This window comes from Acetobacter sp. DsW_54, from assembly GCF_002153575.1.
In the GTDB taxonomy this organism is placed as follows: domain Bacteria; phylum Pseudomonadota; class Alphaproteobacteria; order Acetobacterales; family Acetobacteraceae; genus Acetobacter; species Acetobacter fabarum.
In genome coordinates, this window is record NZ_JOPD01000017.1 from 55,409 (window position 1) to 112,474 (window position 57,066).

Annotated in this window: 51 protein-coding genes (2 of these 51 only partly in view); 22 read left to right on the plus strand and 29 right to left on the minus strand. The window is 60.5% G+C overall.

Annotation, left to right across the window (positions count from 1 at the left end; translation table 11 throughout):
* Window positions 1-536, minus strand: partial view of a class I adenylate-forming enzyme family protein gene (locus HK20_RS08280; RefSeq protein WP_086646596.1) — the 5' portion only. Its footprint begins 961 nt before the window's first position; only the first 536 of its 1,497 coding nucleotides appear in the window; it begins with the start codon at window positions 534-536; its stop codon lies off the left edge, out of view.
* A 4-nt stretch (window positions 537-540) separates the two neighbouring features.
* Complete coding sequence (locus HK20_RS08285) at window positions 541-1,566, minus strand: alcohol dehydrogenase catalytic domain-containing protein (protein ID WP_086646597.1); 1,026 nt, start codon at window positions 1,564-1,566, stop codon at window positions 541-543.
* A gap of 132 nt (window positions 1,567-1,698) precedes the next feature.
* Here HK20_RS08285 and HK20_RS08290 point away from each other — a divergent pair, with 132 nt between their 5' ends.
* From HK20_RS08290 to HK20_RS08305, 4 genes are all read left to right on the plus strand, one after another.
* A complete protein-coding gene (locus tag HK20_RS08290) occupies window positions 1,699-2,397 on the plus strand; it encodes an enoyl-CoA hydratase/isomerase family protein (protein ID WP_086646598.1) in 699 nt (232 codons plus the stop codon).
* On the plus strand, window positions 2,387-3,733 hold the full coding sequence (locus HK20_RS08295) for an MFS transporter (RefSeq protein ID WP_086646599.1): 1,347 nt from the start codon (window positions 2,387-2,389) through the stop codon (window positions 3,731-3,733). Before HK20_RS08290 ends, HK20_RS08295 begins: the two co-directional genes overlap by 11 nt.
* Window positions 3,730-4,926 (plus strand): acyl-CoA dehydrogenase family protein, encoded by a 1,197-nt coding sequence (locus HK20_RS08300; protein WP_086646600.1) that lies wholly within the window; start codon window positions 3,730-3,732, stop codon window positions 4,924-4,926. Before HK20_RS08295 ends, HK20_RS08300 begins: the two co-directional genes overlap by 4 nt.
* 123 nt (window positions 4,927-5,049) lie before the next feature.
* Entirely contained in the window at window positions 5,050-7,560 is a 2,511-nt protein-coding gene (locus tag HK20_RS08305; protein WP_086646678.1) for a TonB-dependent siderophore receptor, read from the plus strand.
* Between the two features lie 158 nt (window positions 7,561-7,718).
* On the opposite strand, the gene HK20_RS08310 is transcribed toward HK20_RS08305, so the two are convergent.
* Genes HK20_RS08310 through HK20_RS08330 form a run of 5 tightly spaced genes read right to left on the minus strand, consistent with a single transcriptional unit; the run spans window position 7,719 to window position 12,237 of the window.
* Window positions 7,719-9,068 carry an AtzE family amidohydrolase gene (locus HK20_RS08310; RefSeq protein ID WP_086646601.1) on the minus strand — a complete coding sequence of 450 codons (1,350 nt, stop codon included), beginning with the start codon at window positions 9,066-9,068 and terminating at the stop codon, window positions 7,719-7,721.
* A complete protein-coding gene (locus HK20_RS08315) occupies window positions 9,065-9,253 on the minus strand; it encodes a DUF4089 domain-containing protein (RefSeq protein WP_086646602.1) in 189 nt (62 codons plus the stop codon). Before HK20_RS08315 ends, HK20_RS08310 begins: the two co-directional genes overlap by 4 nt.
* Window positions 9,254-9,268: 15 nt before the next feature.
* Entirely contained in the window at window positions 9,269-9,673 is a 405-nt protein-coding gene (hpxZ, locus tag HK20_RS08320) for an oxalurate catabolism protein HpxZ (RefSeq protein ID WP_086646603.1), read from the minus strand.
* A gap of 33 nt (window positions 9,674-9,706) precedes the next feature.
* Window positions 9,707-10,933: an alanine--glyoxylate aminotransferase family protein gene (locus HK20_RS08325; RefSeq protein WP_086646604.1), complete on the minus strand. Its 1,227-nt coding sequence runs from the start codon at window positions 10,931-10,933 to the stop codon at window positions 9,707-9,709.
* Window positions 10,930-12,237, minus strand: coding sequence for an allantoate amidohydrolase (locus HK20_RS08330; protein ID WP_086646679.1), 1,308 nt, complete (start codon window positions 12,235-12,237; stop codon window positions 10,930-10,932). The genes HK20_RS08325 and HK20_RS08330 overlap by 4 nt, the downstream gene beginning before the upstream one ends.
* Window positions 12,238-12,580: 343 nt before the next feature.
* On the opposite strand from HK20_RS08330, the gene HK20_RS08335 reads away from it, so the two are divergent.
* Complete coding sequence (locus tag HK20_RS08335; protein WP_086646605.1) at window positions 12,581-15,025, plus strand: TonB-dependent receptor; 2,445 nt, start codon at window positions 12,581-12,583, stop codon at window positions 15,023-15,025.
* A 47-nt stretch (window positions 15,026-15,072) separates the two neighbouring features.
* Window positions 15,073-16,446, plus strand: a complete 1,374-nt coding sequence (locus tag HK20_RS08340) for an 8-oxoguanine deaminase (protein WP_086646606.1) — start codon at window positions 15,073-15,075, stop codon at window positions 16,444-16,446.
* A gap of 162 nt (window positions 16,447-16,608) precedes the next feature.
* Here HK20_RS08340 and HK20_RS08345 read toward each other — a convergent pair whose 3' ends face one another.
* Window positions 16,609-17,904 carry a dicarboxylate/amino acid:cation symporter gene (locus HK20_RS08345; protein WP_086646607.1) on the minus strand — a complete coding sequence of 432 codons (1,296 nt, stop codon included), beginning with the start codon at window positions 17,902-17,904 and terminating at the stop codon, window positions 16,609-16,611.
* Window positions 17,905-18,160: 256 nt separating this feature from the next.
* Here HK20_RS08345 and HK20_RS08350 point away from each other — a divergent pair, with 256 nt between their 5' ends.
* The 3 genes from HK20_RS08350 (at window position 18,161) to ppk2 (ending at window position 21,488) form a co-directional block, all read left to right on the plus strand.
* On the plus strand, window positions 18,161-18,742 hold the full coding sequence (locus HK20_RS08350; RefSeq protein WP_086646608.1) for a TIGR00730 family Rossman fold protein: 582 nt from the start codon (window positions 18,161-18,163) through the stop codon (window positions 18,740-18,742).
* 144 nt (window positions 18,743-18,886) lie between these two features.
* Window positions 18,887-20,500, plus strand: coding sequence for an inorganic phosphate transporter (locus tag HK20_RS08355; protein WP_086646609.1), 1,614 nt, complete (start codon window positions 18,887-18,889; stop codon window positions 20,498-20,500).
* Window positions 20,501-20,570: 70 nt separating this feature from the next.
* Window positions 20,571-21,488 carry a polyphosphate kinase 2 gene (ppk2, locus tag HK20_RS08360; RefSeq protein WP_086646680.1) on the plus strand — a complete coding sequence of 306 codons (918 nt, stop codon included), beginning with the start codon at window positions 20,571-20,573 and terminating at the stop codon, window positions 21,486-21,488.
* Window positions 21,489-21,494: 6 nt separating this feature from the next.
* Here the strand turns inward: ppk2 and HK20_RS08365 are convergent, their stop codons facing one another.
* From HK20_RS08365 to HK20_RS08380, 4 genes are all read right to left on the minus strand, one after another.
* Complete coding sequence (locus HK20_RS08365; protein WP_086646610.1) at window positions 21,495-22,259, minus strand: 1-acyl-sn-glycerol-3-phosphate acyltransferase; 765 nt, start codon at window positions 22,257-22,259, stop codon at window positions 21,495-21,497.
* 58 nt (window positions 22,260-22,317) lie between these two features.
* Window positions 22,318-22,941 carry an SCO family protein gene (locus HK20_RS08370; protein WP_086646611.1) on the minus strand — a complete coding sequence of 208 codons (624 nt, stop codon included), beginning with the start codon at window positions 22,939-22,941 and terminating at the stop codon, window positions 22,318-22,320.
* 3 nt (window positions 22,942-22,944) lie between these two features.
* Entirely contained in the window at window positions 22,945-25,761 is a 2,817-nt protein-coding gene (polA, locus tag HK20_RS08375) for a DNA polymerase I (RefSeq protein WP_086646612.1), read from the minus strand.
* Between the two features lie 158 nt (window positions 25,762-25,919).
* A complete protein-coding gene (locus HK20_RS08380; RefSeq protein WP_086646613.1) occupies window positions 25,920-27,023 on the minus strand; it encodes a branched-chain amino acid aminotransferase in 1,104 nt (367 codons plus the stop codon).
* Between the two features lie 264 nt (window positions 27,024-27,287).
* Here HK20_RS08380 and HK20_RS08385 point away from each other — a divergent pair, with 264 nt between their 5' ends.
* Entirely contained in the window at window positions 27,288-28,754 is a 1,467-nt protein-coding gene (locus HK20_RS08385; protein WP_086646681.1) for a YdiU family protein, read from the plus strand.
* A gap of 6 nt (window positions 28,755-28,760) precedes the next feature.
* Here the strand turns inward: HK20_RS08385 and HK20_RS08390 are convergent, their stop codons facing one another.
* A complete protein-coding gene (locus HK20_RS08390) occupies window positions 28,761-29,555 on the minus strand; it encodes an ABC transporter ATP-binding protein (protein ID WP_086646614.1) in 795 nt (264 codons plus the stop codon).
* Window positions 29,552-30,601, minus strand: coding sequence for an iron ABC transporter permease (locus HK20_RS08395; protein ID WP_086646615.1), 1,050 nt, complete (start codon window positions 30,599-30,601; stop codon window positions 29,552-29,554). Before HK20_RS08395 ends, HK20_RS08390 begins: the two co-directional genes overlap by 4 nt.
* Window positions 30,602-30,852: 251 nt before the next feature.
* Here HK20_RS08395 and HK20_RS08400 point away from each other — a divergent pair, with 251 nt between their 5' ends.
* Together HK20_RS08400 and rpoH are read left to right on the plus strand one after the other, a co-directional pair.
* Window positions 30,853-31,806 (plus strand): RluA family pseudouridine synthase, encoded by a 954-nt coding sequence (locus HK20_RS08400; protein WP_233129144.1) that lies wholly within the window; start codon window positions 30,853-30,855, stop codon window positions 31,804-31,806.
* Window positions 31,807-32,125: 319 nt separating this feature from the next.
* Window positions 32,126-33,010 (plus strand): RNA polymerase sigma factor RpoH, encoded by an 885-nt coding sequence (rpoH, locus tag HK20_RS08405; RefSeq protein WP_086646617.1) that lies wholly within the window; start codon window positions 32,126-32,128, stop codon window positions 33,008-33,010.
* A 30-nt stretch (window positions 33,011-33,040) separates the two neighbouring features.
* On the opposite strand, the gene recJ is transcribed toward rpoH, so the two are convergent.
* The 5 genes from recJ to HK20_RS08430 all read right to left on the minus strand — a co-directional run bounded on the left by recJ (window position 33,041) and on the right by HK20_RS08430 (window position 39,685).
* Complete coding sequence (gene recJ / locus HK20_RS08410; protein WP_086646618.1) at window positions 33,041-34,876, minus strand: single-stranded-DNA-specific exonuclease RecJ; 1,836 nt, start codon at window positions 34,874-34,876, stop codon at window positions 33,041-33,043.
* Window positions 34,877-34,894: 18 nt separating this feature from the next.
* Window positions 34,895-35,893: a class II fructose-bisphosphatase gene (glpX, locus tag HK20_RS08415; RefSeq protein ID WP_086646619.1), complete on the minus strand. Its 999-nt coding sequence runs from the start codon at window positions 35,891-35,893 to the stop codon at window positions 34,895-34,897.
* A 54-nt stretch (window positions 35,894-35,947) separates the two neighbouring features.
* Window positions 35,948-37,261: a homoserine dehydrogenase gene (locus tag HK20_RS08420; RefSeq protein ID WP_086646620.1), complete on the minus strand. Its 1,314-nt coding sequence runs from the start codon at window positions 37,259-37,261 to the stop codon at window positions 35,948-35,950.
* On the minus strand, window positions 37,258-38,493 hold the full coding sequence (locus HK20_RS08425) for an LL-diaminopimelate aminotransferase (RefSeq protein ID WP_086646621.1): 1,236 nt from the start codon (window positions 38,491-38,493) through the stop codon (window positions 37,258-37,260). Before HK20_RS08425 ends, HK20_RS08420 begins: the two co-directional genes overlap by 4 nt.
* A 166-nt stretch (window positions 38,494-38,659) precedes the next feature.
* Window positions 38,660-39,685: a hypothetical protein gene (locus tag HK20_RS08430; protein WP_233129141.1), complete on the minus strand. Its 1,026-nt coding sequence runs from the start codon at window positions 39,683-39,685 to the stop codon at window positions 38,660-38,662.
* Window positions 39,686-39,812: 127 nt separating this feature from the next.
* Here HK20_RS08430 and HK20_RS08435 point away from each other — a divergent pair, with 127 nt between their 5' ends.
* Window positions 39,813-40,496 (plus strand): ATP-dependent Clp protease proteolytic subunit, encoded by a 684-nt coding sequence (locus HK20_RS08435; RefSeq protein WP_179290106.1) that lies wholly within the window; start codon window positions 39,813-39,815, stop codon window positions 40,494-40,496.
* 129 nt (window positions 40,497-40,625) lie between these two features.
* The gene (locus tag HK20_RS08440) at window positions 40,626-41,639 is read left to right on the plus strand and encodes a hypothetical protein (RefSeq protein WP_086646623.1); all 1,014 of its coding nucleotides are present in this window, start codon (window positions 40,626-40,628) and stop codon (window positions 41,637-41,639) included.
* Between the two features lie 231 nt (window positions 41,640-41,870).
* On the opposite strand, the gene HK20_RS08445 is transcribed toward HK20_RS08440, so the two are convergent.
* The 10 genes from HK20_RS08445 to HK20_RS08490 form a co-directional block, all read right to left on the minus strand.
* Complete coding sequence (locus HK20_RS08445; RefSeq protein WP_086646683.1) at window positions 41,871-42,227, minus strand: zinc ribbon domain-containing protein YjdM; 357 nt, start codon at window positions 42,225-42,227, stop codon at window positions 41,871-41,873.
* Window positions 42,228-42,353: 126 nt separating this feature from the next.
* On the minus strand, window positions 42,354-43,301 hold the full coding sequence (locus HK20_RS08450; RefSeq protein ID WP_086646684.1) for a DMT family transporter: 948 nt from the start codon (window positions 43,299-43,301) through the stop codon (window positions 42,354-42,356).
* Window positions 43,302-43,503: 202 nt separating this feature from the next.
* On the minus strand, window positions 43,504-44,592 hold the full coding sequence (gene pqqE, locus HK20_RS08455) for a pyrroloquinoline quinone biosynthesis protein PqqE (RefSeq protein ID WP_086646624.1): 1,089 nt from the start codon (window positions 44,590-44,592) through the stop codon (window positions 43,504-43,506).
* Window positions 44,589-44,885, minus strand: coding sequence for a pyrroloquinoline quinone biosynthesis peptide chaperone PqqD (pqqD, locus tag HK20_RS08460; protein ID WP_086646625.1), 297 nt, complete (start codon window positions 44,883-44,885; stop codon window positions 44,589-44,591). The genes pqqE and pqqD overlap by 4 nt, the downstream gene beginning before the upstream one ends.
* The gene (gene pqqC, locus HK20_RS08465) at window positions 44,882-45,622 is read right to left on the minus strand and encodes a pyrroloquinoline-quinone synthase PqqC (protein WP_086646626.1); all 741 of its coding nucleotides are present in this window, start codon (window positions 45,620-45,622) and stop codon (window positions 44,882-44,884) included. Before pqqC ends, pqqD begins: the two co-directional genes overlap by 4 nt.
* The gene (gene pqqB, locus HK20_RS08470; protein WP_086646627.1) at window positions 45,619-46,530 is read right to left on the minus strand and encodes a pyrroloquinoline quinone biosynthesis protein PqqB; all 912 of its coding nucleotides are present in this window, start codon (window positions 46,528-46,530) and stop codon (window positions 45,619-45,621) included. The genes pqqC and pqqB overlap by 4 nt, the downstream gene beginning before the upstream one ends.
* A gap of 87 nt (window positions 46,531-46,617) precedes the next feature.
* Entirely contained in the window at window positions 46,618-46,698 is an 81-nt protein-coding gene (pqqA, locus tag HK20_RS08475) for a pyrroloquinoline quinone precursor peptide PqqA (protein WP_035370857.1), read from the minus strand.
* Between the two features lie 196 nt (window positions 46,699-46,894).
* Window positions 46,895-47,500, minus strand: coding sequence for a GNAT family N-acetyltransferase (locus HK20_RS08480; protein WP_086646628.1), 606 nt, complete (start codon window positions 47,498-47,500; stop codon window positions 46,895-46,897).
* Window positions 47,478-48,263 (minus strand): exodeoxyribonuclease III, encoded by a 786-nt coding sequence (locus HK20_RS08485; protein ID WP_086646629.1) that lies wholly within the window; start codon window positions 48,261-48,263, stop codon window positions 47,478-47,480. Before HK20_RS08485 ends, HK20_RS08480 begins: the two co-directional genes overlap by 23 nt.
* Complete coding sequence (locus tag HK20_RS08490) at window positions 48,260-48,631, minus strand: iron-sulfur cluster assembly accessory protein (RefSeq protein WP_086646630.1); 372 nt, start codon at window positions 48,629-48,631, stop codon at window positions 48,260-48,262. Before HK20_RS08490 ends, HK20_RS08485 begins: the two co-directional genes overlap by 4 nt.
* Before the next feature lie 137 nt (window positions 48,632-48,768).
* On the opposite strand from HK20_RS08490, the gene HK20_RS08495 reads away from it, so the two are divergent.
* The 8 genes from HK20_RS08495 to serS form a co-directional block, all read left to right on the plus strand.
* The gene (locus HK20_RS08495; protein ID WP_086646631.1) at window positions 48,769-49,959 is read left to right on the plus strand and encodes a deoxyguanosinetriphosphate triphosphohydrolase; all 1,191 of its coding nucleotides are present in this window, start codon (window positions 48,769-48,771) and stop codon (window positions 49,957-49,959) included.
* 40 nt (window positions 49,960-49,999) lie between these two features.
* On the plus strand, window positions 50,000-51,799 hold the full coding sequence (gene argS / locus HK20_RS08500; protein ID WP_086646632.1) for an arginine--tRNA ligase: 1,800 nt from the start codon (window positions 50,000-50,002) through the stop codon (window positions 51,797-51,799).
* Window positions 51,799-52,821, plus strand: a complete 1,023-nt coding sequence (locus tag HK20_RS08505; RefSeq protein WP_086646633.1) for an SPOR domain-containing protein — start codon at window positions 51,799-51,801, stop codon at window positions 52,819-52,821. The genes argS and HK20_RS08505 overlap by 1 nt, the downstream gene beginning before the upstream one ends.
* A gap of 20 nt (window positions 52,822-52,841) precedes the next feature.
* Window positions 52,842-53,801, plus strand: a complete 960-nt coding sequence (locus tag HK20_RS08510; protein ID WP_233129142.1) for a ScpA family protein — start codon at window positions 52,842-52,844, stop codon at window positions 53,799-53,801.
* Entirely contained in the window at window positions 53,798-54,559 is a 762-nt protein-coding gene (scpB, locus tag HK20_RS08515; RefSeq protein ID WP_086646634.1) for an SMC-Scp complex subunit ScpB, read from the plus strand. Before HK20_RS08510 ends, scpB begins: the two co-directional genes overlap by 4 nt.
* Window positions 54,560-54,633: 74 nt before the next feature.
* Window positions 54,634-55,389, plus strand: coding sequence for a Sec-independent protein translocase protein TatB (gene tatB, locus HK20_RS08520; protein ID WP_086646635.1), 756 nt, complete (start codon window positions 54,634-54,636; stop codon window positions 55,387-55,389).
* Complete coding sequence (gene tatC / locus HK20_RS08525) at window positions 55,386-56,207, plus strand: twin-arginine translocase subunit TatC (protein WP_086646636.1); 822 nt, start codon at window positions 55,386-55,388, stop codon at window positions 56,205-56,207. Before tatB ends, tatC begins: the two co-directional genes overlap by 4 nt.
* Before the next feature lie 3 nt (window positions 56,208-56,210).
* Window positions 56,211-57,066, plus strand: partial view of a serine--tRNA ligase gene (gene serS / locus HK20_RS08530; protein ID WP_086646637.1) — the 5' portion only. 413 nt of this gene lie beyond the right edge of the window; the window shows 856 of its 1,269 coding nt (coding positions 1-856); it begins with the start codon at window positions 56,211-56,213; its stop codon lies beyond the right edge, outside the window.

The following is a 57,066-nucleotide window of genomic DNA, read 5'->3' on the forward strand; positions in this document are numbered from 1 at the left end:
CCGATATTGCTGACAATGGCAGTCAGGCTACCCTGTGTGTGCATAACAGCTTTTGGCTGGCCCGTTGTGCCTCCAGTATAGTTGAGGGACGCCAGCGTGGAGGGGGAGCCACCGGCCAGCGGGGCCGCCGTATGTGCGGTTATGGGCTGCCATGTGGTGGGGAGCGGAACACTGGTGGCACCCCCCGCCTGCTGTGCCAGTTCTGCATGAATGGGGTCGTGGAGCAGAATGGCAATTTCGGCATCGGCAATTTGGTTGCTCAGTTCCTCAACAGAAAGGGAGGGGTCAAACGGCACGCGCACATATCCGCAGGCCATGCTGCCGTAATCCGCAATCAGATAAGGGATGCTGGCATCAGCCAGAATGCCAACCCGCGCGCCGCAGGCAATGCCCCGTTCTGCCAGAAAGGCCCCAAATCCCTGTAAAGCCGCGTTTATCTGCCAGAATGTAAGCTTCTGGCCTGTGGCGGGTTCATGCAGGGCGAGTGTTTCTGGCCAGCGGGAAGCCGCGTTGGAAAAAAGCTGTTGTATGCTCATGCTCTTACCATCCGCTCAAAATAATGCGGCCATTGACCTGCCGTGCCTCCAGCAGTGCATGGGCCTGAGCCGCCTGGGTAAAGGGCATGACACGGTCGATCTGGGGGCGAACAAGGCCAGAGGCGATCATGGCCAGAGACTGGCTGACCTCGTCCAGCGTGGCGCTGCCTGAGCCCTGTACACGTAACCTGCGCCCGATAAGCAGGCCGGGCGAAACTTCAACAGACCCCGGAGCAATGTTGCCCAGCACCACAATACGCCCCCCCATGCCCGTTGCACGCAGGGTCTGGGGGAGAGTGCTGCCCAGATTTTCCATGGCAACATCCACGCCCTTCTTGCCGGTTTTGTTCCACACCTCGGCGCTGTAGTTTCCATTCCGTGCAACCACAACGGAAGAGGCTCCCAGTTCTTCCAGCCTGCTGGCTTTTGCACTGTCCCCGGTTACGGCAATGACGTGTGCCCCAAGTGCGCGGGCAATCTGGATCTGGTGCACGCCCAGCCCGCCACTGGCACCATTGACCAGCACGGTCTCACCCGCAGTAAGCCCGGCCTGCGAGATAAGAGCCCGCATGGCGGTGCCAATGGGGCAGGAGGCAAGGGCCGCCTGCTGGAAGCTCACATTATCCGGTATGCGAATGGCAGATACCGCAGGCAGGCGGATATACTGGGCATAAGCACCTTCTGTATCCACGGCGGGGAGGGAGACCGCGCGGCACAGGTCTTGCCGCCCTCTCAGGCAGTCGCGGCACTGGCCGCAAAAGCGGCGTTGATAGCCTGTTATGCGGTCCCCGACCTGAAGAGTGCTGACTGCGGCACCGGTTGCCACAACACGCCCTGCGACCTCATGGCCAAGAATAACCCCCTTGGGAGCACCTGCCAGTTTGCCCGCCCTGTGCAGCAGGTCATGGTGGCAGACTCCGGCAGCTTCCACCTGCACAAGCACATCATGCGGGCCTGCTACGGGGGTTGGTACCTCCTCCACCCGGAGTTGAGATGGACCGCCAAAGTCCGAGAGTATGATCGCTTTCATGCCGTAGTCCCTCCATAAATGTTCGAATTACGAACTCATAGACCAAAATATAAACTTTTTATATTCCACATTGAAAATTGTTGCTATGGATAAATTAACGACTCTGAATCATGTTTTAAAACGGAATACACCATGATAGATAGTGCTATACAGTCCGGTGTCCTCACCATCACCCTCAACCGCCCTGACCGGTTGAATGCGCTGGACAGCCACGACAAAGCCGCCTTGGGCCGCGTCTGGCGTGAAGCACTGCGTGATTCCACAGTCAGAGCCGTGGTGTTGCACGGTGCGGGTGAGCGGGCCTTCTGTGCCGGGTCGGACCTGAAGGAAATCGCAACAACGCAGCAGGTCGCCACAACAGATGTTCTGGCCTCCTGTATTCCCGGTGTGGCGGAGGATTTTACAAAACCAGTTGTTGCCGCACTGCACGGCCATGTCATTGGGTTGGGAATAAGTATAGCCATGTATTGTGATTTTCGGATTGCGGCACCACAGACCTCTTTTCGCTTTCCTGAAGTCGAGCATGACATGCTCTCCGGGTTTAGCGCGGTTGAACTGCCCTCCCTGATCGGGGAGGCCGCCGCACTGGATATTATGCTGACCGGTCGCACCTTTGGTGCGGAAGAAGCACAGCGCATGGGGCTTGTTTCCTCCCTTGCGCAGGACCCGCTGGCCGAGGCCACAGCCCTTGCGGCCCGGCTGGCAGCACTGCCGACATCCGCCATGGCATGGAGCAAGCGTTTGCTGCTGGCCGAGCGGCGTACCCGACTGGACAGGCATTATGCACTGGTTGATCAGGCCAGGCTGGAAGTGGGCCGATATGAACAATGATGGCCTGACGCGTGCCGGGCAGACTGAAGGCGCTGTTTTTCGCCGTGTTGCATGGCGTTTGATGCCCTTCCTTTTTATCTGCCTTGTTTTTAACTGGCTGGATCGTGTGGCCGTTAGTTTTGCCCATTTGCAGTTTGGCGCGGACCTGCACATAAGCGATACGGTTTTTGGTCTGTCTGTCGGTCTTTTTTCAGCGGGTTATCTGCTGTGCGAGATTCCCAGCAATCTGGTCATGGAACGCTGGGGAGCGCGGAGAACGCTTGCCCGGATCATGATCTTCTGGGGGTTGGTGACCATTGGTATGGCGTTTGTGCAGGGGGCGTATTCCCTGTACGTCGCGCGGACTTTGCTGGGTATGGCGGAAGCTGGCTTTTTCCCGGGGGTTATCCTGTACCTGACTTACTGGTTCCCCAGTGCATACCGGGCCCGGATTACGTCACGCTTTATCATGGCTATAGCGGTTTGCGGCATTGTGGGCGGGCCAAGTGCAACGTGGATCATGACCCATATGGCCGGGGTCTGGGGGTGGCATGGGTGGCAGTGGCTGTTTCTGCTTGGTGGGCTGCCGCCAGTTATTGCCGGGTTTGTGGCTTTTGGCTGGCTGGCGGACAGGCCAGCCGATGCCCGCTGGCTCGGGCGTGATGAAAAAAACATCATTCTACAGGCCATGGTACGCGAACCGTCTTCTGTCGTGCGGCCTGTTCGGGCATCGCTTGCCAGTGCTTTTTCCAACCGTACGCTGTGGCTGTTATCCCTGAGTTACTGCCTGACCATTACGTGCACCGGCAATGTGGTCAATTTTTGGGTGCCCTCTTTGTTGCGTGCCGCAGGGGTGCAGAACCTGCAGCAGCTTGGGCTGCTCAGTGCTCTGCCGCATGGCGTGGGTATTGTGGCCATGCTTCTGGCTTGCCAGCATTCTGACCAGCAACAGGAGCGACGCTGGCATTTTGCTCTTGGTGGTGCTCTGGCCATGGCCGGCATGCTGGCACTGCCATGGATGGTGCATGGCACCATGAGCACAGTGTTTTTTCTAACCATCATGGTCGCAGGGTATCTGATTGCCACAGCAATTTTCTGGAGCATTCCAGCAAGCCTGCTGCCTGCACAGGACCGCGCCATTGGCTTTGCACTGATCAACTGCTGCGGTCAGGTCAGCAGCATGCTTGTTCCGGTTTTAATTGGTTTTCTCAAAACCCGGTTGGGCGGGTTTGAGGTCGCCCTGAGTATTGTCAGCCTGTTTGTCGGGCTTGGAGTGGTTGTGCTGCTGGCCATGACGGCCCGCACGGCACGCCTCCCGGCCTCTCCTTCTCATTCGATCGTGGATTCACACTCATGACAGATTATGTTCATATTGCCCGCACGCTTGCCCCGCTTGTTGCCGAAGATGCCTCCCAGCGGGATGCGGAGCGGATCCTGCCATTTGCCATTTTTGAAAAAATCGCCAGTTCAGGCCTTGGTGCCGCTCGTGTGCAGAAAGAACTGGGTGGGGGAGATGTCAGCCAGAGTGCCGTGGCTGAGATTTTTATAACTCTGGGCAAGGCAGACCCCAATGTGGCGCAGGCTCTGTTCCCGCATTTTATCAATATCGAGCAACTCAGGCTTATGGCCGAGCCGGATGCACAGGCGCGTTATCTGGGGCAGATCGGTCGCGGTATTATCAGCTCCGGTGCCGTGGCTGAGCGGAGCGGGAACTTCCGGGGGGAAATCCATACCCATATTGCGCATGTCGATGGCAAAACAGTCTTGCGTGGGCGCAAATTTTACAGCACCGGCTGCCTGTTTGCTGATCTGATCAAGGTGCAGGCGGTGGATGAGGCGGGCAAGGGAATTTATGTCATGCTCCCCAAAGACACACAGGGCCTTGTGCTGCTGGATGACTGGGACGGAATGGGCCAGCGTACCACAGCCAGTGGTGTAACGGAGTTCCATGATGTTGTTCTGTCGCCAGAGCAGATTATTCCCACAGGGCATTGGGCAGGTCGGCGGAACTACGTAGGGGCCTCCGCACAGCTTATCCATTGTTCCATTGATGTGGGCATTGGGCTGGCAGTGCTGGATGATGCTGTTTACTGGGCCAAAAACCACACTCGTCCTTTGCGTGAAAGTGGCGTGAGCAGAGCCAGTGATGACCCGTACATTCTTTACGCGGTAGGGGAAATTTCCGCTCGTGTCAGAGCGGCGGAAGCATTGGTCCGGCGTGCGGCCGAGTATGTGGAACAGGCTGCCCGTGCCCAGCTGGAGGATGTCCGCCATGGGCGGAGCACAACAGCGGAAACCGAAAATCTGCTTGTTCAGTCATCCATTGCTATTGCGGAAGCCAAAATAGCGGCCACGGAAAGCGCAATACATGTTGCGCAGAAGCTGTACGATGTGGGTGGTGCTGCAACCACACAAAAACCGTTCAACTTTGACCGGCACTGGCGCAACGCACGCACACACACAACGCATGATAGTGTTGCCTACAAATACAAGGCAATTGGCAATTTTCTTCTTAATGGGGAGCCGCCTCCCATCACGTTTACTTACTGAATCAGCCATCTGGCGTTTTTTTATCTTAATACAACTATTTTAATTAGTTGTATGAAAAAGGGATCGTTTGTTATGGTTATTAAAGTTGCGAGTGGAAGGAAAGCACTCCCAATAGTTGTTGTTATGGCGGCGCTACCGGCTACGGCATATGCTGGCACGGCGGAGGAAGGCAAAAGTCGGGACCGGCAGGGGGCACATGCAGCGCCAGCCCACCAGGCTGTTGTAAAAAATGCGTCCGCAGTAAAAAAAACTGCCCATAAGCAGGATGTTTTGCAGGCATCGCCAGAGCTGATCTCGGTTGTGGGCAAACAGGAAGACCCGGTGTTGTCCGGCACCACGCGCAGGCATAGCACGGCTAATGTGCAGGTGATCAGTGCGCAGGAAATTGTAAGGACCGGGCAGAGCAACGCCATGGCTGCGCTGGAGCAGTTAATGCCTTCAGTCAGTTCCCCCTCATTCAGCGGGGTGGGGTCCAACCGTTTTATCCGTACCATGCAGTTGCGTAACCTCTCGGCCGACCAGACTCTGGTGCTGGTGAATGGTAAACGGCGGCACCTGACGGCAAACTTCAATGCCAATGCAGGCCCCAATTCCGGCACGGAACCGGCTGATCTGTCCCTGATCCCCTTAAGCGCGATTGATCATATTGAAGTCATTACAGAAGGAGCGTCGGCCCTTTATGGTCAGGATGCCATAGCGGGGGCGGTTAATATTGTGCTCAAGCACAATACAAGCGGGGGGTCGCTCAATTTCGTGGATAGCGGATATTACGCCGGAGATGGCGTGGGCGTAAACGGGTATGGAGACTACGCGATAAAACTGGGGAACCGTGGTGGTTATCTGGATGTTGCGGCGCAGGTTTCCAACCAGTTACCGACCAATCGCTCGGGCCTTTATACGGGCAGCATGTATTTCCCGCTGGCTGATGGCAGTGTGGACCCGCGCCAGACAAAGGCTGGCCGTGACTTTAACCGTCTGGAAGGGCTGGGCCATACAACAATGGAGACACTCTCCGTTAATGGTGCTCTGCCCATAACAGATAGTATTCGTGGTTATCTGACGGCCACCTACGGCCACAGAACGGTAGAAAATCAGGTGACCTACCGTAATCCGGCCAATAACAATACGGTTCGAGCACTCTACCCGGATGGTTTTATTCCGCTCATGGGCATGACCGAAAATGACTTTCAGGTTAACGGCGGCGTGCAGGGCACAACCGCTGGGTTTGACTGGGATGGCTATGTAACCTTCGGGCGGGATGATGAGAGCTATACAACTCTCAACTCCGATAACCCGACATTCGGGCTGGCCAGCAAACGCAATTTTTATGATGGTTCGGATATTTCCACCCAGTTGGTCACGGGTTTTAAAGCATCCAGAAACTTTACGCCCTCTTTTCTGTCTCGCCCGGTAACGCTGGAGTTTGGGGGAGAGTACCGGCACGATACGTTCCAGTTAACGGCGGGGGAGTATCAGTCCTGGGCTAATGGCGGGGTCAAGGTGCTGGACGGGCCAAACGCCGGTGCCACCGCCACCCCCGGCGCATCGGGCCATATTGGGGCATCCCCCGATACAGCTAGCAACACAGCGCGCGATACGTTTGACGGGCACGTTAATCTTTCTTTTCATATTCTCCCAAAATGGGAGTGGACACTAGGTGGCCATGTGGTCAGCTATTCCAGCCTTGCCACGACGGAAACGGGCTCTGTTGGCACGCGGTATGATTTTAACAAACGCTGGGCCATTCGTGCGAATTTTAACACGGGTTATAGGCCGCCCACTCTTGGTCAGGAAAATTATTATTATACCTCAACATTTCCGACCTACACATTTGCACAGCTCCCCACCACAAGTGCTGCGGCCAAGGCGCTGGGTGGCGGCCAACTGAAAGGTGAATACTCACGCAGCTACAGCATTGGCATTGATGCGCACCCGGTGGATAATTTTACGTTAACTGCCAACCTTTACCGCATTGCCATTAACGACCGCATGGCAAACTCCACACAGTTTGGAGGAACAGCGGTGGAGAGCATGCTCAATAATCTGGGGTTAAATGGTATCCGCTACGTTCAGTATTATACCAACCCGGTTAACACCGTGACCAATGGTGGGGATGTTAATGCGGCATATAACCTGAACCTGCATAAGTACGGGCAATGGATTTTTTCTGTTGGCGTCAATTTTGCCGATACGGAAATCAGCCATTACAACAGCACGCCCTCTCAGCTTCTGGCGCTCAACCAGCCGTATTTTGATGCATATGCCCAGAACACATTGTTACACTCTTCACCCAAAAACAGGGAAACCCTTGGGATTACATGGGCAAAAGACAAATGGCTCGTGTCTTTTCAGGAGCAGCGTTACGGGCAGTTGACATATATTGCCAATCCCAGCCTTGCAGCAAAGGACTGGACAGTGGTCAAACCCGCCTTCATTACCAACTTGACAGTCAGCTACGACATTAATCCCCGCTGGTCGCTTAGTGTGGGGGCGCAAAACCTTTTTAACAAATATCCCAATCAGGTTTCCAAGGCCGGGCAGGCGTCTTCGAGCGGGGCGTTTAAATACCCGTATTATTCTGCCTATGGGTTTATGGGTGGGTATTACTTTGCAAAGATCAGCTACCATTTGTGAGGTGATGCCCCATTCATTTCATGGGCAAAAACCTTCATGCGCTATCAGAGCGCGCTGTATAATGGGTTCCTTCTGGAACTCATTAAAAGCTGTTTGATTACCAGATGTTTTTTATTCTGGGGCATGTGCCGGGTGAAGTGTTGCCCGGCACATGCTTTTTAAGCAGCCTGTTGCGCCTCAAGCGGGCAGCGCCCGGCCAGACCAGCCTGTTCCAGCTTGCGGGCCAGACTGAACAGTGCAGCCTCGCGCCCGGGAGCCGCTACCAGTTGCAGGCCCAGCGGCAGGGTGCCGGTGTTCCTGAGCGGCAGGCAGAGCACGGGCAGGCCCGGCAGGGTGATCGGCTGCGTGTACAGGCCCAGATTGGCACGGGCGGAAGCCGGTTTACCGTCAACCATAACAGTTGGGTCATCCAGTCGGGGGGCTTCGCACATAACGGCAGGGGCAATCAGCACATCCACCTGCTCAAACACGGCATGCACCTGCTGGCGGAACCAGCGGCGGAAGCGTTGTGCCTGCACATAGGTGCTGGAGGGCAGCATGGCACCCGCCAGAAGCCGGTCGCGGGTTGCAGGGTCGTATTCCTCTGCCGCTGCGCGCAGGCGGGGCAGGTGGAGCGTGCCACCTTCTGCCGCTGTAATCAGGAAGGATGCAGCCCGGGCTGTTGGTGTTTGTGGCAGTTCCACACTGCCCGACAGACCAAGATGCTGGCAGACCCGGCCTATGGCCGCAGCAAGGGCGGGGCTGAGGTTTTGTGCAAACCAGCCGCCAAGGCATGCTGCGCGCAGGGTCTGGGGTTCGGGCTCGGCTGGTGTGTCCGCCATAATGTAAAAGGCGGCCATAAGGTCATCCAGCGTTCCGGCAAAATGCCCCACTACGTCCAGACTGGCGGAAAAAGGATAAGCACCCTCCCGCGGGAGGCGGCCGAATGTGGGCTTTAACCCCCATACCCCGCAGAGTGATGCCGGTACACGGATGGATCCGTTGGTGTCTGTTCCCAGTGTGAGCGGTAAAAAACCAGCAGCAACAGCTGCAGCCGACCCGCCGGAGGACCCACCTGCCATGCGGCTTGTATCGTGCGGGTTGCGGGTTATGCCGTAATGGGCGTTGTCGGTTGCAAAACCGTAGGCAAACTCATCCATGTTGAGTGTGGCAACGGCAATGGCTCCGGCTGCGCGCAGGCGGGCCACAATGGCGGCGTCCTGCGTGGCGGGGGGAGTATTGCGCAGCACAATGGAGCCTGCGGTGGTGACATGGCCCTGAATGTCAAACAGGTCCTTGACCCCAAAAGGCACACCGGCCAGCGGGGGCAGGGGTTTGTTGCGGGCCAGCAGGGCATCCACGGCCTGAGCCTGCTCCATGGCCTGCTGCGCAAACAGGTGGGTCACGCTGTGAATGGCGGCATCATGCTGGTTGATGGTGGCCAGCACCGACTGCATGACAGAGGCCGCACTACGTTTGCCACTGCGGATGTCCTGCGCAATACCCAGTGCGCTTGCAAAGCGGGTCATGGTGTGTAGTCTCCCGCTGGTTCGCATGTGTCGGGGAGTGGAAAATCCCTTACAAGGGCCGCATAGTTTTGCAACACATGGGTGTTGGCAATCACGCCAGCAATGCAGGCCGGGGGGAGGTCAAGCTCCATGGCCTGCGCACGGGCAGCGACAAGAACCTCATCAGAGAAGGGAGGCGTGGTCATGGCATGCTCCTTTCCTTACAGTGTGGGGCGTTCGGTTTCTGGCTGTTCGGCCATGATGGACACATGGGCCGCCAGAATTTTCCAGCCATCGGGCGTGTTGATCCATGTCTGCATCTGCCGACCCGTGCGGGTAGAGCCGATGCGGCGGAATTCCAGGCTGACAACCCCCGCCTGCGTGCCAATGGGGGTTATGGTGCGGCGCAACATGGTGCGCGGGGGCGAGCCACCTGTGCGGTTGCGGCGGAAGGCGGCAATCTCTTCCGCGCCGTAAAGGTTTTCCCCCACGCCGTAGCGCACGGTCTGTGGCCCCTGCCAGAACAGGGCGTCCAGCACGGCCACATCGTTTTCGGCCAGTGCGCGTTCGTACTGGTCGGAGCAGTGCGTGAGTGCGAGGATGGTCTGGGCGTCATCCAATGTCATGCGCGTGCCGTCCTTTTGCGGGTGGCCTTGGGGTTATGGCCATTCGGCCAGTGCGGCGTCCACGGCCGCACCACGGGGCAGGGTGTGGCCCTGTGCTGCAAGGCAGGCCTCCAGCGCGCCAAGGGTCAACAGCACCTTATGTTTGACGGCATTGTACCCCATGGTGCCAATGCGCCAGATACGGCCTGCCAGCGGGCCAAAGGCCGTGCCAATTTCTATGCCAAAATCATCGCGCATGCGGGTGCGTATGGCCTCACCATCCACACCATCGGGGATCCACACACCGGTTACGTTGGTCATGCGGTGGGCATCATCCCCAAAAATGCGCAGGTTCATGGCGCGCAGCCCCGCAATCAAGCATGCACTGGCCTGTGCGTGGCGGGCAAAGCGGGCATCCAGCCCTTCTTCGAGCACAATGCGGGCGGCTTCTCGCGCGCCGTAGAGCATGGTCGTGGCCTCGGTGTGGTGGTTGAGGCGTTTTTCCGACCAGTAATCCATGACCATGGCCAGATCGAAGTAGTTGGACAAAATGCGTGCCCGGCTGCCATTGGTCGTACCTTCGCCCCGGATCCCTGCTTCCACATGGCGGCGGGCCATAATGTGTTCCGCTGCCCGGTCCGACACGGTTATGGGGGCGGAGCCGGGTGGCCCGCCCATGCATTTCTGCAACCCGCCAGAGACCACATCAATCCCCCACACATCCGTGTTAATGGCCATGCCGCCCAGCGTTGCGGTGACATCCGTGTAGGAAAGCACGTTGTATTTGCGGCAGAGTTCTCCAACCCCTTCCAACGGCTGGGCCATGGTGGTGGAGGTGTCACCATGAATGCAGGCGAATACTTTTGGTTTGTGGGTTTTTAGTGCGTCTTCAATCTGTTCCAGCGTGGCCACCTGCCCCCATGGCAGGTCGAGCGCGCAGATTTCCGCCCCGATGCGCTCTGCAATTTCGGAAAGCAGGAGGCCAAAACGCCCGGCCCGCACCAGCAGGATTTTATCGCCCGGTTCCACAAGGGAGACCAGAGCCGCCTCAATCCCTGCGCGGGCCGTGCCATCCACCAGAAAGGTCCACTGGTTCCGTGTCATGAAAATCTGACGGTACAGAGCCATGGTTTCGTTCATGTACTCTGTCATTTCCGGGTCAAACTGGCCCAGCATGTCAGCCGACATGGCGCGCAGCACACGCGGATGCGCGTTAATGGGGCCGGGGCCCATCAGCATCCGCTGGGGTGGGTCAATCTGCCGGAAAAACGTGGAACTCATGCAGAAAACTCCGTTGGTTTGTGTGCGGTTGTGGTGGCAAATGCGCGTATGAAATCCAGCATGACCAGAAAAGCCGTATGGGCATCATCATGCCGCACGGCTTCTGCGGGGTTGTGGCTGATCCCCTGATGGCAGCGCAGGAACAGCATGCACACCGGGGTCAGGGCCGCCATGACCATGGCATCATGCCCTGCACCGCTGACCAGATGGTGCGCCATCTGCCCGGTTATGCGGGTGACGGATGCCGCAAGGCAGGCTGTTAGTGCGGGGTTGCAGGGGGTGGCGGGCAGGTCGTTCTGGAGTTCAATGCTCAGGCCCACGCCGCGTTCGTCTGCAATGCTCTGCAAGGCTTCACAAATCCGGGTGGTGGCCTGGTCGCGCACCTGCGCGGTCCCTGCGCGGATGTCCAGACTGAAAGTGGTCTGGCCGGGCACAACGTTGCTGGCACCGGGGCCAACATGCAACTGGCCAACGGTTGCCACCAGATCGGGCGGGCCATTTGCACCAATGCGCTCGATGGCCACCATGGCCTGAGCGGCTGCGGCCAGCGCATCCTTCCGCAAGGACATGGGCATGGTGCCGGCGTGGCCCGCCACACCCTGTATGCTCACCTTGAAGCGATATTGCGCGGCAATGGCGGTGACCACACCAACGCCCAGCCCGGCAGCTTCCAGCACGGGGCCCTGCTCTATATGGGCTTCCAGATAACCGACAACCTGTTCGGGTTTGTAGGCTGCCTCAAGGTAGTGGGCGGGGTCCAGACCGTTCTGGTGCAGAACATCATGCAAGGTGGTGCCGCTGGCATCCACCGTGCCAAGGGGGAGGGCATCAAGCGTGCCGGCCACCGCGCGTGACGTAAGCATGGAGGCAGGGAAGCGCGAGCCTTCCTCATCCCCAAACCCGATGACCTCAATGGCAAAAGGCAGGCGCTCACCCTGAGCGGCCAGATGGGCCACGACCTCTATGCCCAGCATGACACCCAGCGTGCCGTCATAACGGCCCGCATTACGCACGCTATCCAGATGTGACCCGATAAGGAGTGCTGGGGCACCGGGGGTCTGCCCCTCGTAACGGCCGATCAGGTTGCCCGCCGCATCCGTGCGGGTGGCCATGCCTGCCTCGTGCATCCACAAGGCAACCTGTTTGCAGGTAGCCGCATGGGCAGGGGACAGATAGGCCCGAAAAAGACCGTCCTGCGTATCGGAAAAAGGGTGTGAGCCAAGATGGTCACACCGGTTGACCGGACGGGAGTCCTTTTTGCTGGCCTCTGCCGGGCCTTGGGGGAAGGGCGGGGTCGGGGTGATTGGTTTTGTCCTTAGTATACAAATGCCTGATCGGGTTTTGCCAGCGCTGGCTGGCGTAGTCTGGCAATCATAGACGGATTTGGTCCGTTCTCCCAAAAGCAAAAAAGGCAATTTCGCGTTGCAAAATTGAGCGCGGCCCCCGTGCTGAAAAAAGCAATGAGAAAGTGCTTTTTTTTATTTTGTGAGAAAGGGAACTCGCAATTATATATCGGAATCGTATCGTTTATGGGCAGAGTTTCGGAACACACCCCGCCTTAGGCAATCTGCAGGGGAACACACCGCGATAATGCCTGACCCGCCGCCCTTACCCCTGCTCCAGCTTCTGCTTTTGGGAGACTACACCATGCCTTCCCGATTTTTTCCCACCCGCCGTTCTGTCGGTTCATCCCTGACCTATCGGCAGCGCCTTGCAACCTTGACCTGTCTGGCCAGTGTTGCCGGCTTCTGTGCCAGTGTGCAGGGGGTGGGGCAGGCTTTTGCCGCCACGACCGACCAGAGCGCCCCTGTTGCAGGCAAGGTAGGGCATGCTCCGGCCAAGGCAGCGGCCCGGCATGCCCATGCCAAGCCAGCCAACAGGTCGGTGCAGGCAGGTGGGGCAGAGGAAATTTCGGTTGCATCCAATCGCACGGCCCGTTCCGGCGGTGGTGGCATGATGCGCCAGGAAGTGGCCCCCCACGCGGTGCAGACCGTGACCAAAGCCTACATCAATATGCGCAGCCCCACCTCCACACCGCTTGATCTGGTCAAGAACCTGCCCAGCCTGAATGTTATGACCCCCGACGCATCGGGGATGCAGGGCGGGTCCATCCAGTCACGCGGGCTGACGGACCTTGATATGGCGCTTATGGTGGATGGTGCACCGGCGGCAGCGGCCAAATACATGACCGAAGATATTGATTCGGAAAACCTGGATGAAGTCAGCGTAACCCCCGGCAGTGCCGCGCGTGACCTGCCGGTTATGTCTGCGGCAGGCGGGGTCATGAATTCGCGCACGCATCTGCCGTCCGAAAAAATGGGCGGCATGGTCGATTTTTCCTACGGCACCAACAACCTCTCGCGCGAGTTCATTCGTCTGGAATCCGGCGAGATCGGCAGGACCGGGATCAAGAGTTTTTTCTCGTTCTCCAACACGCATGACCGGAGTTGGATGGGTGCTGGCACCAACCAGCGCAAGCACATCGACTTTGGCGTGCGCAAGGACTGGGAAAACGGGTCCAACGCCCACCTGTTCCTGTCCTGGAACTCTGAAGACTTCGTCATCGACAACTACCCGACTGCCGAGCAGTTCTACAAATACAAGCATACGGGCGATGGCTATGGCCGCTCTGCCAGCTCCAAGGATGTTAACTACTGGCGCAACAATAATGACCACTGGAACCAGATTTTTCTGACCGCTCCTGTGCATATTGTGCTGCCCAAAAAGCTGACATTCGACATCCAGCCTTATTTCAGCTTTGGGCAGGGGTGGGATGCCTCCCCCGGTGGGGTAGCCGGCTATAACAACCCTGTGACGAATAGCGTCGTAGGTGGGAACTATGCGTCAACGGGTCAGGCCGTGCCGTCTGGCACCAACATGACCAACTACTTTTTGGAAAATGAAGCACGACAGGTCGGTGTGGTTGCCAAACTTGGGTATGATATTGATAAGCACAACCACCTGAGCTTTGGTTACTGGTACGAAAACAACCAGACCATTCAGTCCTATCCAACCGCAACAACCCTGGCCAATGGGGCCGCCTCCGGCCCTACTGCATCCGCACATGTGGTTGGTTCCACTTTTGGCCAGACCGCAGGGTATGAACTGCACTCGCTATTCATCCAGAACCAGTCGCGCTACCTGAACAACCGCCTGCTGATCAATGCCGGGTTCAAGTTCGTTATGTCCAACACCTGGAATAATGGCTGGATGGGGAATACAAACCATCCGACCGGCTCCAACTCTGGTGCGAATAGAACTGAGCCTCTGCCGCAACTGTCCATCAGCTACCAGATTAACGAGAACAACCAGATTTACGTGAACGCGGAAGGCGATTACCGTCAGCCAAGTGCCACCGATCTGGGCTGGACATACGCGGGCACGCCAATTCCCAAAAATCAGTATTCCATCAAAGAAGAACTGGGTTACCGCTACCACAATAAATACGTTATGGTTGACATGTCTCTGTTCAACTACAACGTCAAAAACAGGCTTGTTGACCAGTACGTGGGTATGAACAGCTTTAGCCCCATGTCCATTGGCAGCCAGACCATGCGTGGGTTTGACTTCATGGTCGCGGGCACGTCCTACCATGGCTTCAGCCCGTATGCGTCGGTCGAGTATCTGCACGCCACGCAGGATAGCAACGTGTATGATCCCAACGACAACACGATGATCCACTCCAAGGGCACGCAGGCCATTATGGCCCCGCGGGTTATGGCAAACTTCGGTCTGACCTATACATATAAAGGGTTTTTTGCGAACGGTTCCGTGCATTACACCGGCCCGCAGTCTGTTGCCATTGCCAACGACCAGCGTATTCCGGGGTATGTGACCAACACGCTCTCGCTCGGGTATCACTTCAAGCCGTTTGGTTTCCTCCAATCGCCTACGTTCAAGCTGAACTTTACCAACCTGACCGGGTCTATCGTGCGCACGGGTGCCATGGGCGCTGTTTACCGGGGGAGCGACCTGAACTCGCACCCGGTGTGGAGCGGCAGCGGCAGCAACACGGGTGGATTGGGTTATGGCAACTCGTTCATGGTGGAACCACGCTTTACCATGGTAGGTTCTGTCTCCACGTCCTTCTGATCAGTTCACCAGCGCACCCGGTTTTGCCGGGTGCGACAGGAGTTTGCATGTCACGCCGCACTTTGCTCACAAACATAACCAGACTGGTGTGTATGGATGACGCCCGCACCGAACTGGAAAACGGGTGGGTTCTGGTAGAAGGGCGGCAGATTGTGGCGCTGGGTGGGGGGCAGGTTGCACCCCCGCCCGGCGCTGACCACGTTATAGACCTGCAAGGCCATGTAGTGCTGCCGGGTATGGTGAACACCCACCACCATATGTACCAGTCGCTCACACGGGTTATTCCGCAGGCACAGGATGCCTCCCTGTTTGGCTGGCTTAAAACGCTCTACCCGATCTGGGCGGGCCTTACGCCGGAGATGGTGCAGGTCTCCACCCGCACGGCCATGGCGGAACTGCTGCTTTCAGGCTGCACCACAACCAGTGACCATCTTTACATCTTTCCCAACGGATGCAGGCTGGATGACCAGATAGAAGCCGCCTTTGCCATGGGTATGCGCTTCCATGCCTGCCGTGGTGCCATGAGCGTGGGGGAGAGCAAAGGGGGCCTGCCGCCCGATGCGCTGGTGGAGCGTGAAGCCGATATTCTGCGCGACACACAACGCCTGATCGAAACCTACCATGACCCCGAACCCCTTGCCATGCTGCGGGTTGCGGGCGCGCCGTGCTCGCCTTTTTCGGTCAGCCGGGAGCTTATGCGGGACATGGCAACACTGGCCCGTGCCACAGGCACCATGCTGCACACGCATCTGGCTGAAAATGATCATGATGTCAGCTACAGCCGCGAGCGCTTTGGCCAGACCCCGGCAGAATATGCTGAAACACTGGGCTGGGTCGGGGCCGATGTCTGGCACGCGCACTGTGTAAAGCTGGACGCGGATGGCATGGCTCGTTTTGGTCGCACGCAAACAGGTGTGGCGCATTGCCCGTGTTCCAACATGCGGCTGGCATCGGGGATAGCCCCGGTGCGGCAGATGCAGGCAGCAGGTGTGCGTGTGGGGCTGGGGGTGGATGGCTCCGCCTCCAACGATGGGGCCAGCCTGCTGGGTGAAACACGGCAGGCCATGCTGCTCTCCCGCCTGCTCCCCGAAACCCCGCAAACACCGGGGATGATGAGCGCGCGGGATGCACTGGCCCTTGCCACGCGGGGTGGTGCGGCCGTGCTGGGGCGGGATGATATTGGCCAGATTGCCGTGGGCATGGCGGCGGATATTGTCGCGTTTGATGTGCGCGGTCTGGCCCATGCCGGTGCCCAGACCGACCCGGTAGCAGCCCTTGTGTTCTGTTCCCCCACGCAGGTTTCCATGAGCATGGTTAACGGGAATGTTCTGATACAGGACGGATACTTTGCCCGGCTGGACTTGCACGGGCTGGTGGCGCGGCATAACCAGCTTGCTGCGCAGTTGTGCGCTGGGGCGTAGGGCTACCCATACAGGTGTTTTACCAGTCAGCTCCATCCGGCGCAGCTGCCTGAGCCGTGCTGGCTGCGTGTCAGTTCCGCGTCGCCAGCATATTCATCCCTGCCTGTTTTTCCCAGCCTGCAGAAGCCTCCCGTTGGGGGGGGAGGCTTTGTGGTCGTGGGGTTAGGCGGAAGGGATCTCCTTCCGGGAGGCATGCAGGGTTTTATTGAGCTGCTCTGTATCCAGTGCGTTTTCCCACCGGGCCACGACAATGGTCGCCACGGCGTTGCCCACAAGGTTGGTGAGCGAGCGGCACTCGGACATAAACCGGTCAATCCCCAGTATAAGCGCCATCCCCCCCACCGGCACACTTGGTACAACGGACAGGGTGGCCGCCAGTGTAATAAAGCCTGCCCCTGTCACCCCCGCAGCCCCCTTGGAGCTGACCATAGCCACAAGCAGCAGGGCAAGCTGTTCACCAAAACCCAGATGCACGTCGGTTGCCTGCGCAATAAACAGGGCTGCAAGGGTCATGTAGATATTGGTGCCATCAAGGTTGAAGGAATAGCCCATAGGCACCACCAGCCCCACAATGCCCGGCTTGCACCCGGCCTGCTCAAGCTTGCTGATAAGCCCCGGCAAGGCTGATTCGGACGAGCTGGTGCCCAGCACAATCAGCAGTTCTTCCTTGAGGAACATCAGAAGCCGCAAAATGCTGAATCCCGCCAGCCGGGCAACAATACCCAGAATAACCAGCACAAACACGCCTGCGGTAAAGTAGAAGGTCAGCACCAGCCCCAGCAGATGTACAATGGAGCCAAGGCCAAACTTGCCCACGGTAAATGCCATGGCCCCAAATGCACCAACTGGCGCCAGATACATAACCAGCCGGACCACGCCAAACACCATTTCCGTCAGGCTGCGGAACAGGTTCAGAACCGTCTCCCCCGCCTGACCCATCTGCGCCATGCTGATGCCAAACAGAATGGCGACCAGAAGCACCTGCAGGATCTCGCCCGAGGTAAAAGCCCCCGCCGTGGTGGAGGGAATGATCTGGAGCAGGAAGTCGGTAAAGGAATGGCCGTGCGCTGCCTGCACAAACTGCTCAACGGAGGCGCTATCCAGGCTTTGCGGGTGGATGTGCATGCCAGCGCCGGGGCGCACGATATTGGCCACCACCATGCCCACAGCCAGTGCCAGCGTGGAAAAGCACAGGAAATACAGCATGGCCTTACCCGCCACGCGGCCGGTCTGTTTAAGGTCTGCCATGCCTGCAATGCCGGTGCTGACCGTCAGGAAGATAACCGGCGCAATGACCATTTTGATCAGTTTGACAAACCCGTCTCCCAACGGTTTGAGCAACGTTGCAACGGAGGGGAACAGAGCGCCGACAAGAATACCTGCCGCCACGGCTGCGAGAACCTGAAGATAAAGGAACCGCTGGTGTGAGCTGGATAGGGGAGCAGTAGAGGGAAGCACGCTGGTTATCTTTCTGTTTTTATTGTTTTTGTTTTGGCGTCCGCAATGGGCGTTGGCGAAAAGTTATTCTGTTATATCAAGCCTCTCGGTGTAAGCAGGGGGTAGGCTACTCCCACTTGTTGCAGTTTGGAAAGGGTTGTCCCCTTATCTGGGGCATGAAAAAAACAACACTGTTGTGTGTTTGCCCCCGCACCTGTGCATGCGCGGGCGGAATGGGCGCATCATGTACCGGGGTTTACGGGGGGAATAAGCGGTCGTGCGACGGATTTGTGTGTTTTGTGGTTCCAGTGCCGGGCGTGGGCCTGCCTACCTGCATGCGGCAGAACAGCTTGGCCTGCTTATGGCCCGGCGCGGCATAGGGCTGGTGTATGGGGGGGCTTCGGTCGGGCTTATGGGGGCTGTGGCCAATGCCGTACTGGCCGGTGGCGGGCAGGTTACGGGTGTTATCCCGCAGGCACTGGTCGCGCGGGAGGTGGCGCATAACGGGTTGGAGGACCTGCGGATTGTAGGCTCCATGCACGAGCGCAAAGCCCTTATGGCGGATATGTCCGACGCCTTTATTGCCCTGCCCGGCGGCATTGGCACTCTGGAGGAACTGTTTGAGGTCTGGACATGGACCCAGCTTGGCAACCACGCCAAACCCTGCGGTGTGTTGAATGTAAACGGGTTTTACAGCACGCTTGGCACGTTTTTGGACCACGTGGTGGCGGAGGGTTTTCTTAAACCCGCGCACAGAGCCATTTTGCAGGTTGGCCAAACACCCGAAGACCTGCTGGACAGGCTGGCCCAATGGCACCCCCCGCAGGAAACAAAATGGATTGCGCAGGATGAACGCTGAATTTGTTTCAATACTGCACCAATGGGGGTGATATTTAGATTATAGAGTTGATGTAAAAGGGATTTTTGTTTCACAATTTCTTAACGCAACCTGAATAAAAAGAGTTTTATCTTGCGCTCATCTTTTTCTGCGCAGGGTGCTTTTATGTCAGATACAATGCTGAGTTCTCCGGTTGGAGGACGTCCGAATATGCGTAAAGGGGAGCATCAGGCTTTCCGCATGTTCTTTTTGGGAGTGATTGCAGCAGCTCTGGCGTTTGTTGGTTACAGCGTGCTGGCTGACCTGCACGCTGTTGGTACCAGTGGCATAGCAACCGGGGCCTTCGCCCTGCTGGCTCTGGCGTTGCTTATTGCTCTGGGCTTTGAATTCGTAAACGGTTTTCACGATACGGCCAATGCGGTCGCAACGGTTATTTACACCAACAGCCTGCCGCCACTGGTTGCGGTAGTCTGGTCTGGTATGTGGAACCTGCTTGGGGTTCTGACCTCCTCGGGGGCGGTGGCATATAGTGTTGTAACGCTGCTGCCGGTGGAACTGATCCTGCAGGTTGGCAGTGGTGCTGGCCATGCCATGATCTTTGCCCTGCTGCTGTCCGCCATTGTGTGGAACCTGGCAACATGGGCGCTGGGTATTCCCAACAGCTCGTCCCACGCTCTGGTTGGCTCCATTCTGGGTGTGGGCCTTGCAAACCAGCTTATGTCGCCTTCTGGCAGCGCGCTGTATGGCGTGGACTGGATGCAGGTTAAAAAGGTGTTCTCCGCCCTGCTGTTCAGCCCCCTGTGTGGCTTTATTCTTGCCGCGGGCCTGTTCATGGTGCTGCGCGTTGTGGTGCGCAATGCCGCCCTCTACCGTGCGCCTGAAGGTGATGCCCCGCCCCCTCTGTGGATCCGTGGTCTATTGATTGGCACCTGCACGGGTGTTTCCTTCTTCCACGGCAGCAACGACGGGCAGAAGGGCATGGGCCTGATCATGCTGATCCTGATTGGTGCTGCGCCTACCGCCTACGCCCTGAACCGCGCCATGCCCGACAGCATGATGCCCGGCTTTGTGGAAACCGCACAGCAGGCCTCCCACGTGTTTGACGTGCACGCCCAGCCCATGCTCAAGCAGCCCACGGCGGAAGAAGCCCGCGCCCAGGTAACAGACGCGCTGCGCATCAAATCCGTAGCCCGCCCCGAAGTGTATGCCGCACTCTCCGTCCTGTCGGCTGATATTGCACAGGCCGTAAGTGGGTATCACTCCTTGCACGAAATTCCGGCAGCAACCGTGCCCAACGTGCGTACCGACATGTATCTGGTGGCGGAAGCCATTCACAACATGGGCAAGGCAGCAACCTTTAGCGCAGAAGAAGACAGCGAACTCGCCAAGTTTATGAAGCAGCTTAACGCAGGCACACGCTTTATTCCTGTGTGGGTTAAAATTGCGGTGGCTCTTGCTCTGGGCCTTGGCACCATGGTCGGCTGGAAGCGCATTGTTGTGACCGTGGGTGAAAAAATTGGCAAAAGCCACCTGACCTACGCTCAGGGTGCTTCCGCCGAGTTCGTGGCCATGGGCACCATTGGTCTGGCCGAAGGGTATGGCCTGCCGGTTTCCACCACGCATATCCTCTCCAGCGGTGTGGCTGGCACAATGGCTGCCGGTGGTGGTGGCTTGCAGTGGGGCACCCTACGCGCCATGGGCATGGCATGGATTACCACCCTACCTGCCGCCATGCTGATCAGTGGCGTGCTGTATGTGGTGTTCCGCCACATTTTCTAAAAAACTTCCGCTCTGGCGTGGTCATGCACCACGCCAGACACTGTTTCTGCCAAACAGCAAAGGCAAGATCATGTCTGATGCCAATGTGAACAGCCTTTCTGCCGCCGAGCGTGAACGCGAGCGTATCCGGCAGGAGATCATTGACGATCTGGATGAAGAGATCGAACTCGAATTGCAGGAAGAGGGGCTGGGGGGTGAGGCCTCCGTGTCTGACCGCAGCTTCCGCCATACCTATTTTAGCGAGCTGGTTCGCCTGCAGGGCGAACTGGTGCGTTTGCAGGACTGGGTGAAGGAAACAGGCCACCGTCTGGTGGTGCTGTTTGAAGGGCGCGATGCCGCAGGCAAGGGTGGGGCGATCAAGCGCATTACCCAGCGGCTCAACCCGCGTATCTGCCGCGTGGCTGCGCTGCCCGCTCCCACAGACCGCGAAAAAACACAGTGGTACTTCCAGCGTTACGTAGCCCAGCTTCCCGCTGCGGGTGAGATCGTTCTGTTTGACCGCAGCTGGTACAACCGCGCTGGTGTGGAACGGGTCATGGGGTTCTGCTCGGATGAGGAATACGAAGAGTTCTTCCGCTCCGTGCCAGAGTTTGAGCGCATGCTGGTGCGCAGTGGCATCCAGCTTGTCAAATACTGGTTCTCCATCACGGATGATGAGCAGGAAGCCCGCTTCCGTGCCAGAATAGAAGACCCGCTTAAGCAGTGGAAGCTCAGCCCGATGGATCTGGAGAGCCGCCGCCGGTGGGAATCCTATACCAAAGCCAAGGAAACCATGCTCGAGCGCTCCAGCATTGCCGAGGCCCCGTGGTGGGTTGTGCAGGCGGTGGATAAAAAGCGCGCACGGCTGAACTGTATCAACCATCTTCTGGCGCAGGTGCCTTACCAGCCTGTGTCACACCCCGAGGTGGATCTGCCCCCGCGTGTGCATCATGCGGACTATGAACGCCTGCCTACGCCTGAAAACATGATTGTTCCAGAAATCTACTAGGCGTGTTCAAAAACCCTCCCCGCCCTGCGGGGAGGACCTGAAGCAGTTGTCCACGGCTTCAATCAGGGCCCGCCCGCTGGCCTCGTTCCGTTTGGGGGCGGCAAAATGCGGTCCAAGCTTTATACCGTAGCGCATGGGCAGGGGAGGGCGTTTTAAAAACGGCCAGCCCTGTGACAGATAGGGTGATGGTGTTTCTATCAGCACCACCTGCACGTCCGAGCGTGTGCGCTGGGCAATGGCGGCAAAGCCGGGCTGCACCGGGCCGGGTTCGGCCCCTGCGCGGGAGCGTGTTCCTTCGGGGAACAGCAGAAGCTGGCAGTCCTCATGCAATGCCTGGGATGCCGGGCCAATAATCCTGAGCAACGTATCGTGCCGCACATAGCCTGCGGTGCGCAGGGTGCTGCCCAGCACGCCCCGTTCCCATATGGAGGCTTTGGTCACGCACACCATATGCGGCAGGGCTGCGGCCAGCAGCAGGCAGTCCAGCCGGGAGGGGTGGTTGGCAACCAGCACAAGATTCCGGCGCTGGGCAATGGCTGCCAGTTCCGCCATGTTACAGTCCAGAATACCGGCGGCATGCAGGTAGCGTACGGCCACCTTGGCCATGGTGCACAGCCAGCGCCGGGCCACACGCCTGCGGCGTGCGCCCTCGGGCATGGTATGGCGCAGCACAAATGCCCCTGCATCCAGCACCACAAAAACCCCTCCCGTTACCAGCAGGGAGGTATAAAAGCGCGCCGAGGCACTTATGGCGGAGGGGGATAGCGGCATGGGGCTACGGAACAGACCTGCAGGAACACATAACAGAAGTTAAGGCGGGGGAGCCTGATCAGGGGGCGGGAGCATCCGCCGCCATGATCTGGCGCAGGCTTGCGGCCATACTGGCTTTGTCAGCCTGTGCATCTATGGTGCCCCGGTAGCGCGTCTGCGGGTCCATAACCACAAACTGGGGGGACATGCGCATGGCGTAATCCCATTCCGGGTCAGTCATTTTTTCAACCGGTGCATGGTATTCCTTGGCCAGATCAGCCAGAGCAAAGGGGGCTGCCGTGCCAGCCACCACGCGGGGGCTTATGGTCTCGCCGTACTGGCGCAGGCGCTGGGCGTCATCCCGGTCGGGGTCCAGACTGACAAAAATAATAACCATCTTGCGTTTGCCCGGATCAACCTCATCCATGGCGGCAGACATGGCCTGTAGGGCAGGGGTGCATGCGTCCTGCCCGCAATGGGTTGCCCCGAACAGCACCAGCATCCACCGGCCCTGAAAGCTCTTGTCCGTCATGGTGCCGGTTGTGGCGTCCATCAGGCGGAAGGAGCCCCCAACGGGGTTGCCGTAGGAGTTAAGGGTAATGCTGTGCTTGAGTGCCAGCTCGGTGGCCAGCAAGCTGCCCACCCCGGCAAGAGCCAGAATACCCACACTGATCAGGGTGATGCGTTTTCCTGCTGGTGTCATGGGTTAGTGTGCCTCCGCCCAGTTCTGGGCAATGCCTGTTTCTACTACCAGCGGCACTTTGAGCTGTGCTGCTGCTTCCATAATGGCCTTGGCTTTTTGCGCCACGGCACTGGCCTGTTCTGCATCCACTTCAAACAGCAGTTCGTCATGGACCTGTAGCAGCATGCGTGCGCTGCCCAGCCCTGTGGCCTTCAGGGCTTCGGGCAGGCGCACCATGGCGCGTTTGATAATGTCCGCAGCGCCACCCTGAAGGGGGGCGTTAATGGCCTGCCGCTCCGCATACTGGCGGCGCACGGCACTTTTCTCATGAATGCCCGGTACATAGCAGCGCCTGCCAAACGGGGTCATGACATAGCCGTTGGCGCGGGCTTCGGCCTTGACCTGCTCCATGTAATCCCGGATGCCGGGGTAACGGGCAAAATAGGCATCTATGTAGCTTTTGGCCTCCCCTGCGGGAATACCAAGCTGCTTGCCCAGCCCAAAGGCGGAAATGCCGTAAATAATCCCAAAGTTAATGGCCTTGGCGCGGCGGCGGGTCAGGGCGTCCATGCCTTCGAGCGGGATGTTGAACACCTCGGAGGCTGTGCGGGCGTGAATGTCCTGCCCCAGCTCAAAGGCTTCACGCAGGGTGGGGATGTTGGCCACATCGGCCAGCAGCCGCAGCTCGATCTGGGAATAGTCGGCCGAGATCAGCTTGCGCCCTGCCGGGGCCACAAATGCCTGGCGGATGCGCGTACCTTCCTCCGTGCGCACAGGAATGTTCTGGAGGTTCGGGTCGGAGGAGGACAGGCGGCCCGTGGTGGTAATAGCCATCTGGAACGAGGTATGGACCCGGCTTTCCTTACTGGTCAGCTTGAGCAGGGCATCCGTGTAGGTGGATTTGAGCTTGGCAAGCTGCCGCCACTCCAGCACGCGCACCGGCAGGTCGTGGCCCTGATCGGCCAGATCCTGCAATACGGAGGAATCCGTACTCCACGCCCCCGCCTTGCCGCGTTTACCGCCCTTGAGCCCCATTTCATCAAACAGGATTTCACCAAGCTGGCGGGGGGAGGCAATATTGAACTCCCTGCCAGCCGCGGCGTAAATGCCCTGTTCCATGTTTTTCATGCGGCTTTCAAAATCGGCGGAAAGGCGGGTCAGTTCCGCGCGGTCCACTGCAATGCCGTTTTTTTCCATGGTGGCAAGCACCTGCACCAGCGGGCGTTCCACCTGCTCGTACAGGGCCAGTGCCTTGTTGGTGCGTAAGGTGGGGTGTAGCACATGCCACAGGCGCAGGGTTACGTCTGCATCCTCGGCAGCGTAGGTGGTGGCTTTTTCTACCGGTACCTTGGCAAAGGGAATACGGTTGCGGCCCGTGCCGGTTACGCTGTCATACGTTATGGGCGTGTGATTGAGGTGCAGGGCAGACAACTCATCCATGCCCTGCCCATGCAGCCCGGCAGACTGGCTGTAGGAGATCAGCATTGTGTCATCCACCGGCGCAATGCTGGTGTGGTCTATGCCTGCGTGGTCCAATACCAGCAGGTCGAACTTGGCGTTCTGGAAGACCTTGAGAACACTTTTGTCCTCCAGCAGCGGGCGTAGCAGCTCCAGTGCCTGTGTGGCGTCAAGCTGTTCGCCGGTCAGGGCTTCCAGCGTGCCCTCGTGCCGTACGGGCACGTAACAGGCTTTGCCGGGTGCGGTGGCAAGGGAAAAGCCGAGCATGTTGGCAGCCAGCGGGTCCAGCCCGTCGGTTTCCGTATCCACGGCGCATACACCTGCTTCCTGCGCCATGCTGACCCATTTTTGCAGGGCCTCGGCGGTACGCACGGTTTCGTACTCCGCATAAGGTGCGCTCAGTAGGTCGGCGGGGCCAGTGGATTGGGCTGGGGCGGCCTGAGCCGGGTTGGGGGTGTCCTGCCCGTTTGCGCTGGCATGGGCGGAAGCACGGGCCGCGCGGTGGGCATGTGCCCCAGCCGGGCTGCCCATACCCATGCGGGACATGACGGAGCTGAAGCCCATGCTGTCCAGCCAGTCGGCCAGTGCCAGCTTGTCTGGCTCGCGCGTGGCCAGTTCCTCTACCGGTACGGGCAGGGGCACGTCCGTTGCCAGCGTGACCAGCTGGAGCGAGAGGCGGGCCGCCTGTGCATGTTCGATCAGCATGTCCCGCTTTTTGGATTTTTTCATATCCGGGGCGCTGGCCAGCACGTTTTCCAGCGTGCCGAATTCGTTAATCAGGGCCGAGGCCGTTTTGGGGCCAATGCCGGGCACGCCGGGCACGTTATCCGTCGGGTCGCCCATAAGGGCCTGCACATCCACCACTTTTTCGGGCGGGACACCAAACTTGGTTTCCACTTCCGCCGGGCCTATGGGGGTCTGCTTGATGGGGTCAAGCATGCACACGCCTTGCCCCACAAGCTGCATCAGATCCTTGTCGGAGGAAATAATGGTGCAGGTGCCCCCCATTTTGCGCACGGCCACGGCGTAAGAGGCAATCAGGTCGTCTGCCTCCCAGCCCGGCAGTTCTATGCCGGGGACGTTAAAAGCCTGCGTGGCATCCCGGATCAGGCTGAACTGGGGGCGCAGGTCTTCCGGTGGTTCGGGGCGGTGGGCCTTGTACTGGGGGTAAATGTCGGAGCGGAAGGTCTGGCGGCTTGCATCAAACAGCACGGCCAGATGCGTGCCCACATGGTCGCGCAGCAGGCGGGCCAGCATGTTGGTAAAGCCGTACACCGCATTGACTGGCACCCCTTCGGGGCTGGTCATGGGGGGGAGTGCATGAAAAGCGCGGAAAATAAAGCCGCTGCCATCCACAAGAACCAGATGCGGCGTGTTGGTCATGGCTGGGGGAACCGTGTGCAGGGGAGGGCGGGTAAAAAAGCAAGCATGTTCTGGGGATATGCCGCTTGGGCCGGTCTGTCCAGCATCTCTGCCGGAGGTATAGACAAAAACACCCCGGCAGAGACCGGGGTGTTTGAGCAGGGTGCCCTGAGGTGGCCTTACGCTACGGTGCTGATCCAGTTATGTGGGTCAGCCGCGCGGCCAAACTGGATGTCGCACAGCTTCTGGCGCAGCTTTGCCGTGACATCACCCACCTGATTGTTGTTGATGGTGCAGCTATCCGTCTTGCTCTTGAATGCTCCGATGGGGGACACAACAGCCGCCGTGCCACAGGCAAACACTTCCTTGAGCCTGCCGGATTTGGCATCGGCAAAAAGCTGGTCAAGCGCGTAGCGCTCTTCCTTTACGGTCAGGCCCGCATCGCGCGCCAGTGTCAGCAGGCTATCCCGCGTAATGCCGTGCAGAATGGTGCCGCCTTCCAGCGGGGGGGTCAGCAGGGTGCCATCTTCAAACACCATCATCACGTTCATGCCGCCCATTTCTTCCAGCCAGCGGCGTTCTTCCGCGTCCAGAAACAGAACCTGCTGGCAGCCGTGGTGCTTGCCTTCCATCTGTGCGGTCAGGCTGGCAGCGTAGTTGCCGCCGCATTTGGCCGTACCCGTGCCCCCGCGGGAGGCGCGCACGGTTTCCGTTTCCACCCAGACCGAAACCGGACCGGCATCCTTGGAGAAGTATTCCCCCGCTGCGCAGGCAATGACAATGAACTTGAACTCGGAGGCAGGCTTGACCCCAAGGGCTGCTTCCGTCGCAATCATGAAGGGGCGGATGTAAAGCGTGCCCACCTCGGGTGCGGGCACCCAGTCCTGATCGATTTTGACCAGCTGGGTCACCGCTTCCAAAAACAGGTCTTCAGGCAGTTCCGCCATGGCCATGCGCTCGGCCGATTTTTGGAACCGGCGGGCATTGGCTTCGGGGCGGAAGAGCTGCACACCGCCATTGGGGGCGCGGTAGGCCTTCATGCCTTCAAAGATTTCCTGCGCGTAGTGCAGCACGGAGGCAGCGGGGTCGAGCATGAGCGGCTGGCGGGGCAGAATTTCGGCCGAATGCCAGCCCCTGCCTTCCGTATAGGTAACAACAGCCATATGATCGGTAAAAGCGCGGCCAAAACCGGGGTTGGCGACCAGGCTTTCACGCTCGGTGGCGGGGGTGCCATCCGTTTTGCGGGTGATCTTGAAGGCAATGTTGTCGGCTACGGTGGTCATGGTGTTCTCGCGTTTTCCGCGGCGCTGGTGTGGGGACCAGGGGCCTGGTTGCTCCGATATACGGGTTTATTCTGTTGCTTCAGGCACGCCATAAGGCAGCCTGCCGGTGGCCCGGTTGGGCTCTTTCCTATCATGTTCGCCGTGTCTGTGCCAGACAGGTGCAAACCATGGCGTATGTGGTCCGTTCCTGTGTGTTGTGCGGCTGCGGCAGGGCTGGAAGCCCCGCGGCACAGTGCCAAGGCTTTTTTGCAAGGTGGTGTAACAATGCCTCATTCTTCTATCCGGCAGGGTTATGCAACGCTGCCCTCCAGCTTTTATACCCGCACGCAGCCCACCCCGGTTGCCCGGCCTGAACTGATTGCCCTGAACACGGCACTGGCCGCGGAACTGGGGCTGGATGCAGCATGGCTGGCCGGGCCACAGGGCTTGGCCATGCTGGCAGGCAACCAGATGCCACAGGGCATGGACCCGCTGGCAACTGTGTATGCGGGGCACCAGTTTGGCCATTTTTCTCCCCAGCTGGGGGATGGCCGCGCCCTGCTTTTGGGGGAGGTTGAGGACCGCAACGGCCATCTGCGCGAAATTGCACTCAAAGGTTCCGGCCCCACGGCTTATTCCCGCAGTGGGGATGGCCGGGCCGCCCTTGGTCCTGTCCTGCGTGAATACCTGCTGAGTGAGAGCATGGCAGCCCTTGGCATCCCCACCACCCGTGCGCTGGCCGCCGTGGCAACGGGGGAGCGCGTTTACCGTGAAACACCCTTGCCCGGTGCCATTGTGGCCCGTGTGGCGCGCAGCCATATCCGCGTTGGTACGTTCCAGTTCTTTGCCGCCCGGCAGGACAGGCAGGCCTTGCGCGCACTGGCCGATTTTGCCATTGCCCGGCTTTACCCGCAGGTAGCACAGGAGGCGCAGCCCTATGTAGCGCTGCTACAGGCCGTGGTGGCGGCGCAGGCGGCCCTTGTGGCGCAGTGGATGCTGGTCGGCTTTATTCATGGGGTCATGAACACCGACAACATGGCCATATCGGGGGAAACCATAGATTACGGCCCCTGCGCCTTTATGGACACCTACAACCCGGCCACCGTGTTCAGCTTCATAGATAAGCGTGGCCGTTACGCCTATACCAACCAGCCGACCATAGCCCTGTGGAACCTGCCCCGTTTTGCCGAGGCCCTGCTCCCCCTGCTGGCGGAGGAGGACGGGCAGGCCATCAGTCTGGCCCAGCAGGCACTTGGGGCGTTCCATCCGCATTTTCATGCAGCCTATTTTGCTGGCATGCGCGCAAAGCTGGGGCTGGTGGGGGAGGATGAGGAGGATGAAACCCTGTTCAAAACCCTGCTGGACCATATGGAGGCGGAAAAGATGGACATGACCAACACCTTCCGCGCTCTCAGTCATGGCGAGGCTTTGCGCGGCCCCGGCCTGCCGGCCGGGTTGCCTGCCAGTACCAGCCCCTGGCTGGCCCGCTGGCGTGCCCGTGTGGCGCAGCAGGGGAGTGCGGACTATGCCGCCCGTGCCAGCGCCATGCAGCAGGTCAATCCGTGCTATATTCCACGCAACCACAAGGTGGAGGCCATGATTCAGGCCGCCGTAAAACAGCACGATTACACACCGTTCCGGGAAATGCTGAGCGTGCTGGCCACCCCTTATGTGGAGCAGCCGGGCATGGAAGGCTACACATTACCTCCCACACCTGACGAGGTAGTACCCTATACCTATTGTGGCACCTAAGGGGCGTTAAACCACACCTGCGGTGCTGATGAAGCGTTGCCCGTCCCGCCCTGTATCTACCCGTGCCTCAATACGGTACACGGTGCGCAGGTGCTCGGGGGTTAAAACTTCCGCCGGGGGGCCGTAGGCCAGAATATGGCCATTGTGCAAAAGGCACGCCAGATCGCACTGGTTGAGTGCGATGTTCAGGTCATGCAGCACAATTAGCGTGACCAGATTGCGCTGTGCGGTCTCACGCCGGATCAGGGCCATAACGGTCTGCTGGTAGTACGGGTCAAGCGCGCTCAGGGGTTCATCCAGCAGCAGGGCGCGGGGTTTGCGGCCAAGGGCCTGTGCCAGCCCTGCAAGCTGGCGCTGCCCGCCGGAGAGTTCGTGCAGGCTTTGCGTGGCAAGGTGGGCAATGCCCACATCGGCCAGACAGGCCATGGCGGCGTCTATGTCCGCTGTCGTGCTGGTGTTGCCCTGCCTGCCTGTGGCGTGGCGGGCGGCCAGCATGGCATCCAGCACGCTCAGGCGCACGGGCTCTGGCAAGGTCTGGGGCAGGTACAGGCAGTGTTGCGCCCGTTGGGCCCGGGGCAGGGGGGTAAGGTCCACCCCATCCAGCATGAGTGTGCCTGTGGCGTGCAACAGCCCCCCAGTGGCGCGCAGCAGGGTGGATTTGCCGCTGCCATTGGGGCCCAGAACGGCACAGACCGCCCCGTGGGGGAACGGCCCTGCATCCAGTTCGGAGATTACGGATTTGCGCCCGTACCGCACAGTCAGGTTATGCAGCGTCAGCCCGGCTGGCACGGGGGGCGTCATGGCACCCCTTCCCCACGGCGCAGCACAATAACCAGAAAAAACGGTATGCCCACCAGAGCGGTCACAATACCTGTTGGCACCACAACACCGGGCACCAGCACACGCGCAACAAGGGCTGCGAGGGAGAGAATGAACGCCCCGCTCAACAGGCTGGCAGGCAGGTAAAAACGGTGGTCCTCCCCCACAAGGCGGCGGGCAATATGGGGGGCCACCAGCCCGATAAAGCCAATAACCCCCACAAAGGCTACGGCCAGCGCGCATAAAAGGCTTATGCGCAGCAGGGCCGCACGGCGCAGGCGTGGCACATCCACCCCAAGGCTTGCAGCCCGGTCCTCCCCCATACGCAGGGTGGTAAGTGGCCATGCCGCCCGGAGCGAAAATGGCAGGATACAGGCCAGAGCCCCGGCCAGCAGGCCCAGCGTGCCCCATGTTGCGCGGGTCAGGCTACCAAGGGTCCAGAACACCAGATTTTGCAGGGCGTCCTCGTTTGCCACAAACTGCATAAGGGCAACCAATGCCTGAAACGAAAACACAAGTGCCACCCCGCACAGGATAACTGTGCCCGTCCCGCCCTGACGCAGCCGCACCAGCATGTCCAGAATCCATACAGACAGGGCCGCACAGACAAAGGCGCTCCCTGCGGTCAGCCACATGTCGGGCATATGCGCTACGTGCCAGCCCAGCACAATGGCAAGGGACGCGCCAAACGCCCCGGCGGCGGACAGGCCCAGCGTAAACGGGCTGGCCAGCGGGTTGGCCAGAATTGTCTGCATTTCCGCCCCTGCCAGCCCCAGTGCAGCCCCCACGCAGGCCGCCATAAGTGCGTAAGGCAGGCGGATCTGCCAGACAATCAGGCTTGTCTGCTCATCTACCCCGGTAGGGGCAAAGACAGCACGCAGCATGGTTGTGGGGGAAAGTTCGGCAGGCCCCACCGCGCAATCCAGCAGGACAGACAGGGCCAGCGCACCCAAAAGCCCGGCCAGCACAAGGCTGCGGTGGCGCAGGGCGGTCTGGTAGGTGCGGGCAATGGTGGGGTAGTGGGTCATGCCCGCACACTATCCTGCCGTATATGGCGCAGGGCAAGGGGGCATGGTGTACGGGCACACCAAAAGACGTGCAGGCCACGCGGCAGGCTGGGCTGGTGGTTTACATCCTGCGGCTTGACGCACAGCCTGCAAGCAGGCTTTGTACGCGCAATTCCACCCCATAAGCGTGAATGAGACAAACGGGTTTGGCACATACAGTTCCCCCTCAAGGCGAAGCCGCGCCCGGCCTTGGCCCTACCCACGGCACCACACTGGCCTTTACGGTGGATGCCGCACAGGCGGGCGAGCGGGTGGACCGGTTTTTGTCCAACTGCCCCGGAGCCCCTTCGCGCTCACGCATCAAAGGGCTGATCGAGGGCGGGAACCTCCTGTGCAATGGTGTGGTGTTGCGTGAACCTGCCACACCGGTCCGGGCAGGAATGGTGGTGGTGCTGGACCTGCCCGCCGCAGCCCCTGCTACCCCGCAGGGCGAAGCCATGGATTTTAACATCCTGTATGAAGATGATGACCTGATCGTGCTGGACAAGCCCGCGGGGCTGGTGGTCCACCCCGCACCGGGGAACGAGACGGGTACGCTGGTCAACGGCCTGATCGCCCATTGCGGCAATAGCCTTAAGGGCATTGGCGGGGAGCGCCGCCCCGGCATTGTGCACCGGCTGGATAAGGATACGTCGGGCGTTATGGTGGTTGCCAAAACGGAAAAAGCGCATCTGGCTCTCTCGGATGATTTTGCCGCCCGCCGCATAGACCGTGCCTATCTGGCGTTCTGCTGGGGTGTGCCTACCCCTGCGGAGGGGGATTATGAAGGCGCAATAGGCCGCGACAAGCGGGACCGCAAACGCATGGCGCTGGTTACCCATGGTGGCAAATGGGCCTTGACCCATTACCGCACGCTCAAGGTGTTCAGTGCTTCGGCCGCCCTTGTTGCGTGCAAACTGGCAACGGGCCGCACGCACCAGATCCGGGTGCATTTTTCGGCCAATGGCCACCCGCTTATGGGGGACCCGCTCTACCTGCGGCGCGTGCCTGCTGCGGCCCGTGGCCTGTCCCCGGTGGGCAAGGGGGCTGGGCTGGACTTCCCCCGTCAGGCGCTCCATGCGGCGCGGCTGGGCTTTACCCACCCCAGAACGGGCGAAAACCTGCTGTTTGAAACCCCAATGCCGCCCGACATGCAGGAACTGGAACAGGCCCTGAGCGACTCGTAACGGCGCAGGCCTGCTCCGAGTCCGCATTAAAGGGGACCGCTACGGTCCACTAACTGTGGCAGTTTTGTTACCATCCGCACCTGTTTTCTTGACAGGGTGCATTTTTCAGGCGCACCCTCTTGGTCCATACCGCTCACTTTTCCGTAAAGCGGGAAGGGGCCTTTGGTCTCTGCTGCTCATGCCGAGGGTAGATGCAAGGGCCGTCTAGTTTTCCATCGGGTAATGGGACTCGCCGCTGCAAGTCTGGATGCGCCTGTTAACGGAACAGGAACCAAACGCATCCGTGGGAGTTTCCATCTCAGGAAGGAGTACTCAAATCATGGCTTCCGTCATTGATGTTGGGCCTGAAGGCAATCTTTCAAGGTACCTTCAGGAAATTCGTAAGTATCCCCTGCTCACGCCAGAAGAAGAACTCACCCTTTCACGCAAATGGCGCGATAAGGGAGATGTCAAGGCAGCCCACCGGCTGGTGACATCCCACCTGCGTCTGGTTGCCAAAATTGCCATGGGCTACCGGGGTTATGGTCTGCCGATCAATGAACTGATCAGCGAAGGCAATGTGGGGATGATGCAGGCCGTGCGCCGCTTTGACCCCGAAAAAGGCTTCCGGCTGGCCACTTACGCCATGTGGTGGATCCGCGCTGCCATTCAGGAATACATCCTGCATAGCTGGTCTTTGGTCAAAATGGGCACAACGGCAGCCCAGAAAAAGCTGTTCTTCAACCTGCGCCGCCTTAAAGGGCAGATGCAGGCGATTGATGATGGTGACCTTCAGCCCGAACAGGTCAACAAGATCGCCACAACTCTTGGTGTGTCCGAGCAGGATGTGGTGGACATGAACCGCCGCATGGCTGCACCTGACCACAGCCTGAACGCCCCGCTTAAAACGGACCTGGAAAGCGAATGGCAGGACCGTCTGGTGGACGATCAGGTGAACCAGGAAGAGGTTTACGCCGAAAACGAGGAAATGTCGGGTCGCAAGGCCCTGCTTGCCACAGCACTCGAAACCCTGAACGAGCGTGAACGCCGCATTTTCACCGAACGTCGCCTCAAGGATGACCCGGCAACGCTGGAAGAACTCGCCCACGACTACGGCATTTCCCGCGAGCGGGTGCGCCAGATTGAAGTGCGCGCGTTTGAAAAAGTGCAGGAAGCCATGAAGAAGGAAGTCGCAGCCCGCCGCAACGCCGCACAGGGGGAATAAGCCCCCTGTGCCTGCACAGGGTAGGGCCGTTCAGGCTCGGGCTACGTCCTGCACAAAAAAAGTGGCGTCCGTGCGTCCGTTCCAGCTTTCTGCCCGCAGGTAACCTGCCAGATGCAGGGCGGGGCGGGTTGCGTCTTCCAACACAACGGCGAGCGGGTTGTTGTCCGCCTTGAACAGAAGTGCCTTGAGCCTGCTGCCATTGCTGGCGCGGATCAGCACCCGCAGGGTGTTGCTGTCCCGCCCTATGCGGTCGGTGCGTACAATATGCACATTGGGCAGGGCAATAAGTGGTTCGGGGTTGCCTGCGCCAAAGGGGGCTAGGGCTGCCATATCGGTCGCCAGTTCTGCCGTGGCTCCGGTTACGGCCACAACGGCATCTATGGTCAGGTCCACGGTGGGCGGCAGTTCCGCCGCCTGTGGCAGACGGGTATCGAGAAAAGAGTGGAACTCCGCCAGCTTGTCTGCATGGAGCGAAAAACCCGCAGCCATGGCGTGCCCGCCACCTGTTTTAAGCAGTCCGGCCTGACGTGCGGCAATAATGACCGTACCAAGGTCCAGCCCGGCAACCGAGCGGCCAGAGCCTTTTATGCTCCCGTCCTCCTGCTGCGCGCCAACAAGGGCAGGGCGGTTGAAGCGTTCTTTTATGCGCCCTGCCACAATTCCCACGACACCGGGGTGCCAGTCCTTGCCCGCGAGCAGAATAACACCGTGGCCGGCGTCCTTCTGTTCTGCTGCCTGCTCCATGGCGCGGTCCAGAATATCGGCTTCCACATCCTGCCTGCGGCGGTTGACGGCATCCAGCCGCTCGGCCATCTGCTTTGCTTCATGCACATCCGGGCAGCGGAGCAGGCGCAGGCCAAGTGCGGCTTCGGCTATGCGTCCGCCCGCATTAATGCGCGGCCCCAGCGCAAACCCGCACGAAAACGCATCAGGTGCCTTGCTGACACCTGCAATTTCAAGCAGGGCGGCAACCCCTACACGCTGTCGGGCCGCCATAACCTTTAGCCCCTCGGCTACAAACAGGCGGTTGACCCCTTGCAGGGGCATGACGTCACACACCGTGGCCAGCGCAACAAGGTCCAGCAGAGGGCGCAGGTCGGGCTGGGGATGGCTTGCGTTAAAAAAACCGTTCTCGCGCAGGGTGCGTCTGGTCGCAACAGTGGCCAGAAAACTCAGTGCCGCAGCGCAGATATGCCCAAGACCCGATGAGCAGTCCGCCCGGTTGGGGTTAACCGTGGCCAGAATGGCTGGCAGGGCATCTTCCGACTTGTGGTGGTCCAGCACCACCACATCGGCCTTGCCTGCAAGCTGGTTCAGAATATCGGCAGAGGCTGTGCCACAGTCCACACAGACCAGCAGTTTGGCACCCTGGGCCACCAGTGCCTCAAGTGCTGGCAGGTTGGGGCCATACCCTTCGGTCATGCGGTCGGGAATATGGGTGAGAACGGAGCAGCCAAGTTGTTCAAAAAAAGCGGCCAGCACGGCACTGGCGCATGCGCCGTCCACGTCATAATCGCCAAAAATACCTATGGTTTCCCCCGCCTGTACGGCCTGCGCCATGCGGGCGGCGGCTTTGTCCATATCCGTCAGGCAGGACGGGTCGGGCATAAGGGCGCGCAGGGTGGGGGCCAGAAAATGCGGTGCATGCTCGGGGCTGACCCCGCGCATGGCCAGTAGGCGGCCTACAATTTCGGGTATGCCAAGCTGCTGGGCCAGTGCGGCCCCCAGCCGGTTGGTGGTCGGGTTGTCTGCTCCCTCCCGCCAGGACCAGCGTCGTGCGTTCACGCTGTGCTCTACATTGAGCACGGCTGGTGTTGCGGCTGGGGTGGGGGCGTGCGCCCCCTCTGGTGATGTGGTCGAGAGCATGGGGTTAAAAAACGCCTGTTATTGCGGCGTCCATGTTTTGGTTTTGAAGTTGTGGTGCCCTTCAATAAAGCGGGACGTGCCAGATTTGGAACGCATGACCAGCGAGTGCGTCACCGCCTGATGCGGGTACTGCCGCACGCCGCGCAGCAGCGCACCGGTGGTGACCCCAGTGGCCGAGAACAGCACTGAGCCTGCTGCCATATCATGCAGGTCCAGCTTGCGGTCGGGGTTTTTGCCGGGGTTCATCTTCTGGGCGCGTTCGCGCTGGGCGTTATCTTCAAACAGCAGGCGGCCCTGCATCTGGCCTTCCACGCAGCGCACGGCGGCGGCGGTCAGCACCCCTTCGGGCGCACCACCGGAGCCGACGTAAATATCGACCTGGCTGCTATCAAGGCAGGCAGCAATGCCACCGGCCACGTCGCCATCGCTCAGCAGGCGCACGCGAGCACCGGCAGCACGGGCGCGGGCAATCATTTCCTCGTGCCGTTCGCGGTCGAGCGTGCACAGCAGCAGGTCCTGCACGCTTTTGCCTTTGGCTTTGGCAAGGTTCTTCAGGTTGGTTTCAATCGTGTTTTCAAGGTCCACCACACCTGCGGGCAGGTTGGGGCCAACCACAATCTTGTCCATGTACACATCGGGTGCGTGCAGGAAGTTGCCGCGTTCGGCCAGTGCCACCACCGTAATGGCGTTTGGCATGTCCTTTGCGCACAGGTTGGTGCCTTCCAGCGGGTCCACGGCAATGTCCATGGCCGGGCCGCCGGAGCCCACTTTCTCGCCAATATAGAGCATGGGCGCTTCGTCCATTTCGCCCTCACCAATGACCACGGTGCCATCAATGGCCACGGTGTCAAAGGCAATGCGCATGGCTTCCACCGCGGCACCGTCTGCATCGTTCTTACGGCCGCGGCCCGTCCAGCGGGCAGAGGCAAGGGCCGCCGCTTCGGTCACGCGCACCAGCTCAAGAGCCAGATTGCGGTCGGAAACAACGAAGGGAGAGGGGCCAATGGAATCAGACATGAGAAAGCGGGATCCTTAATTACACAATTGATCGGGCGGGGCTGGCGGGTTGCTTCAGGCAGCCTCGATCCGGATCACAACTGTGGAGTCTGTCACAACAGTCAAAGCGTCAATCCGGGTGACGGCGTCCTGCATAGCCGCCTCGGATGTCCGATGTGTGACCAGAACAAGGGGAACATAAGGCGTGCTGTCATTTTCCGCCGGGTGCTGGAGCATGCTGCGCAGCGATACGCCACAATCACGCAGGATGGCGGTAATGTCGGCAATAACGCCGGGGCGGTCTTCCACCATCAGGCGCAGGTAGAAGGCACCTTCCCCGCTGGAAATGGGGCAGGCCCGCAGCGGGGGCTGGGCGCTGGTCTGCACGCCCCACACGGCAATGGTGTTGCCACGGGCAATATCCACCAGATCCGCCGTGACCGCACTGGCCGTGGGGCCAGCACCGGCCCCGCGTCCTTCGATCATGATCCGGCCAACAAACTCGCCTTCAGCCACCACAGCGTTAAAGACGCCATCCACCTGTGCCAGCGGAGCCTGCTGGGGCACAAGGCAGGGGGTTACGCGGGCGTGCAGCCCGGCATCGGTCATGCTGGCAAGGCCCAGCAGCTTGATCCGGTAGCCAAGGGCGCGGGCAAAACTCTGGTCCACCGCACCAATGCGGCGGATGCCCTCTACATGCACGCTGTCAAACGCTACGGGCTGACCAAAGGCCAGACCTGCCAGAATGGTCAGTTTGTGGGCTGCGTCCAGCCCGTCCACATCGGTGGAGGGGTCGGCTTCGGCATAGCCGAGGTCCTGCGCATCCTTGAGCACGGTTGCAAAATCCTTGCCCGTTTCACGCATGACGGTGAGGATGTAGTTGCAGGTGCCGTTAAGAATACCGCCCACGCGCAGCAGGCGGTCCGCTGCCAGCCCTTCGCGCACGGTTTTAATGGCGGGAATACCGCCAGCAACTGCTGCTTCAAACAGCAGGGGGGCGTTGTTGTCAGCACTCAGGCGGGCAAGGGTGGAGCCATGCAGGGCCAGCAGCGCCTTGTTGGCGGTAACCACAGGTTTGCCTGCTTTAAGGGCTGCTTCCACCAGCGTACGGGCTGTGCCTTCTGCCCCGCCAATCAGTTCCACCACCACGTCCACATCGGGGTCGTTTACCAGATCGGTGGCGTTGTCGTACCAGCGCAGGGCGGACACATCCACCCCACGGTCGCGCGTGCGCTCGCGCGCGCTAACGGCCACAACCTCCAGCGGGCGGCCAGCCCGTGCGCTCAGTAGGTCCGCATTGGCCCGCAGCAGTTTGATAACGCCCGCGCCAACCGTGCCGAGCCCGGCAATGCCAAGACGAAGAGGAGAAGAAGAGGAACAGGATGTCACGGTGCAACAGACTCCGGTTTTTGGGCTGGGTTGGAGGAGGGAGGGGCCTTGACGCCGTGGGCGGCCATAAAGCCCTTGATGGAGCGCAGGGCCTGCCGCAGGCGGTGGGTGTTTTCCACCAGCCCGATGCGGACGTGGTCATCACCATATTCACCAAACCCAAGGCCCGGTGCTACGGCAACGCCGGCTTCTTCAAGCAGGAGTTTGGAGAAGGCAACACTCCCCATCTCGCGGAAAGGTTCGGGAATGGGAGCCCATGCAAACATGGACCCTTCGGGGGAGGGCACGTCCCACCCGGCGGAATGCAGGCCCTTGATCAGCACGTCGCGCCGTTCCTTGTACAGGTTGCGCAGGTCGGCCACGCAGTCCTGCGGGCCGTTCAGCGCGGTTACGGCGGCAACCTGAATGGGGGTGAAGGCCCCGTAATCCAGATAGGATTTAATGCGGGTAAGGGCGGAAATCAGCCGTTCGTTGCCTGCGGCAAAACCCACGCGCCAGCCAGCCATGGAGTAGGTCTTGGACAGCGAGGTAAATTCCACCGCAATGTCACGCGCGCCCGGTACTGCCAGAATGGAAGGGGGAACCAGATCGCCAAAATAGATTTCGGCATAGGCAAGGTCGGACAGAATCCAGATTTCCTCACGCCGGGCAAAGGCGACCAGTTCCTTATAAAAATCCAGATCAGCCAGATACGATGTGGGGTTGGACGGGAAGTTGACAATCAGCGCCGTGGGCTTGGGCACGGAGTGGCGCACGGCGCGCTCAAGTGCGCGCAGCATGTCCTCGTTCGGGGTGGCGGGGATGGAGCGCACGGACGCACCCGCAATAATAAACCCGAACTGGTGAATGGGGTAGGACGGGTTGGGCACCAGAATGGTGTCCCCCGGGCTGGTAATGGCGGAGGCCAGATTGGCCAGCCCTTCCTTGGAGCCAAGGGTAACAATCACTTCGCTGTCGGGGTTGAGTTTGACGTTGAAGCGCCGGTCATAATACCCCGCCACGGCCTTGCGCAGGCCGGGAATGCCACGGCTGACCGAGTAACGGTGCGAGCGTGGGTCGTTCACCGTTTCAATCAGTTTGTTCACAATATGGGGTGGGGTGGGGGTGTCGGGGTTGCCCATGCCAAGGTCAATAATATCCTCGCCCCGTGCGCGCGCTGCTGCCTTGGCCTGATTGACAGAGGCGAAAACATAAGGCGGCAGGCGGCGGATGCGATGGAACTCTTCGGTCATGGACTTTGGGTGCTCTGAAAGGACAGGGAACATGGCCCCTGTAGGATGAAGGGAGTGAGCATAGTAATCGCCAAAATGGAACAGGCAACTCCTCTGGATGCAAAACCGCCGTGCGGGTGCGTTTTTACCGCATGTGGGGCGGAGCAAAAGGGGGGTGTGCGCGGGATCAGGGCGGGGTAACCACCTTTGCCCCTGTGCCAAAGGCATCGCCCCGTACGGTTATGGCGCTGGCGGGAATGCCCCGTTTGGTCAGTTCCACGGCAAGGCGCTGGGCACGCAGCAGCCCAAGGCGTACAGCATCGGCCTGATCCTGCGGGCTCATGGATGCGGCATCACCAAACCCGCGGATGGTCAGGGGGCCGTTTGGCCATTTTTGCACAATCTTGGCCAGTGCCGCGTCCTGCCCGCTGGAAAGCTGGTCGGACTGGGGCACAAAATGGAAGGCCGTGCCTTTTATATCGGTCAGGTCATAGTTGGGGCGCACGGCATCGGGCAGGTTTGCATCCGTTGGCACATCAAAACCGGGGAAGCTGGGGGCCGTGGGCGGGGTCTGAGGTATTTGCGGAATCTGGTCGGGGCGTAATTCGGGAATATCCGCTTTTTTGTGCACCTCGGGCATGGCCACTTCCGCCTCGGCTTCCTCCGGTGCGGGGGAGGAGCCCGTGGTGCCTGCTGGCAGGCTGGATACGGCCGAACGCAGGGGTGCCCGCACGGGCTGGGGGGCGCTGTCGGCTGCATCCATCACCGCGCCGCTTACGCCTGCGGGCAGGGTTGGCTGGGCCTTTTGCGCACTGGTTCTGCCGCTTGCATTGGGTGGGGGCGGAATGTTGGGGATCATGGTCCCGTTGGCGGCCACGGTCCGGTAGGTCAGGTTGCGGTCGCGGGTCAGCTGTTCGCTTAACAGGGCGCGCGCATCGGGGGAGGGCACTTCGGGCACATCCGTTGGGGTCAGGCCCACTTTGGGGTAGGGGTCGTAGCGCCCGGGTGGTGGGGGGCGCTGCTCGGCAATGGCGCCGCCGCGCATACTGCGTGACCAGTCCAGAGCTGTATCAATAGCATCGCGGTGCTGGCAGGCGCTTAATGTGCCACCCAGTGCAACAAGAGCAGCCATGCTGGCAGCCTGCAAAAAGCGGTCTGGCCGGGGGGCGTTGGTCCGGCTGGTCGGCTTCTGCTCCAGAGGGGGCTGCTGCATGGCGGGGGGAATGCTCCGAAAAATCTGATATAAAATTGCCCCGCACCTTACCCTTTTCCCTCCCCCGTGGCGAGAGAGCGCATGATTGCCCCTTGGCAGGCACGTTCGGGCAGCGCAGGATAAGGGAATGAACACTGCTACGGAACAATGTGCGGAGACAGCAATGACAGGCATCTTCTCCCGTAACGCCATCAGGCTGGACGATGAACCGGAAACCCCGGAAACCCCCGAAAAAGAGGAAGGTAAGGCCTCTGGCGCCCCGCAGGGCGAACTGGAGCACAAGCTGTTCAAGCAGCGTAAGGTGCTTATTTTTGGTGGGATAAACGACAAGGTTGCGCGCGACGTAACCGGCCGCCTGCTGGCACTGGCCGGTGAATCCGACAAGCCGATTGATGTGTACGTCAACTCCCCCGGCGGGCACGTGGAAAGTGGCGACACGATCCATGACATGATCCGCTTTGTCGATTCGATTGCTCCGGTCAACATGATCGGCACGGGCTGGGTGGCTTCTGCTGGCGCGCTTATTTTTGCCGCAGGTCACAAGGACCGCCGATTCTGCCTGCCCAACACGCGCTTTTTGCTGCACCAGCCCATGGGCGGTGTGCGTGGCCCGGCAACTGATATTGATATCGAAGCGCGCGAGATCATTAAAATGCGCGAACGCCTGAACCACCTTTTCGCGCGTGAAACCGGGCAGCCTTACGAAAAAGTCGTCAAGGACACGGACCGCAACTACTGGATGTCCGCAAAAGAAGCGATAGATTACGGTTTAGTGACCAAGATCATTTCTAAGCTGGCTGATCTGCACTAACACGGGGCGTCGTCGCCATTCCCGGCAATGGGGATGGCGGCATGTTTCAGGTTTATTGGACCTTCCGACGTTCCAGCCAGTCAGGGCCGGTTGCAAAAAGGGGAGGTCCCCAGATAACGGGTTCCTCACATGGGTTCTCTGAGCGATATTTACTCCCATCTGCCGGAAAGTATGGATGACCTTCCTGCACCCCCTAATGCCGAGGCTGTGGCCGAAGCGGATTTCCGCGCGCGGCATTGGCTGAGCCCCATTCGCGGGCCGCTTAAGCCGGGTTCGGAAGAGCATAAGCGCGCACTCGCGGCCATGTTCCGCGACACGTTCAACCCGTACAAGCCATCTGTCATTGACTGGCCCAAGCTGGACCCCGAAACCCTGCACCGCGTAACCTCCCTGCCGATCTGGGATATTGCCGTGCAGACCGAGGGCAAGGCCCGCCTGCGTATGGCCGCTTACGCCAGTCTGGTCACGGATCCTGATGTCAAGGACGCCATCTCACGCAATGCGTGGGAAGAAAACCGGCATAAGGAAGTGCTGTCCAAAATGGTGGCAGCCTACAACATTCCCATGGCCCCCGAGCCCCCGTATGTGGAGCCGAAGGACGTGGAATGGGCCTATCTGGTCACTGGTTTTTCGGAATGCGTGGACAGCTTTTTTGCGTTTGGCATGTTCGAACTGGCCAAGCGTTCGGGCTACTTCCCCGAAGCCCTGACCGACACGTTCGAGCCGATCATGCAGGAAGAATGCCGCCATATCCTGCTCTTTGCCAACTGGCTGGCCTGGTATCGCGCGGTTATGCCGTGGTGGCGTCGCCCGTTCTTTGAGGCAAAGGTATGGGCTGTCTGGGGCTTTCTGGCCTACGAACGCATGAGCCTTGCCCGCACGGTGGATGATAGCGGGCAGGTCCATACGCAGGACAACAACTTTACCGTAACCGGCACCAAGGAAGTGACCAACATCCAGATCAGCCTGCCGGACTTTATGGACCTGTGTCTGGAAGAAGATGATCGGCGCTTTGCCGGGTATGACCCGCGCTTGCTGCGCCCGACCACAACCCCCGCCATTGCCAAGGTGATCCGCAATGTGGGTCGGGTGTGGGAATTTACATCGGGTATTTTCAAGGCCAACGGTAAAAAAGCCGCCTGAGCTTTTTGCCTGTCGTGGTTTGCATGCAGCCTGCCCTTATGGGGCAGGCTGTTTTGTTTGGGGCATAGGCACAAAACGCAGCCGGATATTGGCTCAGCAAGTGCGTAGGCGCGGCATACTTCTGTGCCGCATGGTAAGTCAGAGACCTCATAATAGGTTTGTTTTTTCCAAACCATATGTACTGGCATGGGGCTTTGTATCGCCCATGCCAGTAAGGTCTTGTGCGGGAGGTCAGGATTTTTTTACAAATTCCGACTTCAGGTTCATGGCCCCGATGCCGCTTATTTTGCACGCAATGTTGTGGCCGTCCGTGCCATCGACCAGTTTGATGTTCTTGACCTTGGTGCCGCTTTTAACCACCAGAGAAGACCCTTTTACCTTAAGGTCTTTGGTGACTGTAATGGTGTCCCCATCAGCCAGAACGTTGCCGTTGGCATCATGGATAACGCCAGAACCGCCTGCATCCGCATCCGTTGCACTGGTGGAGAATTCGTTCCATTCGTGCGCACATTCGGGGCAGACCCATAGCCCGCCATCCTGATAGATATGTTCACAGCCGCATTGCGGGCATTTGTGTTCGTCGCTCATGGTCATCCCCCCGTGGTTACAATGCAGCGCAACCTAATACATGCGCCCGGTAATAGAAATAGCAGGGGAAAAAGCAGGCTGGGGCTCCCGTTAGCTCAACAGGCAAAAAGTGGAAGCAGTGGGGGGTTACGCAGCGGTTGCCGGTTTGCGGTGGGCGCGTACGCACAGCAATACGCTCAGCACCACACAGCCAAAGGCCAGTGTTTCCATCCCGCTGGGCAATCGCTGTTCCCATATGAAACCGTAGCAGAGGGAAAACAGGGTTTCGAACAGAATCATCTGCCCCACCAGTGTCAGCGGGAGGAGCTGGTTCATTCTGTTCCACAGCGCGTTGCCTGCAATGGAGGCCAGCAGGGCAACGCCCGCACTCACCAGTGCAAAGTTGCGCCATTGCTCCAGCCCGTGGGCTGTGCTGTCCAGCAGAAGGGCAAGGGGGAGCAGGACCACATTCTGGGCGCCAGTGGCAAGCCCGGTCAGCAGGTTCCAGTCATGAGCGGAAAAATGCCGCTGGCGCACGAGTGCGCGGCTATTCCCCACGGCATAGAGTGTCCAGGAGCCAAGGGCCGCAACAGCGCAGAGCAACCCCAGAAAAGGCGCACGGGCAACAGAATGTGCATGCGTATGCATGGCCTGCCAGCCAATGCACGCAGCACCGGTCAGGCACAGCAGAATGGAAGGTAAAAGCTGGCGCAGGGGCAGGGCGTCCTTGTCGCGGCTGCCAACCAGTGTCACCAACACAGGCAAAAAGCCGATTACAAGAGTGGTGCTGGTAATGCCCCCGTTTTTGACAGCGCTCGAGAGCAGCACATAATAAGCCGTATTCCCCGCAAAGGAGAGCCAACTCAGCGTCCACCATGTGCGCAGGCTTACGGTATGGCTGAGCACCTGCCAGCGTGGTGCAACCATAACGGCGGCAAACAGGCCGTACAGCACGTAGCGGCCACAGGCCATTTCCAGCGCGCTGAAGTTGCGGATCAGCTCGGGGGCCAGAAAAACCAGCCCCCACAATGCGCCCGCCCCAACACCGCAGGCAATGCCTTTGCCAAGGTTATGCTGTGCGGCTGGGTGGTGCATGGGGTTGGTCGCCTTGGCCGGGGGTGTGGGGCCATGCGGCCCGGGCAAATGGTGGGGCGCTCGGGTCCGAGCGGGTTACTGGTGCCTCTTAGCCATAAGTGCGGCTGTGATGCAATTTGTTCACATGTCCTGCGCCTGCACATGGCATCCGTGGCGCTGTTTGGGTCAGGTGGTGGCCGGTTTTGTAAAAACCCTTTTTGCCTCAGGCGTTCCCGAAGCGCCTGTAGCGGAAGGGGGGCGGCGTTTGGGGGCGCTGGGCAATAGCCTGCGTGACCTGTTTGTGATCGGGGGCCTTGTGGCAGACCGGGTCTGCCGCATCCGCCTTGCCGGCGAGTGCCAGTGCCTGACAACGGCAGCCCCCCCAGTCTTCCTCCTTGAACGCGCAGGACTGGCAAGGCTCGGGCATCCATTCCGTGCCGCGGAACAGGTTAAAAATGGGGGAATCCTCCCATATGGCAGCAAGGCCTGCCTCGCGCACATTGGGGAAGGTGATGTTGGGAATGGTTTCCGCAGCGTGGCAGGGGAGCACCTTGCCCGTGGGGGTAATGTTTAAAAAACGCTGGCCCCATCCGCCCATGCAGGGTTTGGGCCGGTCCTCGTAATAATCGGGGGTGACAAAATCTATGCTCATGCGCCCTGCCAGCCGGGTGCGGGCTGCGGCTACGGCTTCGGTCGTGGCCTCTATCTGGGCACGGTCGGGCAGGAGAGCGTCGCGGTTAAGCAGGCCCCAGCCATAATACTGGGTATGGGCAATTTCCACCCGTCTGGCGCCAAGCTGTTCAGCCAGTTCCAGCATGGCGGGCACACGCTCGGCATTCTGGCGATGGATGACAAAATTGAGCGTGAGCGGCAGACCCTCTGCGGTAATCAGGCGTGCTGCTTCCAGCTTTTTGGCGTGTGCGCCTGCCATGTTGGCAATGCGGTCCGCGCTGGCGGGGGCCACGTCCTGAAAAGAAAGCTGGATATGGTCCAGTCCTGCATCGGCCAGAGCGCGCAGTGTGTCCGGGCGGATCAGTACGCCAGAGGTGATCAGGTTGGAATACAGGCCAGCCTGTGCTGCGTGGCGCACAAGTTCTGGCAGGTCGGGGCGGGCCATTGGCTCCCCGCCAGAAAAATGCACCTGCAACACGCCCATCAGCGCCGCCTCGTCCAGCACACGCTGCCATTCCGTGGTGCCCAGCTCCTGCGTTCTGGGGTCGAGCATAAGCGGGTTGGAACAGTAAGGGCATTGCAGGGGGCAGCGGTGGGTAAGCTCCGCCAGCAGGCTCATGGGGGGAGGGGGCGCGCTCATGCGGGCAGCAGCACCTGCTTTGTGGCCAGTTCTGCCACCATGGCCAGCACGTCCTGCGCAATAACGGCACGGGGGGCGGTAAATTTTTCGGCCAGCAGGTCTATAATGGTGTGGAGCGGGCGGGTGCCATCCACCAGTTGTAGCACTTCGGCGGCAATGGCATCGGCATGAAAAGCGCGCTCGGGGGCCTGAATAAACCAGACTTCCCGCACGCGGTCATATTGCAGGCGGGTGCCACGCGCAAAGCGTGGCACGGTCGTCTCGCACAAAGTTGGGCCTGTGGCCTCGGTCATGCCTGCGGGCCTGGGCGGAATGCACCGGGGGGAACACGCCCGGGGACCACATAGGCGTAATCCAGCGCATCCAGCATGGACCACAACACGTTGCATTTGAACTTGAGCGCGTTGAGCACCGCTGTCTGCTGCTCTGCCGTGCGGGCGTGCTCGCGCACATAGGCCAGCGCAAAAGCGGAATCCTGCGGGGCCTGCGTAAGCCGGGGCTTGAAGTAGGCGAGTGTTTCCTCGGTAACAAAATCGTAGTTGCTGAGCATGCCCGCAACCCGCTCGCTGATAATGGTGGGGGAGAACAGCTCGGTCAGGGAGGAGGCAATGGCCTCCAGAATGGAGCGTTCCCGCACGAACTGCACATAGGCTTCCACGGCAAAGCGCGTGCCGGGTAGCAGCCCATCGAGCGATTCCACATAAGCACGGTCCAGCCCGAGGCCATCGGTCAGTTTGAGCCAGCGGGCAACCCCCCCCGTGCCGGGCTGTGTGCCATCATGGTCTTCCAGCCTGCGCCGCCATTCACGCCGCAGCTCCGTGGTGGGCAGGCGGGCCAGCAGGGAGGCATCCTTGGCGGGAATACTGGCCTGATAGTAATAGCGGTTCAGTGCCCAGGCCTGTACCTGCCCCTTGTTCAGCTTGCCGTCGTGCAAGGCGCGGTGGAAGGGGTGCAGGTTGTGGTAGCGCTCGGCGCCAATGGCGCGCAGGGCGGCTTCCAGTTCATCGGGGGTGAGAATACGGTCTGTCATAATCTTACCTTCATGCCATCAAAGGCCACTTCCCAGCCTGCGGCTTCGGCCTGCTGGCGCTCGGTGCTGTCGGCCAGCAGAACAGGGTTGGAATTGTTGATGTGGATGAGGATTTTGCGGGTCACATTCAAATCCGCAAAAGCGCAGAACGTGCCATCGGGCTGGTCGGCGAGGGACATATGGCCCATGCGGTGGCCGGTTTTGCTGCCAAGGCCCGCGCGCACCATTTCATCATCCGTCCAGAGCGTGCCGTCAAAAAATACGGCGTCAGCTCCCTGAATGTGGGCGCGCAGTTCATCCGTCATCATCGCGCAGCCGGGAATAAACAGGGTGCGGGCGGTACCATCGGTTATTTCCAGCCCGATGGTTTCACCATTCGTCATGATTTCGGCCGGGTTTTCCGCTTTTTCGGCATAAAGGGGGACTTTGCCGGGAACGGAAAACGGGGTGATGCAAAAGCCCGGTGGGTCCAGGGCAATCGGGCGGTCGAGCACCATGGGCAGGCGGGGCACCAGTGTGCGGTCGAGCGCTGTAAAAATGGGGTTTGCGTCCAGCTGGTCCAGCACCGGCTGCGTTGCATACAGCTCAAACGCCTGTCGCTCGCGCAGGGTGAGCAGGCCGGTAATGGCGTCAATTTCCCCACTGGTCAGCACAACCCCGGCAATGGGGGTGGAGCGTAGGCCGGTGCGCGGGTGCAGGTCGGGGGTCTGGTTGATCTGGGTCCGCAGGTCGGGGGAGGCATTCAGCACGTACCACGACGTGCCATTCCCGCTAACGGCTATGGAGGCCTGTGTGCGGGCGGGGGCTGCGGGGTCACCCGCGCGGGCGCGGCGGCAGGCAGGGGCGTTGGAGTTCCATTGCGGAAAACCGCCACCAGCGGCTGCGCCAAGGACGACAATATCAAGCATACGACGCTTTCTAAACAAAAAAGCCGTCAGGGGGAAAGTCGGTGAGGCACCAACCCGCCTGACGGCTGAGAGAGGGCATGCCCTCTCTTATTTTTTCTGACCGCAGACATAGCTGTTGATTTCTGCGCCCAACGGAATTTCCGTCACTTTTGGTGCGTTCCAGGCCATGATGTTTCTCCTTGGCATTGGGTGTGGTGTGCACAAAACGCAGCCACACATCGCAGGTACGTGCGGTGCGTCAGAGCGTGGTTAGTGTGATGAAAAAAAACAAACGTGCAAGGGCTGGTACCGCCATAAGGGGGGAAGGTACGGCCTTATCACGGCAGTGTGATGGCGCATGCCCGCTTTGAGCGGCGCAACTGTTTCATTTTGAAACACATTCAGCCGCCGCAGGTACAGCATACTGCATGGCGCAGCGGGGTATTGCGGCAAGGCCGGTGGCGTGCTCATCCGCCAGTATGCTGGCCAGCCGTGCGTCCAGTGCTGCATCGGGCACATGGCAAAACCCGACCGAGGCATAGAATGGCGCGTTCCATGGCACGTTGACAAACGTGGTAAGTGTTACGCGCTGCAATCCCCGCTTCTGTGCGGCTGTGCACACGGCGTGCAGCAGGCGGCGGCCCAGCCCCTGGCCCTGTGCCGCCCGCGTGACCGACATTTCCTGAATATGCAGGTCCTGCCCGTAAGGGTGCGCTGTGACAAACCCCAGCAGCGGCCCCGCAGCACTGGCCGCAACCCAGCAGGCTTGCGCGGCTATGCTGGCAGTATGTTCGGCAAGGGGGAGCACATCACCCCCGGCCAGCCAGGCCAGTTCTGGTGTGGTGGCAAATGCCTGTGCGGCATCGCGCTCCAGTGCAGGCAGGTGCGGGGCATCCGCCAAGCAGGCGGGGCGGATGGTGCAGGGCAGGCGGGCACCCGTGGCAGGGTTGCCCGCTGTGCCTGTGGGCCTAGTTGGGTGTGGGTGCGCCATTTTCCAGCGTGACAATAAGCGGCACGTGGTCGGATGGGCGCTCCTTGCCGCGTTCCTCCCGGTCGGGTTGTGCCGTTTGCAGGCGTTCGGCCACACGGGGGGAGAGCAGCATGTGGTCGATCCGCAACCCGCTGTCCCGTGGCCATGCTCCGGCCTGATAATCCCAGAACGTATAGGCCGCACCGTGGGGGTGCAGGGCGCGCAGGGCATCGGTCAGGCCCAGCCAGCGCAGTTGCCGCCATGCTGCCCGGCTTTGCGGGCGTACAAGGGCGTCATCCGGGGCCAGCGCACCGGGTGCGCAGTCCTCTGGGGTGGGGCAGATATTGTAATCCCCCGCCAGCACAAAGTCCGTATCCTGCTGCAAAAAATCCTGCGCGCGCGCGGTGAGTGCTGCCAGAAACTCCAGCTTGGTGGCGTAACCCTGCTCCGCGCCGGAATTGCCATTGGGCAGGTACAGGTTGCCCAGCACCAGCCCTTGGGTGCAAACCTCCACATACCGGGCGGCAGGGTCGGTAAAGCCGGGCAGGTGCTCGGTTGTGACCGTAAAATCCCCACGGACCAGAGTGGCTACGCCGTTATAGGATTTCTGCCCCACAACGGCGCTGCGGTAGCCTGCCTGCGCAAAAGCTTCGGAGGGGAACAGATGCGTCTCGCATTTGATTTCCTGCAACATCAGCACATCGGGCTGTTCGCGCGCCAGCCAGTCCAGCACCAGATCCTGCCGCAGACGCACCGAGTTGATGTTCCATGTCGCGATTTTCATGCGAGGGAAAAGCTCGTGCCGCACCCGCAGGAGGACGCCGCATTGGGGTTTGCCACGGCAAAATGTGCCCCCATCAGCTTGTCCTCAAAGGTCAGCTCCGCCCCGGCCAGCAGGTCCAGACTTGTGGGGTCCACCACCACCAGCGCGCCGTTTTTTTCTATGCGCACATCATCAGCGGCCAGCCCGCCGGGCGGGATGAGGATGAACTGATACTGGAACCCGTTGCACCCCCCGGCTTCCACCGCTACGCGCAGGGCAACCGGGGCTTCCTGCCCGGTGGTGGCACTGGCCTGTTTTTTGGCGATAACGCTGGCAATGCGGTTGGCAGCGGAGTCGGAGACGGAAAAAGTGGGGGCTGGCTGTGTCATACCCCCATAGATAATCCGCCCGCGTGCAGGTTTGAAGGGGCAAGACGCCTCCAATGGTCAACTTTCCTCCAATAGCCTAAGATCAGGTGGCATGGTCCGTGGGCATTGTGCCGCCCGGACAGGCCAGGAGGTGCGTAATGCTGCAAGCCACACAACGCGATGAGCTGATGCCCTATGCCGTGCAGCCCGGCGAGGGCCGGGGTAGGCGCCTGCACGCAGAGCCCGAATCCCTGACCCGCTCCCCCTGGCAGCGTGACCGGGACAGGGTGGTGCATTCCTCCGGCTTCAGGCGTTTGCAGTATAAAACGCAGGTATTCATTAACCACGAGGGCGATTTTTTCCGCACCCGGCTGACCCATTCGCTGGAAGTGGCGCAGGTGGCCCGTTCCATGGCCCGCTACCTGCGGCTGGATGAAGACCTGACCGAGGCCGTGGCCTTGGCGCATGACCTCGGCCACACCCCCTTTGGCCATGCGGGGGAAGATGCACTTGCCGCGCGCATGCAGGAGTACGGCGGGTTTGACCATAACGCGCAGGCGCTGCGGCAGGTCATGCTGCTGGAGCGGCGCTATCTGGCGTTTGATGGCCTGAACCTGACATGGGAGACGCTGGAAGGGCTGGCCAAACATAATGGCCCCGTGCGCAGGCCCTCCGCCAGACTGGCAGAGGTGGATGCGCTGTTCCCGCTGGAGTTGGGCGGTTATGCCTCGGCCGAGGCACAGGTGGCTGCTCTGGCGGATGACATTGCTTACCACGGGCATGATCTGGATGATGGCGTAAAGTCCGGCCTGCTGTCGCTGGATGATCTGGTGGACGTGCCACTGGTCGGGCAGGCTCTGGCCGAAGCCCGCGCACTGGCGGCAGACCTGCCAAAAACCGACACCCGCACCCACCAGCGTATCCGGCACGAAATGGTGCGCCGTGTCATTCATGCTCTGGTGACCGATGTGCTGGTGTGCACACGCGCGCGGCTGGCTGATCTGGCCCCGCGCAGTGTTGAGGATATTCGGGCCGCCAATGCACCCGTTGTGGCCTTTGGCACAGCCATGGATGAGGCCAATAAGGGGATCCGCAAGTTCCTGTTTGCCAAGCTGTACAGGCATTGGCGGGTCAACCGCATGACCCACAAGGCCCGCCACGTAACGGGGGAGCTGTTTTCCACCCTTACGGAGTCGCCAAACCTGTTGCCAGCCGAATGGCAGCAGCGTCTGGGGGATAAAGATAAGGCAGCCGTGCACCGCACCGTGGCGGATTACGTGGCTTCCATGACCGATCGATACGCCATGGAAGAACATAGGCGGTTGACGGACCTGGCCGTTGCAGGCTGATAAACGCGTTTGCTGCACCAATTACGGGGTTGAGTCGTCTATGTCCGAGTGTGTTTTCCAGCGTTACCGTCATCATGTTCTGGCCGTTGTGCGCGAACTGTTGCCCGACGTGGCGGAGGAAACGCTGGCCCGCGTGGAACTGACCCCCACGCGTGACCCCGCGCACGGGGACATGGCAACAAACGCCGCCCTGCTTCTGGCCAAGGCTGCGCGCCGCAAACCGGCCGATATTGCGGCTGATCTGGTCAGCGCCCTGCAAAAGGTGGAAGGCATTGCTGCCGTGGCTGCCGCCGGGCCCGGTTTTGTCAACATCACCCTGCAACCCGCCGTGCTGCGGGCCGTGCTGCCCGTGGTGCTGACTGTGGGTGAGGCCTATGGTCAGTCCACAGCAGGCAAGGGCGTGCGGGTGAATGTGGAATACGTATCCGCCAACCCCACCGGCCCCATGCATGTCGGCCATTGCCGCGGTGCCGTGGTGGGCGATGCACTGGCCAACCTTATGGCCAAGGCCGGGTTTGACGTGACCAAGGAATTCTACATCAACGATGCGGGGAATCAGGTCAAGGCGCTGGCATGGGCGGCATACTGGCGCTACCTGCAGGTGCTGGGTACCAGAATGACGCAGGACGATTTTTCGGCCCTTGCCCCCGGTGGCCTGCAATATCAGGGCGAATACCTTATTCCCGTGGGTGAGGCACTGGCAGCCGAGTTTGGCAACAAGCTGGCCGAAGTGGATGTGGACGGAACACCCCTGCCAGCCCCTGCCGCAACATGGCTGGAAACCGTGCGCGGCTTTGCCGTGACCCATATGTTAAGCGCGATCAAGGAAGACCTTGCAGCCCTTGGCGTGCACCATGATGTGTTTTCGTCCGAGGCGGACGTGCTGGCCCGTGGCGTAACCGATACCGCCATAGACCAGCTGGCCAAGGCCGACCTGCTGTATAACGGCGTGCTGGAGCCCCCCAAAGGCAAGCTGCCAGAAGACTGGGAAGAGCGCGAACAGCTCCTGTTCCGCTCCACCAGCTTTGGGGATGATGTGGACCGCCCGCTGCGCAAGTCGGATGGTACCAACACCTACTTTGCCAACGATATTGGCTACCACATGGACAAGGTCGCCCGTGGCGCACAGGTCATGATTGACGTGTGGGGTGCGGACCATGGCGGTTACGTCAAACGCATGAAGGCCGCCGTAAAGGCCCTTACGGGGGATACCGTACCGCTGGAAGTGCTGCTGTGCCAGATCGTGCATATTCTGCGTGATGGTCAGCCGGTCAAAATGTCCAAGCGTGCAGGCACGTTTGTTACCCTGCGGGACCTGATTGACGAAGTCGGGCGTGATGCCGTGCGCTTTACCATGCTCACCCGCAAGAGCGATGCCCAGATGGAGTTTGATCTGGACCTTGTGGTGGCCCAGCAGCGCGATAACCCCGTGTTTTATGTGCAGTATGCCCATGCCCGCTGCCGCTCCGTGCTGCGCAGTGCCGCAGAAGAAGGGGCCTACGGCGCAGTGGACAACGCAGCCCTTGCCACCGCCACGCTGGACAGCCTGACCTCGGACGCGGAAATGGCTCTGGTGCGCCGTCTGGCTGAATGGCCGCGCATGGTGGAAGCTGCCGCCTTTGCACGGGAGCCGCACCGTATTGCGTTCTATCTGGCCGAACTGGCGGGTGATTTTCATGCGTTGTGGAACCGTGGGCGTGATGATGCGTCCCTGAGGTTCCTGCAGGCTGGTGCGGTGGAAGCCACGCGCGCGCGTCTGGCCCTTGTGGCGACTACGGCGGCGGTTATCCGCTCCGGCCTTGCGGTTATGGGTGTGGACCCGGTGGAGGAAATGCGCTGATGAGTGAGGATGACCGCCCCAGCTCTACGGTGGAAGAACGGATCAGCCGTGCGCGTGAGCGCATGAGCATGGATTATGACGACAAACCCGCCACGCGCTCGGCCACAGGCAACAAATTGGCCGGTGGCAGCAAGCTGATGGATATGTTCACCAGCTTTTTGGGCAGTGAGTCCGGTACGCGGCGTCTGGCTTACGGTGCGGCCGGGCTGGGCGGGCTGCTGGTGCTGGGTATTGGCGGCTGGGCCGTGCTGGGCCACCACCAGAGCGGTATTCCCGTTATGGGGCCACCCCCGGTTGCCATGCGCACCAAGCCGGTTGACCCGGGCGGTATGCAGCTTGATACGCTGGCCCTGCCCGATGCAGATGCAAACCAGCAGGGCCACCCCGTGCCCGCGCCTGAAAAACCCAACCCCGCAGCCCTTGCCGCCCAGTATGGTGGCCAGCCAGCCCCTGCGGGTGGCCCAGCCCCCGTAGCGGCGGATAATGCAGGCGCCACTCCGCCAGTGGGTGCGGCTGCACCTGCACCAGCGGCTACCGCAGCGGAACCCACAGCACAGGATGCCGCACAGGCCGATGGCGCAGCCCTTAAGCCTGTGCCCTCCGCCGCGTTGCCCGCGCAGGGGGCGGATGTTCCCGCAGCCGAGGCTGGAGTGCCCGAACCGCTCAAGGAAGCCCCCATTCCCACGGATGATGCCTCCGATGGGGAAGAGGAAGCCGCCCCGGTTGCCAAACCTGCGGCCAAAAAAGCCGCAACTGCCCCACATGGTACGGCAGGGGGCAAGTATCAGGTCCAGCTGGCAGCCCTGCAAACCGAGGCAGAAGCCCAGAAGGAGTGGGCACGGCTTAAAACCCGTTACCCAACCCTGTTCGGTGGTGTGACCCCCGCCTTTGTCCGTACCGAGCAGAATAACGCCACGTTCTACCGCCTGCGCGTGCTGGGCTTTGGTGCCGTGGCGGATGCAAAGGATTTCTGCTCCTCGGTGCGTGAGCGTGGTATGGCCTGCATGGTGGTGCGTCCCTGACGCCACCTGTGGAACGCCTGATGGAATCCCAAACTGTGCATCCGGCAGGGGAGGGCACGCAGCCCCCCCCTGCCCACAAACCGGCAGACCCGCAAACCACTGCGCCGCATGATGCAGCGCAGGACCACGTGCCACGTGTACCGCTTTTGCGGCTGGAGGGGTTTGAAGGGCCAATGGACCTTCTGCTCGATCTGGCGCGGGCGCAAAAGGTGGACCTCGCCCGGATTTCCATCCTGCAACTGGTCGAACAGTATCTGGCTGTGGTGGAAAATGCCCGCCGTGTCCGGCTGGAACTGGCAGCGGACTGGCTGGTTATGGCCGCATGGCTGGCATGGCTCAAATCCCGCCTGCTGCTCCCCGCCGATGACGAACTGGCCATGGAGGGGGAGGAAGCCGCCGAGCTGTTGCAAGAACGGCTGATAGAGCTTGCCTGCATGGGTGAGCTGGCCCGCTGGCTGGATGTACGGCCCCGCCTTGGGCGTGATGTGTTTGCCCGTGGCCTGCCCGAAAATCTGGTGGAGGTGGACCGCTCTGGTCTGGCGCTGGATATGGCCCAGCTTATGCGGGCTTACCTTGCCTGTGTAAGACGCACCGCACGCAGGCGGATTTACGCCCCCCGCACGATCCGGTTTTGGACCGTGCAGGATGCGCTGAGCAGGCTGACCCGCCTGCTAGGCGAAACCCCACCGGGCTGGAGCACGCTGGACGCTTTTCTGCCAGACAGCCTGCCCGGTCAGGCGGAGGGGGAGGATGCCCTGCGCCAGCGCCGCGCCGCCATGGCTGGTACCCTGATCGCAGGGTTGGAACTGGCCAAGACCGGGCGGCTTGAACTGCGGCAGGATGAAACCTTTGGCCAGATCATGCTCCGCCCGCATGAGCAGGCAGAGGCCACCGACCCGCAGCCCGAACCGGAGGAAGACCCCACCCCCGCAGAGGACGCCACGCCTAGGCACACCAGAGAAAAGAAGCAGGACGCATGACCACCCCCGCCCCCCTGACTGTGCCGGATGAAGCCGTAAGGCTGGCCGAAGCCCTTATTTTTGCCTCGACCGAACCCGTGAGTGCCCGCCGTCTGGCGGACTTGCTGGAAGGCATGCAGATTATGCCCACGGGGGAGGAAGACCTGGGGGCTTTTGTGGCGGCTGTTCTGGCCGAACTGTGCCGCCGTTATGAGGGCAGGGGCGTGTTCCCCGTAGAGGTGGCCGGTGGCTGGCAGTTCCGTACCGCCCCCGATCTGGCACCGCTCTTAACCCGCGTGCTGGAGCGGCCAAGGCGGCTGCCCCGCGCGGTGATGGAAACACTGGCCATTATTGCCTACCATCAGCCCTGTACTCGTGTGGAAATAGAAGAAATTCGTGGCGTAAGCCTTGGGCAGAATGTGCTCGATACCCTGATCGAAGCGGAGCTGATTGCCCCGCGTGGCCGCAAGGAGGTACCGGGCAGGCCGGTCCTGTGGGGCACCACGGCCGACTTTTTGCGTCATTTTGGCCTGCGCGCACTCTCCGACATGCCACGGCGTGAGGAGCTTATGGTGGATGTGCCCCAAAATCCGGGGGAAGGCGGGCTGCCCCAGTCGGCCATGGCGTTTCAGGCCGCGGGGCAAGGGCCTGATGAGGACCCCCACTCCCCGGGGGATACCCCGGAGCAGGCAGGGGAAGAGCCAGAGGTACCCCCCGCAACCGGCACGGCAGATGAGCAGGTTGCACAGGTTGCGGTTCCCGCCCCCGATGGTCCGTGATAGAGATGCACGCCCTGACTGTGTTGCAGGACTATGTTGTGGGTCGCATGGGGTGGGCGTGAACGGGGCTTGGTATGTTTGATTTTGCATGGTCGGAATTCGCCCTGATCGGCGCGGTGGCTCTGGTTGTTATTGGCCCCAAGGACCTGCCGGTTGCTATTCGCGGGCTTGCAAAAGGCATTAAAAAAGCCCGTGCGCTGGCCAGCGAGTTCCAGTCCCACCTTGATGAGGTGGTGCGTGAGGCTGACCTGTCCGAGGTAAGCGAGCATGTGCGGGACCTGAAAAACCTGAACGTGCGCGGCCGGATCATGAAGGCGCTGGATAGTGATGGGAGCCTGAACAGGGCTGTATCCGCCCCACCCGTAACCGAGCGTTTTGTTCCCTCCGGCCCCAGAGCGCTGGATGCCATGCCCCGCTCGGCAAGCCCCGCCCCCGCAACAGCGGACTACGCCACCACGCCTATGAGCCATGAGCACTACGGCTCCGCTCCGGCATGGCAGGAAAGTGTGCAGGACCGGCAGGTGGACAGTGCTCCCCCCGAACTGCCCCCCATTATTGTGCGCCGTATCCTGCGTGAGCAGGACCGGCTGCATCCGCCTGCCATCCTCCCCCCCGTGCGGCTTATGCATGCAGGCCATAGCGTGGCCCCCGGCGTTATTGCCGGATTGGAGGACCAGCCCATTACGGGGCAGGCCGTTGCATCTCCCTTTACGCCAGAGCAACCCACCCCGGCGGGCGCAGAGCCAGCGGGGGAAGAGGCCGAGAATAGAACGCAGGCCGTTACGGCAGCACATGGACCCGCCAGCACGACAACGGACCCGCAGGCATGAGCGATAACGCCCCTCATCAGGAAGACCCGATCCACGACCAGCCCATGCCCCTGCTGGAGCATCTGCTGGAGCTGCGCCGCCGCCTGCTGTGGTCGGGGGCTGCGTTTATTGTGTGCTTTGTCCTGTGCTACCATTACGCGGGTGATATTTACCTGTTTCTGGCCCGCCCGTTAGGCGAGATCATGCGCCAGCGTGGGGAGCAGCCCCACCTGATTTATACCGCACTGTATGAGGCGTTTTTCACCTATATCCGGGTGGCCCTGTTTGGGGCGGCATTTTTGTCTTTTCCCATCGTGGCCATACAGGCGTGGATGTTTATTGCGCCGGGGCTTTACCGATCGGAAAAACGGGCTTTTGCACCGTTCCTTATCGCAACGCCTGTGCTGTTCGTAGCCGGGGCGGCGCTGGCGTATTACTTTATTTTCCCTGTGGCATGGCGGTTTTTCGTGTCGTTCCAGACGCCGGGTGCGGGGGGCGATCAGGTACAGATCGAACTTCAGGCCAAGGTGTCGGAATATCTGTCTCTGGTCATGAAGATGATCATGGCGTTTGGCATTGCGTTCGAGCTGCCGGTGGTGCTCAGCCTGCTTGCCCGTGTGGGTATTGTGACCTCCGCCATGCTGCGCAAGTTCCGCCGCTACGCCATTGTGGGCGCGTTTGTGCTTGGGGCCATTTTTATGCCGCCCGACCCCATTACCCAGTTCGGTCTGGCTGTGCCGCTGGTGTTGCTTTACGAAATTTCCATTCTGTGTGCCCGCCTGATCGAGCCTAAACGGCCGCTGGCGGATACGACCAACCCCGAGCAGGAGGTTCCCTGACCCATGCATGACATCCGCGCCCTAAGAGCCGACCCCACGGCGTTTGATGCAGATCTGGCGCGCCGGGGCATGGCCCCCGTCTCTGCGCAGCTTCTTGCATGGGATGAGGAAAAACGGCAGGCCCAGACCCTTTTGCAGGACAAGCAGACCCGCAGCAAAACCCTTGCGCGGGAGATAGGCACCCTCAAACGCACAGGGGGAGACACAGCCGGGCTGGAGGCCGAGGGCGCTAGCCTGCGCGCGGACATGGAAGGACTGAAGGAGAAGGTGGACACTCTGGGCAACCAGACCACCAACCTGCTGGCCACCCTGCCCAACCGGCTGGACCCGAGCGTGCCTGATGGCCCGGATGAAACCGCAAATGTGGTGGTGCAGACATGGGGCACCAGACCCGAGTTTGCCTTTGCCCCCAAACAGCATTTTGAGCTGGGTGAGGCTTTGGGCCAGATGGATTTTGCCACGGCGGCCAAGCTTTCGGGGTCGCGCTTTGTGGTGCTGCGCGGCGCACTGGCACGGCTGGAGCGCGCTCTTGGCCAGTTCATGCTTGACCTGCACACCACGGAGCATGGCTACACGGAAACACAGGTGCCCGTGCTGGTGAATGATGATGCCATGTACGGCACCGACAAGCTGCCCAAGTTTGCCGACCAGTCCTTTAGAACGGAGGATGGCCGCTGGCTTATTCCCACAGCCGAAGTGCCGCTGAGTGCTTCGGTCGCGGGGGATATTGTGGATGGCTCCGCCCTGCCCATGCGCCTGACCGCACTCAGCCAGTGCTTCCGTAGCGAGGCCGGGGCCTCCGGGCGGGACGTGCGCGGCATGCTGCGCCAGCACCAGTTTGAAAAAGTGGAAATGGTCA

What these genes read in the sequence shown, in the direction of transcription:
- HK20_RS08285 (WP_086646597.1), bottom strand. Translation starts at nt 1,566, where the DNA reads ATGAAAGCGATCATACTCTCGGACTTTGGCGGTCCATCTCAACTCCGG.
- HK20_RS08290 (WP_086646598.1), top strand. Translation starts at nt 1,699, where the DNA reads ATGATAGATAGTGCTATACAGTCCGGTGTCCTCACCATCACCCTCAAC.
- HK20_RS08295 (WP_086646599.1), top strand. Translation starts at nt 2,387, where the DNA reads ATGAACAATGATGGCCTGACGCGTGCCGGGCAGACTGAAGGCGCTGTT.
- HK20_RS08300 (WP_086646600.1), top strand. Translation starts at nt 3,730, where the DNA reads ATGACAGATTATGTTCATATTGCCCGCACGCTTGCCCCGCTTGTTGCC.
- HK20_RS08305 (WP_086646678.1), top strand. Translation starts at nt 5,050, where the DNA reads ATGGCGGCGCTACCGGCTACGGCATATGCTGGCACGGCGGAGGAAGGC.
- HK20_RS08310 (WP_086646601.1), bottom strand. Translation starts at nt 9,068, where the DNA reads ATGACCCGCTTTGCAAGCGCACTGGGTATTGCGCAGGACATCCGCAGT.
- HK20_RS08315 (WP_086646602.1), bottom strand. Translation starts at nt 9,253, where the DNA reads ATGACCACGCCTCCCTTCTCTGATGAGGTTCTTGTCGCTGCCCGTGCG.
- hpxZ (WP_086646603.1), bottom strand. Translation starts at nt 9,673, where the DNA reads ATGACATTGGATGACGCCCAGACCATCCTCGCACTCACGCACTGCTCC.
- HK20_RS08325 (WP_086646604.1), bottom strand. Translation starts at nt 10,933, where the DNA reads ATGAGTTCCACGTTTTTCCGGCAGATTGACCCACCCCAGCGGATGCTG.
- HK20_RS08335 (WP_086646605.1), top strand. Translation starts at nt 12,581, where the DNA reads ATGCCTTCCCGATTTTTTCCCACCCGCCGTTCTGTCGGTTCATCCCTG.
- HK20_RS08340 (WP_086646606.1), top strand. Translation starts at nt 15,073, where the DNA reads ATGTCACGCCGCACTTTGCTCACAAACATAACCAGACTGGTGTGTATG.
- HK20_RS08355 (WP_086646609.1), top strand. Translation starts at nt 18,887, where the DNA reads ATGTCAGATACAATGCTGAGTTCTCCGGTTGGAGGACGTCCGAATATG.
- ppk2 (WP_086646680.1), top strand. Translation starts at nt 20,571, where the DNA reads ATGTCTGATGCCAATGTGAACAGCCTTTCTGCCGCCGAGCGTGAACGC.
- HK20_RS08365 (WP_086646610.1), bottom strand. Translation starts at nt 22,259, where the DNA reads ATGCCGCTATCCCCCTCCGCCATAAGTGCCTCGGCGCGCTTTTATACC.
- HK20_RS08370 (WP_086646611.1), bottom strand. Translation starts at nt 22,941, where the DNA reads ATGACACCAGCAGGAAAACGCATCACCCTGATCAGTGTGGGTATTCTG.
- polA (WP_086646612.1), bottom strand. Translation starts at nt 25,761, where the DNA reads ATGACCAACACGCCGCATCTGGTTCTTGTGGATGGCAGCGGCTTTATT.
- HK20_RS08380 (WP_086646613.1), bottom strand. Translation starts at nt 27,023, where the DNA reads ATGACCACCGTAGCCGACAACATTGCCTTCAAGATCACCCGCAAAACG.
- HK20_RS08385 (WP_086646681.1), top strand. Translation starts at nt 27,288, where the DNA reads ATGCCTCATTCTTCTATCCGGCAGGGTTATGCAACGCTGCCCTCCAGC.
- HK20_RS08390 (WP_086646614.1), bottom strand. Translation starts at nt 29,555, where the DNA reads ATGACGCCCCCCGTGCCAGCCGGGCTGACGCTGCATAACCTGACTGTG.
- HK20_RS08395 (WP_086646615.1), bottom strand. Translation starts at nt 30,601, where the DNA reads ATGACCCACTACCCCACCATTGCCCGCACCTACCAGACCGCCCTGCGC.
- rpoH (WP_086646617.1), top strand. Translation starts at nt 32,126, where the DNA reads ATGGCTTCCGTCATTGATGTTGGGCCTGAAGGCAATCTTTCAAGGTAC.
- recJ (WP_086646618.1), bottom strand. Translation starts at nt 34,876, where the DNA reads ATGCTCTCGACCACATCACCAGAGGGGGCGCACGCCCCCACCCCAGCC.
- glpX (WP_086646619.1), bottom strand. Translation starts at nt 35,893, where the DNA reads ATGTCTGATTCCATTGGCCCCTCTCCCTTCGTTGTTTCCGACCGCAAT.
- HK20_RS08425 (WP_086646621.1), bottom strand. Translation starts at nt 38,493, where the DNA reads ATGACCGAAGAGTTCCATCGCATCCGCCGCCTGCCGCCTTATGTTTTC.
- HK20_RS08430 (WP_233129141.1), bottom strand. Translation starts at nt 39,685, where the DNA reads ATGCAGCAGCCCCCTCTGGAGCAGAAGCCGACCAGCCGGACCAACGCC.
- HK20_RS08435 (WP_179290106.1), top strand. Translation starts at nt 39,813, where the DNA reads ATGAACACTGCTACGGAACAATGTGCGGAGACAGCAATGACAGGCATC.
- HK20_RS08440 (WP_086646623.1), top strand. Translation starts at nt 40,626, where the DNA reads ATGGGTTCTCTGAGCGATATTTACTCCCATCTGCCGGAAAGTATGGAT.
- HK20_RS08445 (WP_086646683.1), bottom strand. Translation starts at nt 42,227, where the DNA reads ATGAGCGACGAACACAAATGCCCGCAATGCGGCTGTGAACATATCTAT.
- HK20_RS08450 (WP_086646684.1), bottom strand. Translation starts at nt 43,301, where the DNA reads ATGCACCACCCAGCCGCACAGCATAACCTTGGCAAAGGCATTGCCTGC.
- pqqE (WP_086646624.1), bottom strand. Translation starts at nt 44,592, where the DNA reads ATGAGCGCGCCCCCTCCCCCCATGAGCCTGCTGGCGGAGCTTACCCAC.
- pqqD (WP_086646625.1), bottom strand. Translation starts at nt 44,885, where the DNA reads ATGACCGAGGCCACAGGCCCAACTTTGTGCGAGACGACCGTGCCACGC.
- pqqC (WP_086646626.1), bottom strand. Translation starts at nt 45,622, where the DNA reads ATGACAGACCGTATTCTCACCCCCGATGAACTGGAAGCCGCCCTGCGC.
- pqqB (WP_086646627.1), bottom strand. Translation starts at nt 46,530, where the DNA reads ATGCTTGATATTGTCGTCCTTGGCGCAGCCGCTGGTGGCGGTTTTCCG.
- pqqA (WP_035370857.1), bottom strand. Translation starts at nt 46,698, where the DNA reads ATGGCCTGGAACGCACCAAAAGTGACGGAAATTCCGTTGGGCGCAGAA.
- HK20_RS08480 (WP_086646628.1), bottom strand. Translation starts at nt 47,500, where the DNA reads ATGGCGCACCCACACCCAACTAGGCCCACAGGCACAGCGGGCAACCCT.
- HK20_RS08485 (WP_086646629.1), bottom strand. Translation starts at nt 48,263, where the DNA reads ATGAAAATCGCGACATGGAACATCAACTCGGTGCGTCTGCGGCAGGAT.
- HK20_RS08490 (WP_086646630.1), bottom strand. Translation starts at nt 48,631, where the DNA reads ATGACACAGCCAGCCCCCACTTTTTCCGTCTCCGACTCCGCTGCCAAC.
- HK20_RS08495 (WP_086646631.1), top strand. Translation starts at nt 48,769, where the DNA reads ATGCTGCAAGCCACACAACGCGATGAGCTGATGCCCTATGCCGTGCAG.
- argS (WP_086646632.1), top strand. Translation starts at nt 50,000, where the DNA reads ATGTCCGAGTGTGTTTTCCAGCGTTACCGTCATCATGTTCTGGCCGTT.
- HK20_RS08505 (WP_086646633.1), top strand. Translation starts at nt 51,799, where the DNA reads ATGAGTGAGGATGACCGCCCCAGCTCTACGGTGGAAGAACGGATCAGC.
- HK20_RS08510 (WP_233129142.1), top strand. Translation starts at nt 52,842, where the DNA reads ATGGAATCCCAAACTGTGCATCCGGCAGGGGAGGGCACGCAGCCCCCC.
- scpB (WP_086646634.1), top strand. Translation starts at nt 53,798, where the DNA reads ATGACCACCCCCGCCCCCCTGACTGTGCCGGATGAAGCCGTAAGGCTG.
- tatB (WP_086646635.1), top strand. Translation starts at nt 54,634, where the DNA reads ATGTTTGATTTTGCATGGTCGGAATTCGCCCTGATCGGCGCGGTGGCT.
- tatC (WP_086646636.1), top strand. Translation starts at nt 55,386, where the DNA reads ATGAGCGATAACGCCCCTCATCAGGAAGACCCGATCCACGACCAGCCC.